Annotated in this window: 55 protein-coding genes and 1 pseudogene (1 of these 56 only partly in view); 36 read left to right on the forward strand and 20 right to left on the reverse strand. The window is 73.6% G+C overall.

What is annotated here, in order from left to right; translation table 11 throughout:
• Positions 1-377, forward strand: a 377-nt coding sequence (locus NH602_RS01675; RefSeq protein WP_253066801.1) for a substrate-binding domain-containing protein, incomplete at its 5' end; no start/stop codon positions are given.
• Here NH602_RS01675 and NH602_RS01680 read toward each other — a convergent pair.
• Positions 370-2,424, reverse strand: coding sequence for a copper-translocating P-type ATPase (locus NH602_RS01680; RefSeq protein WP_253066802.1), 2,055 nt, complete (start codon positions 2,422-2,424; stop codon positions 370-372). The two genes, NH602_RS01675 and NH602_RS01680, sit on opposite strands and share 8 nt — an antisense overlap.
• Before the next feature lie 126 nt (positions 2,425-2,550).
• On the opposite strand from NH602_RS01680, the gene NH602_RS01685 reads away from it, so the two are divergent.
• From NH602_RS01685 to NH602_RS01695, 3 genes are all read left to right on the forward strand, one after another.
• Positions 2,551-2,769, forward strand: coding sequence for a hypothetical protein (locus NH602_RS01685; RefSeq protein WP_145983253.1), 219 nt, complete (start codon positions 2,551-2,553; stop codon positions 2,767-2,769).
• Between the two features lie 17 nt (positions 2,770-2,786).
• Positions 2,787-3,161, forward strand: coding sequence for a cupin domain-containing protein (locus NH602_RS01690; RefSeq protein ID WP_062400727.1), 375 nt, complete (start codon positions 2,787-2,789; stop codon positions 3,159-3,161).
• Between the two features lie 99 nt (positions 3,162-3,260).
• The gene (locus tag NH602_RS01695) at positions 3,261-3,683 is read left to right on the forward strand and encodes an META domain-containing protein (RefSeq protein WP_253066803.1); all 423 of its coding nucleotides are present in this window, start codon (positions 3,261-3,263) and stop codon (positions 3,681-3,683) included.
• A 124-nt stretch (positions 3,684-3,807) separates the two neighbouring features.
• Here the strand turns inward: NH602_RS01695 and NH602_RS01700 are convergent, their stop codons facing one another.
• The gene (locus NH602_RS01700; RefSeq protein WP_073576200.1) at positions 3,808-4,584 is read right to left on the reverse strand and encodes an alpha/beta hydrolase family protein; all 777 of its coding nucleotides are present in this window, start codon (positions 4,582-4,584) and stop codon (positions 3,808-3,810) included.
• 51 nt (positions 4,585-4,635) lie between these two features.
• Here NH602_RS01700 and NH602_RS01705 point away from each other — a divergent pair, with 51 nt between their 5' ends.
• Positions 4,636-5,847 (forward strand): macrolide family glycosyltransferase, encoded by a 1,212-nt coding sequence (locus tag NH602_RS01705; protein ID WP_253066804.1) that lies wholly within the window; start codon positions 4,636-4,638, stop codon positions 5,845-5,847.
• Between the two features lie 129 nt (positions 5,848-5,976).
• The gene (locus NH602_RS01710; protein ID WP_253066805.1) at positions 5,977-7,491 is read left to right on the forward strand and encodes an alpha/beta hydrolase; all 1,515 of its coding nucleotides are present in this window, start codon (positions 5,977-5,979) and stop codon (positions 7,489-7,491) included.
• Between the two features lie 16 nt (positions 7,492-7,507).
• On the opposite strand, the gene NH602_RS01715 is transcribed toward NH602_RS01710, so the two are convergent.
• Complete coding sequence (locus NH602_RS01715; protein ID WP_179760913.1) at positions 7,508-8,530, reverse strand: YdcF family protein; 1,023 nt, start codon at positions 8,528-8,530, stop codon at positions 7,508-7,510.
• Between the two features lie 144 nt (positions 8,531-8,674).
• On the opposite strand from NH602_RS01715, the gene NH602_RS01720 reads away from it, so the two are divergent.
• Complete coding sequence (locus NH602_RS01720) at positions 8,675-10,099, forward strand: ferric reductase-like transmembrane domain-containing protein (protein ID WP_253066806.1); 1,425 nt, start codon at positions 8,675-8,677, stop codon at positions 10,097-10,099.
• A gap of 73 nt (positions 10,100-10,172) precedes the next feature.
• Here the strand turns inward: NH602_RS01720 and NH602_RS01725 are convergent, their stop codons facing one another.
• From NH602_RS01725 to NH602_RS01745, 5 genes are all read right to left on the reverse strand, one after another.
• Entirely contained in the window at positions 10,173-10,742 is a 570-nt protein-coding gene (locus tag NH602_RS01725; RefSeq protein WP_253066807.1) for a hypothetical protein, read from the reverse strand.
• A 109-nt stretch (positions 10,743-10,851) separates the two neighbouring features.
• The gene (gene boxB, locus NH602_RS01730; RefSeq protein ID WP_253066808.1) at positions 10,852-12,264 is read right to left on the reverse strand and encodes a benzoyl-CoA 2,3-epoxidase subunit BoxB; all 1,413 of its coding nucleotides are present in this window, start codon (positions 12,262-12,264) and stop codon (positions 10,852-10,854) included.
• A 3-nt stretch (positions 12,265-12,267) separates the two neighbouring features.
• A complete protein-coding gene (gene boxC, locus NH602_RS01735; protein ID WP_253066809.1) occupies positions 12,268-13,980 on the reverse strand; it encodes a 2,3-epoxybenzoyl-CoA dihydrolase in 1,713 nt (570 codons plus the stop codon).
• A gap of 99 nt (positions 13,981-14,079) precedes the next feature.
• On the reverse strand, positions 14,080-14,523 hold the full coding sequence (locus NH602_RS01740) for a GNAT family N-acetyltransferase (RefSeq protein ID WP_253066810.1): 444 nt from the start codon (positions 14,521-14,523) through the stop codon (positions 14,080-14,082).
• Between the two features lie 96 nt (positions 14,524-14,619).
• Positions 14,620-16,287: a benzoate-CoA ligase family protein gene (locus NH602_RS01745; protein WP_253066811.1), complete on the reverse strand. Its 1,668-nt coding sequence runs from the start codon at positions 16,285-16,287 to the stop codon at positions 14,620-14,622.
• 127 nt (positions 16,288-16,414) lie between these two features.
• Between NH602_RS01745 and NH602_RS01750 the strand changes: the two genes are divergently transcribed.
• Positions 16,415-17,221 (forward strand): PIG-L family deacetylase, encoded by an 807-nt coding sequence (locus tag NH602_RS01750; RefSeq protein WP_208825722.1) that lies wholly within the window; start codon positions 16,415-16,417, stop codon positions 17,219-17,221.
• Here NH602_RS01750 and NH602_RS01755 read toward each other — a convergent pair.
• Positions 17,214-18,332 carry an acyltransferase gene (locus NH602_RS01755; protein ID WP_253066812.1) on the reverse strand — a complete coding sequence of 373 codons (1,119 nt, stop codon included), beginning with the start codon at positions 18,330-18,332 and terminating at the stop codon, positions 17,214-17,216. The genes NH602_RS01750 and NH602_RS01755 overlap by 8 nt on opposite strands.
• Positions 18,333-18,572: 240 nt before the next feature.
• Between NH602_RS01755 and ctaD the strand changes: the two genes are divergently transcribed.
• The 4 genes from ctaD to NH602_RS01775 are packed head-to-tail and all read left to right on the forward strand — an operon-like array spanning position 18,573 to position 22,980.
• A complete protein-coding gene (gene ctaD / locus NH602_RS01760) occupies positions 18,573-20,327 on the forward strand; it encodes a cytochrome c oxidase subunit I (RefSeq protein WP_253066813.1) in 1,755 nt (584 codons plus the stop codon).
• A gap of 46 nt (positions 20,328-20,373) precedes the next feature.
• On the forward strand, positions 20,374-21,597 hold the full coding sequence (gene serB, locus NH602_RS01765; protein WP_253066814.1) for a phosphoserine phosphatase SerB: 1,224 nt from the start codon (positions 20,374-20,376) through the stop codon (positions 21,595-21,597).
• Complete coding sequence (locus NH602_RS01770; RefSeq protein ID WP_374210114.1) at positions 21,594-22,349, forward strand: peptidyl-tRNA hydrolase; 756 nt, start codon at positions 21,594-21,596, stop codon at positions 22,347-22,349. The genes serB and NH602_RS01770 overlap by 4 nt, the downstream gene beginning before the upstream one ends.
• A 10-nt stretch (positions 22,350-22,359) precedes the next feature.
• Entirely contained in the window at positions 22,360-22,980 is a 621-nt protein-coding gene (locus tag NH602_RS01775; RefSeq protein ID WP_253066815.1) for a carboxymuconolactone decarboxylase family protein, read from the forward strand.
• Positions 22,981-22,997: 17 nt separating this feature from the next.
• Here the strand turns inward: NH602_RS01775 and NH602_RS01780 are convergent, their stop codons facing one another.
• Complete coding sequence (locus NH602_RS01780) at positions 22,998-23,414, reverse strand: organic hydroperoxide resistance protein (RefSeq protein WP_253066816.1); 417 nt, start codon at positions 23,412-23,414, stop codon at positions 22,998-23,000.
• 73 nt (positions 23,415-23,487) lie between these two features.
• Positions 23,488-25,569, reverse strand: a complete 2,082-nt coding sequence (locus NH602_RS01785) for an ATP-dependent DNA helicase (protein ID WP_308292798.1) — start codon at positions 25,567-25,569, stop codon at positions 23,488-23,490.
• A 154-nt stretch (positions 25,570-25,723) separates the two neighbouring features.
• Between NH602_RS01785 and NH602_RS01790 the strand changes: the two genes are divergently transcribed.
• Positions 25,724-26,614 (forward strand): thioesterase family protein, encoded by an 891-nt coding sequence (locus NH602_RS01790; protein ID WP_139282851.1) that lies wholly within the window; start codon positions 25,724-25,726, stop codon positions 26,612-26,614.
• Positions 26,615-26,703: 89 nt separating this feature from the next.
• Here NH602_RS01790 and NH602_RS01795 read toward each other — a convergent pair whose 3' ends face one another.
• From NH602_RS01795 to NH602_RS01810, 4 genes are all read right to left on the reverse strand, one after another.
• Positions 26,704-27,375 carry a GntR family transcriptional regulator gene (locus NH602_RS01795; RefSeq protein WP_179760905.1) on the reverse strand — a complete coding sequence of 224 codons (672 nt, stop codon included), beginning with the start codon at positions 27,373-27,375 and terminating at the stop codon, positions 26,704-26,706.
• Positions 27,372-27,653 carry a hypothetical protein gene (locus NH602_RS01800; protein WP_073576187.1) on the reverse strand — a complete coding sequence of 94 codons (282 nt, stop codon included), beginning with the start codon at positions 27,651-27,653 and terminating at the stop codon, positions 27,372-27,374. Before NH602_RS01800 ends, NH602_RS01795 begins: the two co-directional genes overlap by 4 nt.
• 3 nt (positions 27,654-27,656) lie before the next feature.
• Positions 27,657-29,030 (reverse strand): L-serine ammonia-lyase, encoded by a 1,374-nt coding sequence (locus NH602_RS01805; protein WP_253066817.1) that lies wholly within the window; start codon positions 29,028-29,030, stop codon positions 27,657-27,659.
• A gap of 97 nt (positions 29,031-29,127) precedes the next feature.
• Positions 29,128-30,579 (reverse strand): MFS transporter, encoded by a 1,452-nt coding sequence (locus tag NH602_RS01810; protein WP_253066818.1) that lies wholly within the window; start codon positions 30,577-30,579, stop codon positions 29,128-29,130.
• Between the two features lie 324 nt (positions 30,580-30,903).
• Here NH602_RS01810 and NH602_RS01815 point away from each other — a divergent pair, with 324 nt between their 5' ends.
• The 9 genes from NH602_RS01815 (at position 30,904) to NH602_RS01855 (ending at position 42,032) form a co-directional block, all read left to right on the forward strand.
• Positions 30,904-31,257, forward strand: coding sequence for a bifunctional 3-phenylpropionate/cinnamic acid dioxygenase ferredoxin subunit (locus NH602_RS01815; RefSeq protein ID WP_179760903.1), 354 nt, complete (start codon positions 30,904-30,906; stop codon positions 31,255-31,257).
• Positions 31,257-32,426 (forward strand): NAD(P)/FAD-dependent oxidoreductase, encoded by a 1,170-nt coding sequence (locus NH602_RS01820; RefSeq protein ID WP_253066819.1) that lies wholly within the window; start codon positions 31,257-31,259, stop codon positions 32,424-32,426. The genes NH602_RS01815 and NH602_RS01820 overlap by 1 nt, the downstream gene beginning before the upstream one ends.
• Positions 32,427-32,596: 170 nt before the next feature.
• Positions 32,597-33,901: a serine hydroxymethyltransferase gene (gene glyA / locus NH602_RS01825; protein ID WP_253066820.1), complete on the forward strand. Its 1,305-nt coding sequence runs from the start codon at positions 32,597-32,599 to the stop codon at positions 33,899-33,901.
• Positions 33,898-35,169, forward strand: coding sequence for a sarcosine oxidase subunit beta family protein (locus tag NH602_RS01830; protein ID WP_253066821.1), 1,272 nt, complete (start codon positions 33,898-33,900; stop codon positions 35,167-35,169). Before glyA ends, NH602_RS01830 begins: the two co-directional genes overlap by 4 nt.
• A gap of 17 nt (positions 35,170-35,186) precedes the next feature.
• The gene (locus NH602_RS01835) at positions 35,187-35,477 is read left to right on the forward strand and encodes a sarcosine oxidase subunit delta (RefSeq protein ID WP_253066822.1); all 291 of its coding nucleotides are present in this window, start codon (positions 35,187-35,189) and stop codon (positions 35,475-35,477) included.
• Positions 35,474-38,260 carry a 2Fe-2S iron-sulfur cluster-binding protein gene (locus NH602_RS01840; protein WP_253066823.1) on the forward strand — a complete coding sequence of 929 codons (2,787 nt, stop codon included), beginning with the start codon at positions 35,474-35,476 and terminating at the stop codon, positions 38,258-38,260. The genes NH602_RS01835 and NH602_RS01840 overlap by 4 nt, the downstream gene beginning before the upstream one ends.
• Complete coding sequence (locus NH602_RS01845; RefSeq protein WP_100879823.1) at positions 38,250-38,906, forward strand: sarcosine oxidase subunit gamma; 657 nt, start codon at positions 38,250-38,252, stop codon at positions 38,904-38,906. The genes NH602_RS01840 and NH602_RS01845 overlap by 11 nt, the downstream gene beginning before the upstream one ends.
• 32 nt (positions 38,907-38,938) lie before the next feature.
• Positions 38,939-41,410 (forward strand): FAD-dependent oxidoreductase, encoded by a 2,472-nt coding sequence (locus NH602_RS01850; RefSeq protein ID WP_253066824.1) that lies wholly within the window; start codon positions 38,939-38,941, stop codon positions 41,408-41,410.
• Positions 41,411-41,492: 82 nt separating this feature from the next.
• A complete protein-coding gene (locus NH602_RS01855) occupies positions 41,493-42,032 on the forward strand; it encodes a cyclodeaminase/cyclohydrolase family protein (RefSeq protein WP_253066825.1) in 540 nt (179 codons plus the stop codon).
• A 107-nt stretch (positions 42,033-42,139) separates the two neighbouring features.
• On the opposite strand, the gene NH602_RS01860 is transcribed toward NH602_RS01855, so the two are convergent.
• Positions 42,140-42,805, reverse strand: coding sequence for a GntR family transcriptional regulator (locus NH602_RS01860; RefSeq protein ID WP_100879825.1), 666 nt, complete (start codon positions 42,803-42,805; stop codon positions 42,140-42,142).
• Between the two features lie 138 nt (positions 42,806-42,943).
• On the opposite strand from NH602_RS01860, the gene purU reads away from it, so the two are divergent.
• The gene (gene purU, locus NH602_RS01865; RefSeq protein WP_100879826.1) at positions 42,944-43,792 is read left to right on the forward strand and encodes a formyltetrahydrofolate deformylase; all 849 of its coding nucleotides are present in this window, start codon (positions 42,944-42,946) and stop codon (positions 43,790-43,792) included.
• 291 nt (positions 43,793-44,083) lie between these two features.
• Here purU and NH602_RS01870 read toward each other — a convergent pair whose 3' ends face one another.
• Complete coding sequence (locus NH602_RS01870) at positions 44,084-45,232, reverse strand: aromatic ring-hydroxylating dioxygenase subunit alpha (protein ID WP_100879827.1); 1,149 nt, start codon at positions 45,230-45,232, stop codon at positions 44,084-44,086.
• 845 nt (positions 45,233-46,077) lie between these two features.
• Between NH602_RS01870 and NH602_RS01875 the strand changes: the two are divergent.
• Positions 46,078-46,372, forward strand: a pseudogene (locus tag NH602_RS01875) (BCCT family transporter); the annotation flags it as partial.
• A 61-nt stretch (positions 46,373-46,433) separates the two neighbouring features.
• Here the strand turns inward: NH602_RS01875 and NH602_RS01880 are convergent.
• Positions 46,434-47,009 (reverse strand): isochorismatase family protein, encoded by a 576-nt coding sequence (locus NH602_RS01880; protein ID WP_179760894.1) that lies wholly within the window; start codon positions 47,007-47,009, stop codon positions 46,434-46,436.
• 3 nt (positions 47,010-47,012) lie between these two features.
• Complete coding sequence (locus NH602_RS01885; RefSeq protein WP_073576172.1) at positions 47,013-48,299, reverse strand: nicotinate phosphoribosyltransferase; 1,287 nt, start codon at positions 48,297-48,299, stop codon at positions 47,013-47,015.
• Positions 48,300-48,337: 38 nt separating this feature from the next.
• Between NH602_RS01885 and clpS the strand changes: the two genes are divergently transcribed.
• Together clpS and NH602_RS01895 are read left to right on the forward strand one after the other, a co-directional pair.
• On the forward strand, positions 48,338-48,646 hold the full coding sequence (gene clpS / locus NH602_RS01890) for an ATP-dependent Clp protease adapter ClpS (RefSeq protein WP_060710877.1): 309 nt from the start codon (positions 48,338-48,340) through the stop codon (positions 48,644-48,646).
• A gap of 2 nt (positions 48,647-48,648) precedes the next feature.
• Positions 48,649-49,200 (forward strand): DUF2017 domain-containing protein, encoded by a 552-nt coding sequence (locus NH602_RS01895; protein WP_100879829.1) that lies wholly within the window; start codon positions 48,649-48,651, stop codon positions 49,198-49,200.
• Between the two features lie 16 nt (positions 49,201-49,216).
• Here the strand turns inward: NH602_RS01895 and NH602_RS01900 are convergent, their stop codons facing one another.
• Entirely contained in the window at positions 49,217-50,902 is a 1,686-nt protein-coding gene (locus NH602_RS01900; RefSeq protein ID WP_179760892.1) for a bifunctional UDP-sugar hydrolase/5'-nucleotidase, read from the reverse strand.
• 134 nt (positions 50,903-51,036) lie between these two features.
• Here NH602_RS01900 and NH602_RS01905 point away from each other — a divergent pair, with 134 nt between their 5' ends.
• The 10 genes from NH602_RS01905 to NH602_RS01950 form a co-directional block, all read left to right on the forward strand.
• Positions 51,037-51,531 (forward strand): M67 family metallopeptidase, encoded by a 495-nt coding sequence (locus tag NH602_RS01905; RefSeq protein ID WP_100880863.1) that lies wholly within the window; start codon positions 51,037-51,039, stop codon positions 51,529-51,531.
• Positions 51,532-51,646: 115 nt separating this feature from the next.
• Positions 51,647-51,922 carry a MoaD/ThiS family protein gene (locus tag NH602_RS01910; protein WP_073576170.1) on the forward strand — a complete coding sequence of 92 codons (276 nt, stop codon included), beginning with the start codon at positions 51,647-51,649 and terminating at the stop codon, positions 51,920-51,922.
• Positions 51,923-51,984: 62 nt separating this feature from the next.
• Positions 51,985-52,932, forward strand: a complete 948-nt coding sequence (locus NH602_RS01915; RefSeq protein ID WP_073576169.1) for a PLP-dependent cysteine synthase family protein — start codon at positions 51,985-51,987, stop codon at positions 52,930-52,932.
• Positions 52,933-52,991: 59 nt separating this feature from the next.
• Complete coding sequence (locus tag NH602_RS01920) at positions 52,992-53,588, forward strand: rhomboid family intramembrane serine protease (RefSeq protein ID WP_073576168.1); 597 nt, start codon at positions 52,992-52,994, stop codon at positions 53,586-53,588.
• Positions 53,589-53,591: 3 nt separating this feature from the next.
• Entirely contained in the window at positions 53,592-54,422 is an 831-nt protein-coding gene (murI, locus tag NH602_RS01925; protein ID WP_062400757.1) for a glutamate racemase, read from the forward strand.
• Between the two features lie 131 nt (positions 54,423-54,553).
• On the forward strand, positions 54,554-54,928 hold the full coding sequence (locus NH602_RS01930; protein WP_073576167.1) for a hypothetical protein: 375 nt from the start codon (positions 54,554-54,556) through the stop codon (positions 54,926-54,928).
• Entirely contained in the window at positions 54,921-55,322 is a 402-nt protein-coding gene (locus tag NH602_RS01935) for a hypothetical protein (protein ID WP_253066826.1), read from the forward strand. Before NH602_RS01930 ends, NH602_RS01935 begins: the two co-directional genes overlap by 8 nt.
• Before the next feature lie 8 nt (positions 55,323-55,330).
• Positions 55,331-56,116 carry an MBL fold metallo-hydrolase gene (locus NH602_RS01940; protein ID WP_253066827.1) on the forward strand — a complete coding sequence of 262 codons (786 nt, stop codon included), beginning with the start codon at positions 55,331-55,333 and terminating at the stop codon, positions 56,114-56,116.
• 22 nt (positions 56,117-56,138) lie between these two features.
• Positions 56,139-56,936, forward strand: coding sequence for a ribonuclease PH (rph, locus tag NH602_RS01945; protein ID WP_301549126.1), 798 nt, complete (start codon positions 56,139-56,141; stop codon positions 56,934-56,936).
• Positions 56,933-57,057 carry the 5' end (the start) of a non-canonical purine NTP pyrophosphatase gene (locus tag NH602_RS01950; protein WP_179760890.1) on the forward strand. 565 nt of this gene lie beyond the right edge of the window, so only the first 125 of its 690 coding nucleotides appear in the window; its start codon is at positions 56,933-56,935; its stop codon lies off the right edge, out of view. The genes rph and NH602_RS01950 overlap by 4 nt, the downstream gene beginning before the upstream one ends.

A 57,057-nucleotide genomic window follows, 5' to 3' on the forward strand; every position in this document is an offset into this window, starting at 1 on the left:
CCGGGCGACCCCGCGGCCCGGTCGTCGCCCCCGGGGCCGGGGTGACCGACGGCGACGCCGCGGCCGCGGAGCTGCTCTCCCTCCCGGCGATGCCGACCGCGGTGTTCGCGATGTCCGACGAGCTCGCCGTCGGTGTGCTGCGCACCCTGCGCCGTGCCGGAGTGGCGGTGCCGGGCCAGGTGTCGGTGGTCGGGTTCGACGACCACGACTCGGCCGCCGTCGCCGAGCTCACCACGGTCGCCCAGCCGGTCCGCCGCCAGGGCGAGCTCGCCGCCAGGGCACTGCTCGCCGCGCTGGGCGGCGACGTCCCCGGCGACGTCGAGGTCCCGACCCGGCTGGTGGTCCGGGCGACGACGGCGCCACCCCGGGTCAGCTGACCAACCGGTCCGGGCGCAGCTCCACCCGGCGCAGCAGCTGCGCGTTGAGTGCGACGACGACCGTGGACAGGCTCATCAGCAGCGCGCCGACCGAGGGCGGGAGCACGAACCCGACCGGGGCGAGCACCCCGGCCGCGAGCGGCACCGAGACCAGGTTGTAGCCGGCCGCCCACCACAGGTTCTGCAGCATCTTCCGGTACCCGGCGCGGGACAGCGCGATCACCGACAGCACCCCGCGCGGGTCGGACGAGGCCAGGACCACCCCGGCCGAGGCGACCGCGACGTCGGTGCCGGCCCCGATCGCGATCCCGACGTCGGCCCGGGCCAGCGCCGGGGCGTCGTTCACGCCGTCGCCGACCATCGCGACGACCGCGCCGCGGTCCTGGAGCCGGGCCACCGCCTCGTCCTTGCCCTCGGGCAGCACCTCGGCGACGACCTCGTCGACGCCCAGGTCGCGGGCGACCGCCTCGGCCACCGGGCGCGCGTCACCGGTGAGCATCACGACCCGTACGCCGCGGGCGTGCAGGGCGTCCACCGCGGCCCGGGACTCCGGGCGGACCGCGTCGGCGAGGGCGAGCGCGCCCACCACCTCGCCGGGGTCCGCACCGGCCACCACGTACAGCACGGTGGCGCCGTCGTCGCTCCACCGGTGCACGTCGCCGGTCAGCTCGGCGGGCACGTCGAGACCACGCCCGCGCAGCAGCGCCGGACCCCCGACGGCGACCGGCCGCCCGTCGACGGTGGCGGACACCCCGCGTCCGGTGTGCGAGCGGAACCCGTGTGCGGCCGGGACGGCCCGCCCGTCCGCCGCGGCGACGACGGCGCGGGCCAGCGGGTGCTCGCTGTCGGCCTCGACGGCGGCGGCCAGGGCCAGGGTGTCCGCAGCGCCCGCGGTCCCGACGACCCGCGGGCTGCCGGTGGTGAGCGTGCCGGTCTTGTCGAACAGCACGGTGTCGACGGTGCGGGTGCGCTCCAGCGCGAGCCGGTCCGTGACCAGCACCCCGGAGCGTGCCGCGCGGGCCGTGGAGATCGCGATGACCAGCGGGATCGCCAGCCCGAGCGCGTGCGGGCAGGCGATCACGAGCACGGTGACGGTGCGGGTGACCGCCTGCGCGGTGTCGCCGAGCAGCGTCCATGCGGCGAAGGTCGCCACCCCGGCACCCGCGGCGAACCAGAACAGCAGCGCCGCCGCGCGGTCGGCGAGTGCCTGGGCCCGGGAGCGTGAGCCCTGCGCGTTCTCCACCAGGCGGCGGATGCCCGACAGCGCCGTGTCCTCGCCGACGGCGTCGACCCGGACCCGCAGCGCCGAGTCGGTGGCGACGGTGCCCGCCACCACCCGGTCGCCGGTGCCGCGCGGGACCGGCCGGGACTCGCCGGTGATCATCGACTCGTCCACCTCGGCGGCACCGTCGACGACCGTGCCGTCGGCGGGCACCCGGGCGCCCGACCGGACCAGCACGACGTCGCCGACGGTCAGGTCGGCCGGTGCGACCGTGCCGACCGTGCCGTCGGCGCCGACCCGCTCGGCGGTGTCGGGCAGCAGCGCGGCCAGCGCGTCGAGGGCCCCGGACGCCTGCCCGAGCGCACGCATCTCGAGCCAGTGCCCGAGCAGCATGATCACGACCAGCAGCGCCAGCTCCCACCAGAAGTCCAGCCCGCCGACGCCGAGCGAGCTCAGCATGCTCGCCACCCACGCGACGCCCACGGCCATGCCGATGAGCAGCATCATCCCGGGCCGGCGCGCCCGGATCTCGGCGACGGCGCCGGACAGGAACGGCCGGCCCGGCCAGAAGAGGATCACGGTGCCGAGCACCGGGGGGATCCACGCCGACCACGCCGGGGGCGAGTACCCGAGCAGCATCCCGGTCATCGCGCTGAACCCGACGACGGGGACGGCGAGCACCAGCGCGACGACGAACCGGTCCCGGAACACCGCCGCGTGCCCCGCGTGCCCGTGTCCGGTGTGGCCGCCGTGTCCGGCGTGGCCGCCGCCGGGGTGCGTCCCGTGCTCCCGCGGGGCGGAGGCCGCCCGTGGCTCGTCGTGCATCGTCTACCTCCTGGCGTCGTGGACGCCCGCTGCAGCGCATATACCCCCCCAGGGTATTCCCGGTGGACGGGCCGCGCGGGGTACCGTCGTGGTCGTCCCGCGGGGACACCACGGGAGGTGGTCGGCGTGGTCCGGGTCGAGGGGCACTGGCGCAACCGAAGCTGGGTCGCCGCGCACTACCGGCACCCGATGCGGCCCGGTGCCGACCAGACGGTGCTTGTCCTGCCGCACGCCCGGACGGTGTGCATCGACCTGTCCGCGCACGGCGGACCGTTCCCCGCCGAACCGGTGGACGGACGCCCCGCACCGGCGCTGCCCGCACCCCGGCCGCCCGCCGAGCGCTGACGCGGCAGGATGGTGCCGTGCCGAAGCTGATCGAGAACGCCAGCCGGGTCACCGCCGCCGGGACCCCGCCGAAGACCATCGACGAGTACGTCGGGCGGGTGAACTCCGGCGACGGCCGGGTCTCGGTCGCCCACATGCGCAGCCCGTCGGGCTGGGCCGAGCCCGGCCAGACCCCGGAGTTCGACGAGTACACCCTGGTCCTGCGCGGCGCACTGCGGGTCGAGTTCGACGGCGGGGAGCTCGACGTCGCCGCCGGGCAGGCCGTGCACACCGCGCCGGGGGAGTGGGTGCGCTACAGCTCACCCGGCCCGGACGGCGCGGAGTACGTGGCCGTCTGCCTGCCCGCCTTCGAGATCGGTGCCGCGCACCGTGACGACGAGCCCGGGAGCTGATCCGGTCCCGTGCCGCCGCCCGGGGCCCGGCGGTCGACGACGGCGCGTGGTGCCGCGCCACGGGAGCGGCCGGGAGTTCCGATCCGGTACACCTGGGGCGTGACGATCCGGACGGTTGCCCTCACCGCCCTCACCGCGCTCCTGCTGGCCGGATGCGGCACCGGCGGCACCACGGCCGCCGGTGCGGGCACCACCGGCCCGCACGCGGCCACGGCCGCCGACCTCACCGGTGTCCGCTGGCTGCCCGCCGACGGCACCGCGCAGGGCCGGGCGTTCGCCGAGTTCGCCCCGGACGGCACCTGGACCGGCTCGGACGGCTGCAACGGCCAGAGCGGTGAGTGGACCCTCGGCGACGGCGGTGCCCTGCGGGCGACGGCGGGCCTCAGCACGATGATCGGCTGCGAGAACGTGCCCGTCGCGCGCTGGGTCTCCGACGCCGTCCACGTCGAGACCGAGGGCGACGCCCTGCTCCTGCACCCCGCGACGGGCGAGCCCGTGCGCCTGGTGCGCGCACCCAGCTGACACCGAGGAGCACGTTCCCGCCCCGCGGAGGGCGCGAACGTGCTCCTCGACGCGGGTGCCGGTCGTCGAGCGTCGCGGAACCGTGCCGCCGACCACGGGAGCGCAGCGCCCGGTCCGGGACGGGTCAGCGGGGCAGCGGCAGCCAGTCCAGGACGTCGCGGATCCGGGCGTCCCAGTAGCCCCACTCGTGCTCGCCGGGGCCGAACGCGGTGCTCACGGACACCCCGGCGGCCCGGGCCAGCTCGGCGAAGCGCACCGACTGCGGGTGCAGCGGGTCCTCGGTGCCGGCGCACACGTACAGCGCGGGCGCCGCGGCCGGGTCGAGCCGGGCGAGCAGGGTGGACAGGTCCGCCTCGGTGCCGGCCACCGGGGCGCCGTCGAGGATCCGCTCCCAGATCCGGGGGTCCTCCTCGCGGGGCGGGCCCGCGGCCAGCGCGGCGAGGTCGAGCGCCCCGGACAGCGACGCCGCGGCGGCGAACCGGCCGGGCTCGGCCAGCGCCCAGGACAGCGCGCCGTAGCCGCCCATCGACAGTCCCGCCACGAACGTCTCCGCCGGGTCGGCCGACACCCGGAAGAACCGCGCCACCAGCGCCGGGAGCTCCTCGGTCACCCAGGTGCGGTAGCGGCCGCCGTAGGCCTGGTCGGTGTAGAAGCTGCGGTGCACCTGCGGCATGACGACGGCGAGCCCCAGCTCGTCGGCGTACCGCTCGACGGCGGTGTAGCGGGTCCAGGCGGTGTCGTCGTCGGACAGGCCGTGCAGCAGGTAGAGCACCGGTGGCGGGGCGTCGAGGTCGCGCACCCCGGCGCCGATCCGGGTCCGCGACGGCTGGGGCAGCAGCACCGTGACCGAGGTGGCCAGTCCGAGGGAGTCGGCGACGACGTCGCAGCGCAGCCGGGCCATTCCGGTGATCCTCGTCGGCGCGCGACCGGCCGGTCAAGGCACACTCGGGTCGTGCACGTCCTCATGTCGACCACCGCCGCGCACGGCCACGTCCACCCGAACCTGCCGGTGATGGCCGAGCTGGTCGCCCGCGGCCACCGCGTCACCTACCCGGTCCCGGAGCGGTTCGCCGAGGCCGTCGCCGCGACCGGGGCGACGCCGCTGCGGATCCGCACCGACCTGCCCGACCCGGCGAAGGGCGAGCAGTGGCCCGACGGCGGGATCGAGGCCATGCGGCTGTTCTCCGCCGAGGCCCGCTCCGCCTACGACCAGATCGCCGACGCGCTGCAGTACGAGCACCCCGACGTCGTCTGCTATGACGGCAGCGGCTGGGCCGGGCACGCGTTCTCCCGGGTCCGGGGCATCCCGCGGGTGGAGCTGTCCCCGCACATGGTGGCCTGGGACGGCTTCGAGACCGACCTGGCCGAGGCCTTCGCGTTCCTGGAGACCCCCGAGGGGCTCGCCTGGCGCGGCGAGCTGGACGCCTGGCTGGACGAGGTCGGTGCCGGCGTCGGGAGCCGGGAGTTCCTCGGCCGCCCCGACCGCTCGGTGGCGCTGATCCCCGAGGCGATGCAGCCCGAGCTCGACCGGGTCGACCGCGACCGCTACACCTTCGTCGGCCCGGTCATCGGCGACCGCTCGCACCAGGGGCTGTGGCCCAAGCCGAAGGCCCCGCTGCTGCTGGTGTCGCTCGGCTCGGCCTACACCGACCGGCCGCAGTTCTGGCGGGCCGCCGTCGAGGCGATGACCGGCACCGGCTGGCAGACCGTGCTCGCCACCGGCCCGCACGTCGCCCCGGCCGACCTCGGCGCGGTCCCCGACGACGTCACCGTCCGGGAGTGGGTGCCGCAGCTGGCGGTGCTGGCGCACGCGTCGGCGTTCGTCACCCACGCCGGGATGGGCGGCTGCACCGAGGGGTTGTGGCACGGCGTCCCGATGGTCGCGGTCCCGCAGGCGGTGGACCAGTTCGGCAACGCCGACCGGATCGCCGCGCTCGGCGTGGGCGAGCACCTGCCCGCCGACGCGGTCACCCCGGAGACGCTGCGCGAGGCGGTGCTGCGGGTGTCCTCGTCGGAGGAGGTCGCGCGCCGCTGCGCCGAGGAGAAGGCGACCGCCCGCGCGGCCGGCGGGGCCGCGGCCGCCGCGGACGTCGTCGAGGGTCTGGTGCCGTCCGCGCTGTGTGCGGCGTGCGCTCTCGTCGGTGGCTGCGGGGGACGCCGCTGAGCCCGTCCCGACCCGCGCTGGTCCGTTCGGGGCACCGTCGGGCGTGGCGATTGTGGACACAGCGTTGCCAATGGCAACGTCTGCCTCTCGGTCGGGGGGCGGGCGCGTGCGCCCGGAGAGGTGGAGCCGGTGCGCAGGACGATCATCACGCTGCTCGTCGCCGTCGGGGTGACGCTCGGGACGGCCGGGCCGGCCCTGGCCGCGCCCGCGCCGCCGCCGCCGCCGGGGCAGGGCATCACGTGGGGTCCGTGCACGAGCCCGTCGCTGCAGCAGGCCAAGGCCGAGTGCGGCTTCCTGAAGGTCCCGCTGGACCACGCGCAGCCCGCCGGCAAGAAGATCGAGATCGCGGTGTCGCGGATCCGGCACACCGTGCCGCAGGCGCAGTACCAGGGCGTCGTGCTGGTGAACCCCGGTGGCCCGGGCGGCCCCGGGCTGGGCCTGTCCCGGCTCGGCGGCGCCGTCCCGAAGAACGCCGGCGCCGCCTACGACTGGATCGGCTTCGACCCGCGCGGGGTGGGCATGAGCCGTCCCGCCCTGACCTGCGACGCCGACTACGGCGGCTACGCCCGCCCCGACTACCGGCCGGAGAACGGCGCCGAGAAGGCGTGGCTGCCGAAGGCCGAGGCCTACGCCCGGGCGTGCGGCAAGGCCGGCGGCGACCTGCTCGCGCACCTGCGCACCGAGGACACCGTCCGCGACATGGACCTGATCCGCCGGGCCCTGGGCGCACCGCAGATCAACTACTACGGCTTCTCCTACGGCACGATGCTCGGCCAGGTCTACGCCACGATGTTCCCGGACAAGGTCCGCCGGATGGTTCTCGACGGCGTCGTCGACCCCCGTGACTGGTGGTACCGGGCCAACCTGAACCAGGACGTCGCGTTCCAGCGCAACATCGAGACCTTCTTCGACTGGGTCGCCAAGAACGACGCCACCTATCACCTCGGCACCACCGGCGACGCCGTCGAGAAGCGCTTCTACGACCTCGCCGCGGAGTTCCGGAAGGCCCCGCTGGGCGGGCGGATCGGGTCCTCGGAGTGGACCGACATCTTCCTGCGCGCCGGCTACAACGTGGGGGAGTACACCTCCGTCGCCGACGCGTTCGTCGCCGGCACGAAGAAGGACGCGGCCGCGCTCAAGGCCGCCTACGACCAGGCGGGCTCGCCCACCGACGACAACAACTACGCCGTCTACCTCGCCACCCAGTGCACCGACGCCCCGTTCCCGCACGACTGGGCCACCTGGAAGCGCGACAACACGGCGACCGACCGGAAGGCGCCGTTCGAGACCTGGGGCAACGCCTGGTACAACGCGCCGTGCCGGGACTGGCCGGTGAAGCCCGGGCCCGCACCGAAGGTCGCCGGGACGCTGCGGACCGGCCCGCTGCTGATCTCCGAGACCTACGACGGCGCCACCCCCTACGAGGGCGCACTCCAGGCCCGGCGGACCTTCCCCGGCTCGTCGCTGGTCGAGGGCGTCGGCGGGCACACCCACTCGTCGTCGCTGTCGGGGATCGCGTGCACCGACGACACGGTCGCCGACTACCTGCTCACCGGCGCGCTGCCGAAGCGCACCGGCGGGGACCGGTCGGACCGGCAGTGCCCGCCGCTGCCGCCGCCGTCCCCGGCGGCCGCGGGCGGGTGAGCCGGGCTCAGCCGGCTCAGCTGCCGACGAGCACGAGCACCAGCGGCACCGGGACGGCGACGAGGGCCAGCAGCACCGCGTTCGCCACCCGGTACTCCCGCAGCACCGCGACGAACTCGCGCAGCACCGCGCTGGGCCAGTAGTAGCCGGCGGTCGGCGCCCCCACGGCCTGGGCGTCGACGCCGAGCCGCCGGGCCAGCAGCGCGGCCCGGAACGCGTGGTAGTTGCTGGTCACGATGACCCCGGGGCCATCGCCGACCAGCGCCGAGCTGAACCGCAGGTTCTCCTCGGTGGTCCGCGAGTCGGTCTCCGCGGTCAGCACCGCCGGGTCGGCGCCGTGCGCCGCGGCCCAGCGCGCCATCGCCTCGCCCTCGGCGAGCCGCTCGTCGTCGCCCTTCCCGCCGGACAGCACCAGTCGTCCGGCCCCACGCCGGGTCAGCTCGTCCATCCCGGTCGCGATCCGCGACGCCAGCAGCGGCGGCACCTCGCTGCCGTGCAGCCCGGAGCCGAGCACGACCACCCAGTCCGCGGGCCGGTCGCGCACCAGCCACCGGTAGAGCCGCGCGTAGCCGAGGAAGGCGGCGAACTGGAACGCCAGGAACGCCGCCGCGAGCAGGCAGGCCAGCCACAGCGCGCGCAGCACGAGCGAGTGCAGCGCCAGCACCGGCCAGACCGCGACGAGCAGCCCGATGATCGCCAGGCCGGTGAGCAGCGACAGCGAGTTGCCGAGTGAGAAACGCTCCCGACGCAGCATGACCGCGCCGTTGAGGACGCAGAACACCGCGAACACGACCGTGATCAGCGGCGACAGCACCACGGCGAGCACGAGCGCACCGAACACGGGGTTGCCGCCCGACCCGGCGAGCGCGAGCACCCACCCGAGGCTCACCGCCGCGGCGAGCAGCCAGTAGGCGTTGCCCAGCCGTCGGGGGTCGCGCCGGATCCGCCGCACGGTGAACACGGTGACGACGACCGCGAGCACGACGGGCAGCACGACCGCGAGGACGGTCACGAGCAGGGTGAGGAACGAGTCGGACATCGACGACGATCCTTCTCCCCGCCCCACGGACCGGCCCCGGACGGCCCGGGCGGCCACCCGGTCGTGGCGGCCGGCGGTCGGCCCGGTGCGCCGGACCGGGTCCGGCGACGGCGACGCCCGGCGGTCGGGGAGGATGACGGCACTGTGTCGTCCCTCTTCGCCCCCACCGTGCGCCTGCCCGGTGGCCGCTTCAAGCCGGACCCACCGGTCCCCGCGCGCGACGTCGCCCGCGCCGACCGCCGGGTCCGCCGCGCGACGGGGGTGCTCGCCGCCCTGGCGGTGCTGCTCGTCCTCGCCTGGTGGGTCGACGGCGGCGGCCCCGCCGGGCTGCTGGAGGGCGGCACCCGCGCGGTCGCCGAGACCGGACGGCTCTGCGGGCTGCTGGCGTCGCTGCTGCTGCTCGGGCAGGTGCTGCTCGCCGCCCGGATCCCGCTGCTGGAGCACGCGTTCGGCCAGCGGCATCTCATCGCACTGCACCGCGGTACCGGGATCGCCTCGTTCGCCGGGATGCTGGCGCACGTCGGCTGCGCGAGCTGGGCGCACGGCCCCGCCGGCGCGGGCCGCGTCCCCGCCGGGTTCTGGCAGCTGACGTGGACCCGGCCCGGGATGGTCGCGGCCTCGCTCGGCACCGTCCTGGTGGTGCTCGTCGTCGTGACCAGCGCGCGGTGGATCCGCACCCGGCTGCGCTACGAGTGGTGGCACCTGCTGCACCTGTGGGGCTACGCCGGGGTGTTCCTCGCGCTGCCGCACCAGCTGTGGGCGGGGCGGGAGTTCACCACCTCGCCGTCGCGGACGGTGTTCTGGTGGGGGCTGTGGTCCGCCGCGGTGTTCGCCGTCGTGGTCTGGCGGGTTGCGGTCCCGGTGCTCCGGTCGCGCCGCCACCGGATCACCGTCGCCGCGGTGCTGCCCGAGGGCGACGGCAGCGTGTCGGTGCACATGACCGGCGACCGGCTGCGCGAGCTCGGCGCCTCGGCCGGGCAGTTCTTCGTCTGGCGGTTCCGGTCCGGGCGTGGCTGGCCCGCGGGCAACCCGTACTCGCTGTCGGCACCGCCGACGGCCCGCTCGCTGCGGATCACCGTCAAGCAGCTCGGCGACGGCAGCGCCGCCGTCCCGAACCTGCGGCAGGGCACCCGGGTCTACATCGAGGGCCCCTACGGCAGGCTCACCCCGCGCACCCGGACCAGCCCGCGGGTCGCGCTGATCGGCGCGGGCGTCGGGATGACGCCGTTGCGGGCGCTGGCGGAGAAGTTCCTCAACGAGTCCGCCGACGTCGTGGTGGTGCACCGCTTCACCCGCGAGCCGCTGTTCGCACGGGAGTTCACCCGCCTCGCCCGGGAGCGGAACCTGCACGTGGTGGCCTCGCCCGGGCGTCGCCGGGGGGCGGGGTCGTGGTGGGGCGCCGACGCGGGCCGGGCCGACGACCTCGCCGCGCTGCGGACCCGGATCCCGGACATCGCGGTGCGCGAGGTGTACGTGTGCGGGCCCGGCCGGTGGACCGCGATGGTCCGGCGCACCGTGCTCGACGCCGGGGTGCCGGAGCGGCGCGTGCACGTCGAGAACTTCGGCTGACGACGCGTCGGGAGCCCGGGTCGGGAGGCCCGCAGGGCGCGCGGTCTGCGTCCGGTCGGGCGGGGCGGACGGGTCAGGGCGCCAGGCGCTGCAGCAGGGCCATGACCTCGCCGAGGGTCGTCTCGACCACCCGCAGGCGCTGCCCCTCCTCGCCGCCGGGCGCCGCGGGGGCGCCCGCCGCACCGGGACGACGCCGGGGCAGCGCGGCCGGGGCGCCATTGCCCGAGGTGCCCGGAGCGTTCGATCCCGTGTCCGGTGAACCCGTACCCGCGACCTCGGGGAACGCGGCCTCCGGGGACGCGGCCTCCGGGGACGGAGGGATCGGGGACGCAGGGGCCGGGTCGTGCCGTCGTTCCAGCTCGTCGAGGCGTTGCAGGGTCGCCTGCAGGGTGGCCTCCGCGCTGTCCGCCCGGACGGTCTCCCGGCGGCCCTGTTCCACGAGGCGGGCGACCCAGCTCGCCCAGGCGTCGACCTCGGCCCGCCGGTAGCCCCACGGGGCGGTGCCGAACACCGGGGGCGACGCGTCGTCGGCGGCGTCGCGGCCGAACCGGGCGGCCACACCTGCGCCGCCGACCCGGTCGTCGACCCGGTCGGCGGTGTCGCCGTCGCGTTGTGTGCCCGCCGCACCCCGTCCTGTGATCACGGGCTCAGTCAACGGGCCCGATCCGGGGGCGCGCGAGCGCGACGGGCGGCGAACGGTCACCCGTTCGGCGAACGGTGACCACTCTCGGTGAACGGTCCGCTGTGGACGATCAGGCGAGGTGGACGTACTCGTACTCGAAGGGCTTGCCGTTGATCCCGTTCGACGGCGGCGCGATCCAGCCCGCGATCTTCCCGGGCTCGTAGACCGGGCGCATCAGGTTCTGCACGAACGTCCGGTCCGCCTCCGACGGCAGCCAGTCGTCCTGGCGGGACGCCCACACGTCGGCGGAGATCAGGTTGCCCTTCGGGGTGAGCTCGTGGGAGGAGAACAGCCCGACCTGCCGGTTGAACCCGACGTGCGGAAGGTACACGCGGTCGTCGAACCCGTTCTTCTCCAGGATGCGGTTCCAGCGCTTCAGCCCGGACTGGCAGTCCTTCACGTACTCGTTGCGCAGGTCCAGGTTCAGCGCCAGCAGGGCCGGGACCTCGTCGGTGACGACGCCGCCGTCGCGGACCTGCTCCATGCCGTAGCCGTCCTCGGTCAGCACGTGGTCGTCGCGACGCCGCTCCTCCTGCCAGCGGCCCTTGAGTCCGGCGGTGAAGTAGTTCGCCGCGTTCGTCGACTGCTCGGAGCCGAACAGGTCGAGGCTGACCGAGTAGTGGAAGTTGATGTACTTCTGGATCACGTCCAGCGGGATGCCGCCGTGCGGGGCGATGTCGGCGGTGTCGTGGGAGCGCATCAGCTCGCAGGTCCGCTGGATCACCCGGTCGATGCCGGTGGTGCCCACGAACATGTGGTGGGCCTCCTCCTTCAACATGAACTCGCAGGTGCGCGAGAGCGGGTCGAAGGCGGACTCCTTCAGCGTGCCGAGCTGGTACTTGCCGTCCCGGTCGGTGAAGTAGGTGAACATGAAGAACGACAGCCAGTCCGGGGTCTCCTCGTTGAACGCGCCGAGGATGCGGGGGCTGTCCAGGTCGCCGGAGTTGCGCTGCAGCAGCGCCTCGGCCTCCTCGCGGCCGTTGCGGCCGAAGTAGGCGTGCAGCAGGTACACCATCGCCCAGAGGTGGCGGCCCTCCTCGACGTTGACCTGGAAGAGGTTGCGCAGGTCGTAGAGGCTGGGGGCGGTCTCGCCGAGGCGGCGCTGCTGCTCCACCGAGGCGGGCTCGGTGTCGCCCTGGATGACGATCAGGCGCTGCAGGTCGGCGCGGTACTCGCCGGGGACCTGCTGCCAGACCGGCTCGCCGCGGTTCTCGCCGAAGGCGATCCGGCGGTCGTCGGAGCGCTCGGCCAGGAACACGCCCCAGCGGTACTCCTCCATCGCGACGTGGCCGAACTGCGCCCAGCCCTCCTTGCCGACGTCGACGGCGGTGCGCAGGTAGACGTCCTGGGTCGGGACGGCCGGGCCCATCGTCTTCCACCAGGTGAGGAAGTTGGGCTGCCAGGACTCCAGGGCACGCTGCAGCTTGCGGTCCCCGGCGAGGTCGACGTTGTTGGGGATCTTCTCCGAGTAGTCGATGCTCATGGCTCACACCCGCTTGCGGTCGAAGTCGGCCCTGCGGCCCGTCCCGTACTTGCGCAGTGCGCCCTCCGGCCCGGAGGCGTTCGGGCGCACGAAGATCCAGTTCTGCCAGGCGGTGAGCCGGCCGAAGATGCGGCTCTCCATCGTCTCCGGCCCGACGAACCGGTGGTTGGCCTCCATCCCGGTCAGCGCGTCCGGCGAGAGCGAGGCCCGCTCCTCGAGCATGATGCGGACCTCGTCGTCCCAGTCGATGTCGTCCGGGGCGTCGGTGACCAGACCCAGCTCCAGCGCCTCGCCCGCGGTGAGGCGGCGCCCCACCTCCTTGCGGAGCGTGGCGACGTGGTCGTCGTCGCCGTGGAAGCGGCTCGCGAGCCGGGACGGCCCGTTGGGCATCGGGAAGGTGCCGAAGTTCGACGCCGTGAGCATGATCTGGGCCTCGTCGCCCTGCTCGTCGCCCTCGATCGTGCCGTCGAGCATGTACTGGCGGTCGCAGGCCAGGGCCAGCTCCAGCAGCGCACCGGCGAAGCAGGAGCCCGGCTCGACCAGCGCGATCAGGCTGCGGCTGGTGACGTCCAGGCGCTTGAGCGTGCGCTTGAAGTAGTGCCGGATCTCGTTGACCAGCCAGTCGTCGCCCGAGTGCTGCTCGATGACGCGCTCGAAGGCCAGCGCGTCCTCGACGTCGCCCCGGGTGCGGATCACCCAGGTGCCCAGCTCGGGTTCGTTGCTGCGCAGCCGCAGGATCAGGTCGTCGAGCTGGCGGGTCATGGCCAGCGGCCAGAAGTCCGCGCCGAGGGCGTGCACGCGCTCGATGCTCTCCGGGACACCGCCCCCTGGCCCGTCGACGGTGATCTCCACCAGGCCCCGGTCACGGTCGAACTCCGCGCGCACGTGCGGGTAGGTGATGCCGTCGGCGGTCTCGGTGCGCTCCAGCGGGGGCAGCTCGATCCCGTCGTCCGCGGGCAGCCGCGTCGACGCCGCCGCGGCCTCGACGGCCCGCTCGGCCACGGTCTCGTCCCAGCGGCGCTTGGGGATCACCTCGTCGACGAGCTTCCACTCGACGGCCTGCTTCCCGCCGAAGCCCTCGGACCTCGTGGCGAACACGTCGGCGCGGTCCTTGCGGACGCGGCGCTTGTCGGTGACGCGGGTGAGGCCGCCGGTGCCGGGCAGCACACCGAGCAGCGGGACCTCGGGCAGCGCGACGGTGGAGGAGTTGTCGTCGATCAGCAGGATCCGCTCGCAGGCCAGCGCCATCTCGTAGCCGCCGCCGGCGGCCGTGCCGTTGACGGCGGCGATCCAGGTCTGGCCGGAGTACGCGGTCGCGTCCTCGATGCCGTTGCGGGTCTCGTTGGTGAACTTGCAGAAGTTCACCTTCCACGGGTGCGAGGACCCGGCGAGCATCCGGATGTTCGCGCCCGCGCAGAAGTTGCGGTCCTTGGCGCTGGTCAGCACGACGGCCCTGACCCGGGGATGGGTGAACCGCAGCCGCTGGGTGATGTCGTGGAGCTCGATGTCGACGCCGAGGTCGTAGGAGTTCATCTTCAGCTCGTAGCCGGGGACGAGGCCGCCCGCCTCGTCGACGTCGAGCTTCACGTACGCGACCGTGGGGTCGTCCGGGTCGAGCGCGAGCTGCCAGTGCCGGTAGCCCGACGGGTCGCGGTCGAAGTCCACCCGCGGGACGTCTCCGTCGTCCGGGTCGACGGACGGGTCTGCACTGCTCATGGACTCCGCTCCTCCACGCGTCGTTGCGGCCATCAAAGACTACAACCAGATGACGTGGCGACGGAAGAGTGTGGAGTATCGGGGTGTGGCCCGGCCGGCTCAGCCCTGGTTCTGCACCAGCGCGGCCGGGACCTGCTTGCGCAGCTCGCCGACGTCGTTGCGGGCGAAGCCGCGCGCGGCGAGCCAGGCGGTCACCGGCTCGGGGTCGGGGTGGCCGTGCGGCACGACGTTGTAGAGGTAGTTCAGCCGCCGCCGGCCCGCCTCGGCCTCCAACCGCTCCAGCACGAACGAGCCGACGCCGGAGTGCCGGGCCGCGGGGGCGACGAGGACCAGGATCTCGGCGTCACCCCAGCTGCCGTCGAGCCGGCCGTAGGCGACGGTCGTGCCGTCGGCGTCCTCGACGCGCCACCACTCGTCGCCGAGCGGGTCGCCGTCGCCGGGCCGGCCGAGGCCGAACAGCGCGGGGTCGAGACCGTCGAGCACCCGGCCCTTCCGGTCGTCCCAGGTCGCGGGGGTCTCCGGGATCCAGTCCCACGTGTCCACGCCGGCCTCCTCGCCGTCGGTGTGTCCGCCGAGTGAACCCCGGCGGAGCGGCCCGGGTCGAGCGAACGTCCTACATCGAGACACTCCGGACGGGTCTCAGACCACCGTCTCCGGGTCGCCGGGGTGCCCCGTGGTCCCCGGCAGCGCGGCGGCGTGCGCGCGCAGCCGGTAGCGCTGGATCTTCCCGGTGGGGGTCTTGGGCAGCTCGTCGACGGTGACCACGGCGCGCGGCCGCTTGAACGAGGCCAGCCCCTCACGGCAGAACGCGACCAGCTCGGCCTCCGACGGCGCCGCCGCCGGGTCGCGGGGCACGACGAACGCGACCGGCTTGTCCAGCCCGTCGTCGTCCGGGATCCCGACGACGACCGCCTCCGCGAGCCCCGGATGCTCCAGCAGGCGGGTCTCGACCTCGCCGGGGGAGACCCAGATGCCCCCGACCTTGAGGACGTCGTCGGCCCGGCCCAGGCAGGTCCACGACCCGTCCTCGCCGCGGACGTACTGGTCTCCGGTGCGCATCCAGCGGCCCTGGAACACCGCGCGGTTGACCTCCGTACGGCACCAGTAGCCGGTGCACACCGAGTCGCCCGCGACGTAGAGCATGCCCTGCTCGCCGGGGCCGTCGATGACGCTGCCGTCCGGCCGTCGCAGCTCCACCTCGTAGCCGGGGACCGGGAAGCCGGAGCTCCCCGGCACGACCTCGCCCGGCCGGTTGGAGATGAAGATGTGCAGTGCCTCGGTGGAGCCGATCCCGTCCAGGACCTCGAAGCCGTAGCGGTCGAGGACGCCGTGGAACATCCGCGCGGGCAGCGCCTCGCCCGCCGACGCGCCGCGGCGCACGGTGGCGAACCGCTCGCGCGGCAGCTCGGCGGCGATCATCGGGCCCCAGAAGCTGGGGACGGCGAAGAACAGCGTCGCGCCGTGCTGCTCGGCGAGGCGGGAGTAGTGCTCGGGGTCCGGCCGGGACGGTTCCAGGACGGTGCAGGCGCCGACCGAGAGCGGGAAGAACATCGAGTTGCCGATGCCGTAGGCGAAGAACAGCTTCGCGACCGACAGGCAGACGTCGTCGCGGTGGATCCCGAGGACCTGGCGGCCGTAGGTGTCGGCGACGAACCGGATGTCGTCGTGGCGGTGCATGGCGCCCTTGGGCTTGCCGGTCGTGCCCGAGGTGTAGAGCCAGAGCGCCTGGGACTCCGCCCAGGTCGGGTGCGGCTCGGGCAGCGGCTCGGCGCCGTCGAGCAGGGCGTCCCAGGTCAGGGAGGTGACCCCGGCGACCAGCGGGTCGGCCCCGGTGAGCACGACGCGCTCCAGGTCGGGCGCCCCCGCGACGGCCTCGGTGAGGTGCGCGGCGAACGCCTCGCCGCCGATCACGGTGGTCGCCCGCGAGTCCCGGACGAGCACGGCGAGCTCGCGTCCGGTCAGCATCGTCGAGCACGGCACGGCGACCGCGCCCGCCCACAGGGTCGCGAGGATCGCGGTGAACAGCTCGACGTCGTCGGGCATCACGAGCAGCACGCGCTGCTCGGGCCGCACGCCGGCCCGGCGCAGGGCCCCGGCGACGAGCCGTACCCGGTCGGTCAGTGCGGCGTAGGTGAGCGAACCACCGGGGAACCGGACGGCGGTGCGGTGTCCGTCCCCGGCCCCGACCCGGGCGGCGGTGAGGTGCGCGGCGGCGTTGAACGCCTCCGGCGCCTGCTGCGCGCTGCGGGGGACGGGCACGGTGGTGTGGGCGGGATCGACGTTGTCGACGCTGACGACATCGGCCATGGTGGACGGCTCCTGTGCCGGTTCGGGGACCTGTGATGCTACACACATCGGACGGCGCGTCAACGGTGTGTAGATCGACGACGGCCCGGTGCGGGGCGGCCGGGACCGGCTCCTAGGCTCACCGTCCGTGGGGACCCTCGTCAGCTTCCATGCCCATCCCGACGACGAGTCGATCGGCACCGCCGGCACGCTCGCCAAGGCCGCCGCGCTCGGCCACCGCGTCGTCCTCGTCTTCGCCACCCGAGGCGAGCTGGGGGAGCCGGTACCCGGCGTCCTGGCCGAGGGGGAGCAGCTGCCGGTCCGCCGCTCCGCGGAGTGCCACGCCTCGGCCCGCGCCCTCGGCGTCGCCCGCGTGGAGTTCCTCGGCTACGTCGACTCCGGGATGATGGGCGAGCCCAGCAACGACGCCCCCTACTGCTTCTGGCAGGCCCCGGTGGAGCACGCGGCCAAGAGGCTCGCGCTGATCCTCGAGGAGGAGGAGGCCGACGTCCTCACCACCTACGACGACAACGGCGGCTACGGCCACCCCGACCACATCCAGGTGCACCGGGTCGGTGCCCGCGCCGGGGAGCTCGCCGGGGTGCCGGTCGTCGCGCAGAACACCACCAACCGCGACTGGCTGCTCCGCGGCATGCGCGGTCTCCGGAAGGAGCGCGGCGACGACTGGCAGATGCCCGAGATCCCCGACGACGGGTCGTTCGGCAAGCCCGAGTCCGAGATCACCCACCGGGTCGAGGCCGTCGAGTACGCCGAGACCAAGCGGGCCTCGATGCGCGCGCACGCCAGCCAGATGGGCCCCGACCACTTCATGCTGACGATGCCGGACCCGGTGTTCGCGATGGGGCTGGGCACCGAGTTCTACATCGTCGACGCGCAGCCCAACCCGGCCACCGCGCCCGAGATCTGGACCGAGGTCTTCGAGCCGCTCAGGTGACGCCCGCGCGCCGGTCCCACGCCCGCATCAGCGCGGCGTGGGCCGGGCGTTCCACCAGCCGGGTCAGCACCCAGCCGAGCAGCACCGCCGTCGCCAGCATCGCCGCGGACTGCAGCAGCGGCCCGGCGCCGAGGTCCTGCAGCCGGCGCATCAGCACGTAGCCGACGGTCTGGTGCACCAGGTAGACGCCGTAGGAGATGCCGGCGAGCCTGCGCGCCGCCGTCGCCAGCGGGGCGGGCATCCGCGAGCCCGGCCGGGGCAGCCGGGCCACCACGGCGACGAGCGCGATCCCGGCGCAGACCAGCGCGGCGGCGACCGCGTCGAGGTGGTCGAGGTCGATCCGCACGACGCCGTCGGGCCCCGGCTCGAGGCCGTGCACGAACTGGGCCAGGCCGCACACCGCGAGCAGGGCGATCGCGTGCGGGGTGCGCATCCGCCGGGTCGACCACAGCCACACCGCGATCCCGGCCACGAACAGGTGCAACCGGTGGAACCCCAGCCCGTCGACGACGGTCCGGTACCACCACGGCGGGTCGGCGACGTCGCCCGGCCGCGCCCGCAGCGGCCACAGCAGCAGCGGGACGACCACCATCGCCCACAGCAGCACCCGCAGCCGCGGCCCGTACCCCCAGCGCGTCACGCTCAGCACCGCGGCGGCGGTGAACGCCATCAGCTGCAGCGGCAACGTCCAGAACGCCGGGTCGAGCCACGGGTAGCGCTCGGTGTCCCAGTTCCCCAGCATCAGCCAGTTGACGACCATCTCCCGTGCCGGCGGCGACGCCCAGTCCAGCGGGGACACGAAGCGCAGGGCCACCCAGGCCAGCGGCACCGCGACGACGAACGCCGGCAGCAGCCGCGCGACCCGCCCCCACCAGTAGCGCCCGGGGGAGTGGCGGCCGAGCGTCGCGCAGGCGAAGTAGGCCGAGACGACCAGCAGCAGGCTCGCCCCGACCTGGTGGTCGAAGGAGACGCTGCGCGGCGCCAGCTCCGGGTGGAGCACCGGGCCGAGGTGCGTGGCGTGGTAGAGCACGACCAGCAGCACGAAGGTGCTGCGCAGTACGTCCCAGCCGGGCTCCCGGCGACGGGTCCCCGGCGGGGGTGTCGGAACCACCACATCTCCACCGTCGCACACCGCCGGCGACCTGTTGATCCGGGTGAAGGGCGCCCTGAGTGCGCGGTCGGGGGCTGTCGGTTCTACTCTCCGTAGAGCACAATCGGCGCGCGCCGTGCGACGGGCCGGGACCCACGGAGTGGATCTCCCGGACCGGACGGGCGCCGCTCGCCGGTCGGGAAGTAGAGTCTGCCCGTCCGCGAGGACGTGCTCAGGTCAGGCAAGTGCATGGAGGCCCAGGTGACAGCCGTCGAGCCCAAGCCGATCTCGACGCGCCCGTATCCGGCGCGGCGTGAGGGCAAGGGATCCACGTTCCTCAAGATGTTGAGGACGACGGACCCGAAGGACATCGCGATCCTCTATCTGACGACGTCGTTCGGCTTCTTCGCCGTCGGCGGGGTCATGGCGCTGCTGATCCGCGCCGAGCTCGCGCGGCCGGAGCTCCAGTTCCTGTCGACCGAGCAGTACAATCAGCTGTTCACCATGCACGGCACGATCATGCTGCTGCTGTTCGCGACGCCGATCGTGTTCGGTTTCGCGAACTACATCGTGCCGCTGCAGATCGGTGCGCCCGACGTCGCGTTCCCGCGGCTCAACTCGTTCTCGTACTGGCTGTACCTGTTCGGCGGCCTCATCGTCGTCTCCGGCTTCCTGACCCCGGGCGGCGCCGCGGACTTCGGCTGGTTCGCCTACACCCCGCTGTCCAACGCGATCCGCTCACCAGGTCCCGGTGCGGACTTGTGGATCATGGGCCTCGTCGTTTCCGGCCTCGGCACCATTCTCGGTGGCGTCAACTTCGTGACGACCATCGTCTGCATGCGCGCGCCCGGTATGACGATGTTCCGGATGCCGATCTTCACCTGGAACATCTTCATCACCGCGCTGCTGATCCTGATCGCGTTCCCGATCCTGACCGCCGCGCTGCTCGCGCTGGCCGCGGACCGCCACCTCGGCGCCCAGATCTTCAACCCGGCCAACGGTGGTGTGGTGCTCTGGCAGCACCTGTTCTGGTTCTTCGGCCATCCGGAGGTCTACATCGTCGCGTTGCCGTTCTTCGGCATCGTCTCGGAGATCTTCCCGGTGTTCGCCCGCAAGCCGATCTTCGGCTACAAGGGCCTGGTCTTCGCGACCATCGCCATCGCGGCGCTGTCGGTCGCGGTCTGGGCGCACCACATGTACGCCACCGGCGCGATCATGCTGTCGTTCTTCGCCTTCACCACGTTCCTCATCGCCATCCCGACGGGCGTCAAGTTCGTCAACTGGATCGGCACCCTGTGGAAGGGCAAGATCACCTACGAGACGCCGATGCTGTTCTCGGTCGGCTTCCTGGTCACGTTCCTCTTCGGTGGTCTGACCGGCATCCTGCTCGCGATGCCGCCGGTGGACTTCAACGTGTCGGACACCTACTTCGTCGTCGCGCACTTCCACTACGTGCTCTACGGCACGATCGTGTTCGCGACCTTCGGCGGGATCTACTTCTGGTTCCCGAAGATGACCGGCCGGTTCCTCGACGAGAAGCTCGGCAAGATCCACTTCTGGCTGACCTTCGTCGGGTTCCACCTGACGTTCCTGGTGCAGCACTGGCTGGGCAACGAGGGGATGCCCCGGCGCTATGCCGACTACCTGCCCTCCGACGGTTTCACCGTACTGAACACGATCTCGTCGATCGGCGCGTTCATCCTCGGTGCCTCGACGCTGCCGTTCTTCTACAACGTGTTCAAGAGCTACCGGTTCGGCCGGGTCTGCACCGTCGACGACCCGTGGGGCTTCGGCAACTCGCTGGAGTGGGCCACCTCGTCCCCGCCGCCGCGGCACAACTTCACCGAGCTGCCCCGGATCCGCTCCGAGCGCCCGGCGTTCGACCTGCACTACCCGCACCTGGTCGAGAAGGCGCGCGCCGAGGCGCACGTCGGCAACCGGGCGCACCCGACCGAGGTCCTCGCGCAGCAGGTCGGCAAGGAGTCCATGCCGGACGACGACCCCAAGTCGACCTGAGGTGTCGGCGGCTCACCCCGTCCCTCCTGGTCCGGCCCGGCCCACCGTGCTCGTCACGGTGACCGGGCCGGACCGGCCCGGTGTCAGCTCCGTGCTGTTCACCGCGCTCACCACGGCCGGCGTCGAGCTGCTCGACCTGGAACAGGTCGTGGTGAACGGCCGGCTCACCCTGGGCGCGCTCGTCGTGCCGGCAGGGGATCCGGAGGACCTGCAGGAGACGGTGGGCGCGGCGATGGACTCCATCGCCATGACCGTGCACATCGAGATCCAGCGTGACGGCCGTCAGGCCGCCCGGACGCCGTCGACGCACGTCGTCACGGTCCTGGGCAGGCCGATCACGGCCCGCGCGTTCGGCGCGATCGCCGCGGAACTCGCCGCGGTCGGCGCCAACATCGACTCCATCCGCCGGGTCGCCGACTACCCGGTGACGGGGCTGGAGCTGCTCGTCTCCCCGGTCCCCGAGGGCGACGCCGACGACTACCCGCCCGGCACGCTGCGCAGGCGGCTGGTCCGGGTGGCCCGGCAGGCGGGCGTCGACGTCGCGGTGACACGGGCCGGGCTGGCCCGGCGCAGCAAGCGGCTCATCGTGTTCGACGTCGACTCCACCCTGATCCAGGGCGAGGTCATCGAGATGCTGGCCGCCCGCGCCGGGGCCGACGTCGAGGCCGAGGTCCGGCGGGTCACCGAGGAGGCCATGGCGGGCCGGCTCGACTTCACCGAGTCGCTGACCCGCCGCGTCGCCGCGCTGGAGGGGCTGCCCGCCTCCGTCGTCGACGAGGTGGCCGCCGGGATCGAGCTGACCCCCGGCGCCCGCACCACGATCCGCACGCTGCGCAGGCTCGGCTACCGCTGCGGCGTCGTCTCGGGTGGGTTCACCCAGGTCATCGCCGGTCTCGCCCGCGAGCTCAAGCTCGACTTCGTGGCCGCGAACGAGCTGGAGATCTCCGGGGGGAAGCTCACCGGGCGGGTCGTCGGCGAGGTCGTCGACCGGGCCGGGAAGGCCGTCGCACTGCGCCGGTTCGCCGAGGCCCACGGCATCCCGCTCGACCAGACCGTCGCGGTCGGCGACGGCGCGAACGACATCGACATGCTCTCCACCGCCGGGCTCGGGGTGGCGTTCAACGCCAAGCAGGCGCTGCGCGAGATCGCCGACACCTCGGTGTCGGTGCCCTACCTCGACGTCGTGCTGTTCGTCCTGGGCATCACCCGCACCGAGGTCGAGGCCGCCGACGCCGCCGAGGGTGTGCTCCGCCGGGTCCCGCTGGCGTGACCGGTCCCGCGCCGATCCTGCACCTGCTCGCGGGCCGCTACGGGTCCGGGGCGCGGGAGCGCGACATCGCGCCGGAGGCCGACGGCGTCGTCCGGGCGATGCCGGTCGTGCTGCGGATCGAGCGCGAACCGCTCCCCGGTCGCACCGCGCTGCTGGAGGCCGCCGCGACGGCCGCGGTCGCCGTCTGCACCGACCCGCGGGCCCAGCCCGGCGGCGAGTGGTCCGACGTCGTCGCCCCCTGGGTGGACGGGCGCATCCGCAAGATCGCCCGCCGGGCGCGCGGCGCGCACTGGCGTGCGGTCCGGGAGCTGCCCGGCGTGACGGTGCGGGTCGGCGACGCCGAGGCCCGCGCGCTGGTGCCCGGACCGGTCGACGAGGCCCCGAAGGCGGTGTCGCGGCTGCAGATCGGGGGCACCGAGCTGCCCGTCGACGAGCCGGGCCCGCCCGATCCCGGCGCCCCGCTGGTACTGCTGTCCCCGTACGCGGAGATGACGGTCGGCAAGGCCGCCGCGCAGGTCGGGCACGCCACGATGCTGCTCGGTGCGGCCCTCGGCTGGCCGGTCGGTGCGGCACCGGTGTGCGCGGTGCGGACCGCGGACCGGGCCGCCTGGGCCCGGCTGTGCCCGGCCGCCGACGACGGCACCGACGGCGTGGTCGGGGTGCGCGACGCGGGCTTCACCGAGGTCGATCCGGGGACCATGACCTGCCTCGCGGTGGCCCGGGCCGCGTTTGCCGGGACCGCCGGGCGGTGATCCACCAGGTGTGACCACACACCCCTCCGCCGGTGCCCGCGACTGGGGCGGCCGGCTGCCCCGCAACGAGACCCTCGTCCTCGACGACGAGCAGCGCGCCGCCGCCGAGCGGCTCCACTCCGGCTCGGTCCGGTGGGCCGAGGAGTCCGGCTTCGCCGCCACCGACGACGACGGCGGCCTCATCGGCCCGTTCAACGCCTTCGTGCTGCGGCCCGGCCCCGGGAAGGCGTTCAACCGCTGGGTCGGCACCGACCAGCGGGACTCGTCGCTGTCGGCCACCGTGCGCGAGGTCGTGATCCTCACCGTCGGCGCGGCCTGGGGCGCGGCGTACGAGCTGTACGCGCACACCGCGGTCGCCCGGTCGGTGGGGCTGGCCGAGGACGCGGTGCGGGCGCTGCACGACGGAACCGCCGCCGACGTGCTGACCGGCGACGAGCTCGTCGTGCACCGGTTCGTCGACGAGCTGGTCCGCACCCACCGGGTCTCCGACGACACCTACGCCGCGGCCGAGGCCGCGCTCGGCCGCGACGGGGTGCTCGACGCCGTGCACCTCACCGGCATGTACCTGTCGGTGTCGGCGCTGCTGAACGCCTTCGAGATCCCGGCGCCGGAGATCCCCCCGGCACCGTGAGCACCCGGGCCCCGCGGTCAGACGGTCGCGGTGAGGGTGACCTCGACGTTGCCGCGGGTGGCCTTGGAGTACGGGCACACCTGGTGGGCGGCCTCGACGAGCTCGTCCGCGGCCGCCTGGTCCAGGCCCGGCAGGTGCGCGGTGATGTCGGCGGCCACGTGGAAGCTCACATCGTCGGGCGCCAGCTGGATGGTGGCGGTGACCTGCGTGTCGTCGGGGACGGTGATCTTCGCCGTGCGGGCGGCCAGCCTCAGCGCGCCGTGGAAGCAGGCCGCGTAGGCCGCGGCGAACAGCTGCTCGGGGTTGGTGGCGCCCCCGGGGCCGCCCAGCTCCGGCGGCATCGTCAGGTCCTGGTCGATGAAGCCGTCGTCGCTGCGGACGTGGCCGTCGCGGCCGCCGCCGGTCGAGGTGGCCTCGGTCGTGTAGTTCGCCACGGGTGCGCCTCCGGACTCGATTGGTTGCACACAACCTATATCGGGTCGGGGCCCGTCCGCCGTGTGGAGCCGGTCACGAGGACTCGCGCAGCCGGCGCAGTGCGCCGTGCACCTTCTCCCGGTCGGTGGTCTCCCAGAACGGGGGCAGGCTCGCCCGCAGGAAGCCGCCGTAGCGCGCGGTCGCGATGCGCGGGTCCAGGATCGCGACGACGCCGCGGTCGTCGGTGGCGCGCAGCAGCCGTCCGGCGCCCTGGGCGAGCAGGAGCGCCGCGTGCGTCGCCGACACCGACAGGAAGCCGTTCCCGCCGCGCGCGTCGGTGGCCTTCTGCCGGGCCGCGATCAGCGGGTCGTCCGGGCGCGGGAACGGGATCCGGTCGATGATCACGCAGGACAGCGACGGGCCGGGCACGTCGACGCCCTGCCACAGCGACAGCGTGCCGAACAGCGAGGTCTCCGGGTCCTCGGCGAACCGCTTGACCAGCAGCATCGTGGAGTCGTCGCCCTGGCACAGCAGGGGCGTGTCGAGCTTGCCGCGCAGTGCCTCGGTGGCCTGCTTCGCCGCGCGGGTCGAGGAGAACAGACCCAGCGTGCGGCCCCCGGCGGCGCGGACGAGTCCCTCGATCTCGTCGAGGGTCTCCGGCGCGAGGCCGTCGCGGCCGGGGCTGGGTAGCCGCCGGGCGAGGTAGAGGATCCCGGACTTGGCGTGCGCGAACGGGGACCCGACGTCGAGGCCCTGCCAGCGCGGCGCCTCCGGGTCCTGGACCGGGCCGTGCCCCTCGTCGACGCGCGACGGCGGGGTGGCCCCGGCCTCCCTGGGCTGCGAGGCCGGCAGGCCCCACTGCCGGGCCAGCGCGTCGAACGACCCGCCCAGGGCCAGGGTCGCCGAGGTCAGCACGGTGGTGCGGGTGTTGAACAGCCGCTCGCGCAGCAGCCCGCCCACCGACAGCGGCGCGACCCGCAGCACCTTGTGGCGGGAGCCGTCGGGACCCTGCTCACCCAGCCAGACGACGTCGCGGCGCGTGGCCGCGTCGGTCTCGGAGAACGTCTCCAGCAGCCGCGCGGCGGTGTCGACGACCTCGTCGAGCACGGCCTGGGCGAGCTTGCGCGCGGCGGCGCCCTCGGGGTCGGCGTCGTCGCTGCGCTTGTTCGCGCCCATCGACTGCCGGCAGCCCGCCCCGGCCGACAGGATCGCGTTCAGTGCGCCCGCGGCGGCGGTGGTCAGCGACTCCCAGCGCCCGGGGGGCATGTCCTCCAGCACCGCGGCGAGACCCTCACCGGCCTCCGCGAGCCGGTCCGCGGTGTCCTGGTCGACGAGCTTTCCGCAGCGCCGGGCCGCGGTCGCGACGGTGCCCGCGGTCAGCTCGGCGGTGGCCGCGCCGGTGACCCGGTCGACGAGCTCGTGCGCCTCGTCGACGATCACGACGTCGTGCTCGGGGAGCACCTGAGCCTCACCCATGGCGTCGATCGCGAGAAGGGCGTGGTTGGTGACGACGATGTCGGCCCGCCCCGCCTCGGCCTTCGCCTTCTCGGCGAAGCAGTCCTCGCCGACCGGGCAGCGGCTCGCGCCGAGGCACTCCCGCGCGGTCACCGACACCTGCCGCCACGCGGAGTCCGGGACGCCGGGGACCAACTCGTCGCGGTCCCCGGTCCCGGTGTCCGACGACCACTCGTGCAGCCGCTTCACCTGCCGCCCGAGCGCCGAGATGGCGAACGCGTCGAACAGTTGCTCGTCGCCCGGATCGTCGTCCATGTCGCCGTGGAGCTTGTTCATGCACAGGTAGTTCCGCCGCCCCTTGAGGATGGCGAAGGTGGGCTCGCGGCCCAGCACCTTCTTCAGGCTCTTCGCGACGCGCGGCAGGTCCCGGTCCACGAGCTGGCGCTGGAGCGCGATCGTCGCCGTCGAGACGACGACCGTGGTGTCGCGGGCGATCGCGTGCCGGATCGCGGGCACGAGGTAGGCCAGCGACTTCCCGGTGCCGGTGCCCGCCTGCACGGCCAGGTGCTCTCCGGACGACAGCGAGCGGCGCACCGCGTCGGCCATCCGGTCCTGGCCCTGGCGGCGGGAGCCGCCGACCGAGGTGACGGCCACCTCGAGCAGCTCGTGCACACCGGGCAGGTCCTGGGTCCGCACGGGGGCCGTCGAGGGGGGAGGCACGTCCGGCAGGTTACCGAGCGCCCCCGACAGGTCCGGCCCTGACCGTGCCGCTCGGCACCCGGGACCGCGCACCCGGCGTACCCGGGCAGCTCACCGGGTGTGATATCGGACGGCCGGTTGCCGGTGAGCGGCGACACAGCGTCACGATGGGGGGGTGACAGCAACCATCACGACGCCGACCGTGCCCGAGCCGGGGATGTTCCCGGTGCTGATCGAGCACGAGGCCCGCTACGCCGACCTCGACCCGAGCCGCCGGATCGGCCGCGACGCCCTGGTGCGCTGGTTCGAGGACGCCCGCGTCGCCGTCGAGCGCGACACCTTCGGCGCCGACCTGGTCGCCCGCCTGCAGTCCCGCGTGCGGCTGCTGCTCGCCGCCATCCGGGTGGACGTGCTGGCCCCGCTGCGGGTCACCGGGTCCTACCGGATCGGCGTCGGCGTCAGCCATGTCGGTACCACGTCGTTCTCCTACCGATACGCGGTCTTCGCCGGCGACGAGTGCGTCGCCACCGGCGAGTCGACCTCGGTGCACACCGACGGCGACGCCCCGACCCCGCTGACCGACGAGGTCCGCGGCGCGCTGACCACCCTGCGCATCGAGGCCCCCGCCCCGGTCCGTCCCGAGCGCGGCGACGCCCGCACCGTCCGCGAGAACTACCCGTTCCGCTGGGACGTCCGCACCCGCTTCACCGACCTGGACACCAACCGCCACGTGAACAACGTCGCGCTGGCCTCCTGGTACCTCGACGGCCTCGCCGAGCTGCACTCCGACGTGCTGGGCTACCCCGAGGGCGGCCCGCTCGACGGGCTCTCCCCGTCGACGCTGTCGGTCCAGTACCTCGCCGAGGTGCACTACCCGGGCATCTACCAGATGCGCGTCGCGGTCACCGAGATCGGCGAAGACACCGTCCGCTACGTCTGCGGCCTGTTCCACGACCGCGAGCTCATCGGCCTGGCCGAGGCCGAGGGCTTCCACCACGCCCCGGGTGAGGACGGCGACCCGGTCCTCCTCGCGGAGAAGCTCGCCCCGTTCCGCTTCCGGGACTGACCCCGCCACGATCCACCGAGATGCGGCTCAGCGGGAGTTATAGATCTCCACACCCCGCTGAGCTGCATCTCGGCGACGGAGGGCCCGATTCAGAGGACCGCGCGGACGGCGGTCTCGAAGCCGACGACGTGGTCGCGGCTGACAGCCTCGGCGCGGTCGGCGTCGCCGTCGGCGATCGCGGTCAGCAGCGCCGCGTGCTCGTGCACGTGGCGGCCGACCTGGTCCATGCGGTCCAGGAACAGGCAGTGGATCCGTGTGGCCAGGTGGTAGTAGCGGGTGAGCGTGTCCTCCAGGTACGGGTTCCCGGCGGCCCGGTACACCGACCGGTGGACCGTCACGTCCCACCGCATGAGCTCGATCCGGCCCATCCGCGGCGCCTCCAGCGACGCCACCCGCCCGGCCAGCTCACGAAGCTCGTCGCGCCGCCACCGCGGGGCGACGACGGCGGCCCGCCGCGCGACGGTCGGTTCCAGCACGGTCCGGACCTCGCACACGTCGCGCAGGTCGGAGATGTCGACGGCGGTCGCGAACGTCCCCCGTCGCGGGTAGGACACGACCAGGCGCTCGGTCTCCAGCCGCTTGAGCGCCTCGCGCACCGGGGTGCGGCCCAGGCCGAGCCGGGTCGACAGCGCCTCGTCGTCGATCGGGGCCAGCGGCGGGATCTCCAGCATGATCAGCCGGTCCCGGATGGCCACGTAGGCCCGGTCGGCCAGCGACCGCGGGCTGTCGAAGTCCACGAACACGTCCTCGGTGGTCGTCATGCGGGCTGTCCCTCGGGAACGGCCCGGCGGTCCAGCCGCGACGCGACCGCGCCGGGCAGCCGGAACGACCCGGTCACCACGACGGGTTCACCCCCGGCGGTCGTCAGGGCGTGGTCGACGGCGTCGGCCGGGTCCGCGACGGCGACGGCCGGCACCCCGGCCGCCCCCGCGGCCGCGGCGATCCCGGACGGGCTCCAGTCGGGTGCGGCGCCGTTGCGGCGCCCGGTGGCCGGGCGCGACAGCAGGAACCGCTCCAGCTCGTCCTGTTCGGAGAACACGGCTCAGCACTCGACGATGTTCAGCGCGAGACCACCGCGGGCGGTCTCCTTGTACTTGTCCTGCATGTCCGCGCCCGTCTCCCGCATCGTCGTGATGGCCGTGTCCAGCGAGACGTGGTGCATCCCGTCGCCGTGCGCCGACATCCGCGCCGCGGTGATGGCCTTGATCGAGGCGACCGCGTTGCGCTCGATGCACGGGATCTGCACGAGCCCGCCGACCGGGTCGCAGGTCAGCCCGAGATTGTGCTCGATGCCGATCTCGGCGGCGTTCTCGACCTGCTCCGGGGTGGCGCCCATGATCTCGGCGAGCCCGGCGGCCGCCATCGCGCAGGCCGACCCGACCTCGCCCTGGCAGCCGACCTCGGCGCCGGAGATCGAGGCGTTCTCCTTGAACAGCACCCCGACCGCGCCCGCGGTGAGCAGGAACCGGACGACGGAGTCGTCGTCGAAGCCGGGCAGGAAGCGCTCGGCGTAGTGCAGCACGGCCGGGACGATCCCGGCGGCGCCGTTGGTGGGGGCGGTGACGACGCGCCCGCCGGCCGCGTTCTCCTCGTTGACGGCGAGGGCGTAGAGCGTCACCCACTCCATCGCGTGCAGCGCGTCCGGCTCGCCGGTCGCGGCCTCCAGCCGCTCGCGCAGCGCCATCGCCCGGCGCCGGACCTTCAGCCCGCCGGGCAGCGTGCCGCCGGTGCGGGCGCCGCGCTCGACGCACTCCTGCATCACCGACCAGATGTGGAGCAGCTCGCTGCGTACCACGTCCTCGGTGCGCCGGGACAGCTCGTTGGCCAGCATGATGTCGGAGATCGACAGCCCGTGGGTGCGGGTGAGTCCGAGGAGCTCGTCGCCGGTGGTGAAGGGGTGGGCGACCGGGGTCGCGTCCTCCACCAGGACGGGGCGGCCCGCCTCGTCGGAGTCGAGCACGAAGCCGCCGCCCACCGAGTAGTACTCGCGCTTGTCCAGGACGGCGCCGCCGTCGTCGAAGGCCTGCAGCAGCATGCCGTTGGAGTGGAAGTCGAGCCGGCGGTTGCGGTGCAGGACCACGTCGTCGTCGGGGGCGAAGGTGATCTCGTGGGTCCCGCCGAGGCGGATCCGGCCCCCGGCGCGGACGTCGGCGACCATCGGGTCGGCGCCGACCGGGTCGACGAGGTGCGGCTCGTGCCCGGCGAGCCCGAGTACGACGGCCTTCACACTGCCGTGGCCGTGCCCGGTCGCGCCGAGGGAGCCGAACAGCTCGACCCGCACCGACGCGGTACGCGGCAGCTCGCCCGAGTCGGCGAGCCGCGCGACGAACCGGGCCGCGGCCCGCATCGGGCCCACGGTGTGCGAGCTCGAGGGTCCGATCCCGACCGTGAACATGTCGAACACGGAGGTGCTCACGGTCGCTCCGATCCACGCCGGCCTCTGGTCATGGCGACGATGTTAGACTGATATATCAATCGTGCCAAGAGAGTGCCACGGTCGATCCGCGGCGGGGTCAGCGTGTGTGGTCGTAGGGCTGCTCGAGCGGCACGCCCTCGGGCGACAGCGGCGGCGGGGGCAGGTCCGCGCTGGAGGTCAGTGGTGCCGCCCCGGCCAGCGGGCGGCCCGCGGTCTCGGGCAGGAACACCACGCCGACCACGCCGACCAGGCCCGCGGCGACGAGGAAGTACCCCGGCCAGTCGAGGTTGCCGGTGGCGGTCACGGCGGTCTCGATCAGCGTCGGCGCGGTGCCCGCGAACAGCGACACCGACAGGTTGAACACCACGCCCAGGCCGCCGTAGCGGACCATCGTCGGGAACTGCGCGGGGAGTGTCGACGGCAGCACCGCGGCGAAGCCGACCAGCACCGTGGCCATCAGCAGCAGGCCCACGAACTGGCCGATCATGCCGTCGCGCATCAGCCGGACCGCGGGCAGCCCCACGGCCACCAGCGTCAGGCTCGTGACCATCAGGACCGGCTTGCGGCCGACCCGGTCGCTGAGCCTGCCCACCGCGGTGATCACGCACAGCATGACCAGCATGACCGCGACGAGCATGGCGCCGGTGGCGGCCCCGGACGCGCCGTGCTGCCCGTGCCGGGGGAGTGTCCCGGTCAGGTAGGTGGGCATGTAGTTGGTCAGCACGTAGTTGGTGACGTTCCAGGCGACCACCAGCGCCGCGGCGACCAGGGCCGGTGTCCGGTAGCGGCGGACCAGGATCTGCATCGCCCGCCGGTAGGGCATCGTCGCGAGCGCGGGGGAGCGCTCCATGAGCTGCCGGAACGCCGGGGTGTCCTCCAGCCGCATCCGCAGGTAGATGCCGGCCACCCCGAGGGGGAGGGCGAGCAGGAACGGGATCCGCCAGCCCCAGGCGAGCAGGTCCTGTTCGGGCAGCACCGCGACGAGCACGCCGCAGACGCCCGCGCCGAGGGTGTAGCCGGTGATCGTGCCGAACTCCAGCCAGCTGCCGAAGAACCCGCGACGGCGGTCGGGCGCGTACTCCGAGACCAGGGTCAGCGCGCCGGTGTACTCCCCGCCCGCGGAGAAGCCCTGCAGCATCCGGATGAGCAGGACCAGCAGCGGCGCGGCGATCCCGGCCGTCTCGTAGGAGGGCACGAAGCCCAGCGCGAGCGTCGCGGCGGTCATCAGCAGGACCGTGAACGCGAGCACCCGGGTGCGGCCGATCCGGTCCCCGAGCGGTCCGAACACGAACCCGCCGAGCGGCCGGACGACGAACGCGGCCGCGAACGTGGCGAGGGTCAGCACCAGCGACCACTCGCCGGCCTCCGGGAAGAAGACCCGGTTGAGCACCACCGCGGAGAGGAAGGAGAAGAGGCCGAAGTCGTACCACTCGGCGACGTTGCCGACCGAGGCCGCCGCAGCCGCCCGTCGGACCGTGCGCTCCTCCTCGACCGCGACCGCGACCGCGACCGGGCCGCGGCGTCGGGGCCTGCGCGGTCCGTCGGACATGCGGGTCTCCTCGGGTCGATCGGCCGCGCCGCGGCAGCCACGCCGACGTGGCGATGCAGTGTCGCCACACCACCATCCTCGCGACCATGGTGTCACGTATCCACGAGTGATATATCTTTCGTCGACGGGTGGCCCGGAATGTGCTGGTGCCGGTTCCGGGGGTGTTCCGGTCACCGGGGACAGCTGCTCGCATTTCCACGTCGTGACGCCGGGGCCCTGTCCGGGCCGGCCGAGAAATCGCTCGTTGACGGCTGCGACCTGCGGCCTCACCATACGGTTGCGCATGGCATGGCGAGTTTCGCTATAGGCAACAGTGGAGGAAGCATGATCTTCGTGGGCGAGCTGTCCGACCTCCCCGTCGGGGAGTCCGTTCGTGTCCAGGGGACGGTGCCCATCGCCGTCTTCAACGTCGACGGCGATCTCTACGCCATCGACGACACGTGCACCCACCAGGACGCCTCGCTGTCCGACGGATGGCTCGAGGACTGCGCGGTGGAGTGCCCGCTGCACGCGGCCTGCTTCGACCTGCGGACCGGGATGCCGAGCGGCCCGCCCGCGAAGACCCCCGTCCGCACACACCAGGTGGTGATCGCCGACGGTGTGGTCCACGTCGTCGAGTCGGTCCCCGCCTCCGGTGCCGCGACCGGCGTCCGCCCGGGCGTACAGGCCGGCACCTGATGCGTGACGTCACGGTCGTCGGCGCCTCGCTCGCCGGCCTCGCCACGGCGCGAGCCCTGCGCGCCCAGGGCTTCACCGGGACGATCACGGTCGTCGGCGACGAGAAGCACGTCCCCTACGACCGCCCTCCGCTGTCCAAGGAGTTCCTCGCCGGGATCTCCGACGAGGACGCCATCGCCCTGACCGAGGACGACGACGCCGCGCTCGACGTGGTCTGGCGCCTCGGCCGCACCGCACTCGCCCTCGACGGCCCGACCCGGACCGTCACTCTCGACGACGGCTCGACTCTCGCGGCGGACGCCGTCGTGCTCGCCACGGGCGCCCGCGCCCGGAACCTGCCGGGTGAGCTGCCCGGCGGGGTGCACACCCTGCGCACCCTCGACGACGCCCGCGCCCTGCGCGCCGACCTCGTCCCGGGCCGGCGGCTGGTGGTGATCGGCGCCGGGTTCGTCGGGGCCGAGGTCGCCTCGACCGCCCACGGCCTCGGTCTGGACGTCACGATCGTCGAGGCCGCCCCGGTGCCGTTGCAGCGGGCCCTCGGGCCCGAGATGGGCACCGCCTGCGGCCGCCTGCACACCGCCGCCGGGGTGCCGCTGCACCTCGGCACGGGCGTGGCCCGGCTCGTCGGATCGCCCCGGGTCACCGGGGTCGAGCTCACCGACGGCCGCGCGCTGCCCGCCGACGTGGTCGTGGTCGGGATCGGTGCGATCCCGAACGTCGAGTGGCTCGACGGCTCCGGTCTGGAGCTCGACGACGGTGTCGTCACCGACGCCGCGGGCCGCACGACCCTGCCCGGGATCGTCGCGGTGGGGGACTGTGCCAGCACCCACCGCGCCTACACCGGCTCCCGGCTGCGCCTGGAGCACTGGACCAACGCGCTGCAGCAGCCGGCCGTCGCGGCCGCGGCGCTGCTCGGGACCGAGCACTCGCTGCCGGCCCACCACGCGGTGCCCTACTTCTGGTCCGACCAGTACGGGCACACCATCCAGTTCGCCGGGCACCGGGCCGCGGACGGCTCGGTCCGGATCGACGACGGGGACCTCGAGGTCGACGGCGGGTTCCTCGCCGTGTTCCTCGACGCCGCGGGGGAGGCCGTCGGCGTGCTCGGCGTCGACCGTCCCCGGCCCTTCGGGCGGATGCGCCGGGAGCTGGCGAAACGGCTCGCCTGACCCGGCACGTCACCTGTGGCGCAGGTCCTCACGAGGACCTGCGCCGCAGGCGTGTCCGGACCCGTTCGCGCGCACCGCGATCAGCCTCTTGACCTGCCGAGAGTGCCGTGCGAGGCTAACCGCAGACAGTTGATATATCAGTCTGCTGGAGAAGATATCTGGAGGTGCCCATGACGACGTTCGCCGTGGATCGGGGTCCGTCGAACGGTGCGACGGGGGTCCTCGACGGGACGCTCGCCGAGACCGACCCGGAGGTGCACGCGGCCGTCGCCGCCGAGCTGGGTCGCCAGCGCGGCACCCTGGAGATGATCGCCAGCGAGAACTTCGCCCCGCTGGCCGTCATGCAAGCGCAGGGCTCGGTGCTCACCAACAAGTACGCCGAGGGCTACCCCGGCCGCCGCTACTACGGCGGCTGCGAGCACGTCGACGTCATCGAGCAGCTCGCCATCGACCGCGTGACGGCGCTGTTCGGCGCCGACTACGCGAACGTCCAGCCGCACTCCGGCGCCCAGGCCAACGCGGCCGCCATGGCCGCGCTGCTCGACCCGGGCGACACGATCATGGGCCTCGACCTGGCCCACGGCGGGCACCTCACCCACGGCATGCGGCTCAACTTCTCCGGGCGGCTCTACGACGTCGCGGCCTACCACGTCCGCGCCGAGGACCACCGCGTCGACATGGCCGAGGTGGAGCGCCTGGCCCGGGAACGCCGGCCGAAGCTGATCATCGCCGGCTGGTCGGCCTACCCGCGGCAGCTCGACTTCGCCGGGTTCCGGCGGATCGCCGACACGGTGGGCGCCCACCTGATGGTCGACATGGCGCACTTCGCGGGGCTCGTCGCGGCCGGGCTGCACCCGTCGCCGGTGCCGTACGCCGACATCGTCACCAGCACCACCCACAAGACCCTCGGCGGCCCGCGCGGCGGCATCATCCTGGGCCGCGCCGAGCTCGCCAAGAAGCTCAACTCGCAGGTCTTCCCCGGCCAGCAGGGCGGCCCCCTGGAGCACGTGATCGCGGCCAAGGCCGTCGCGTTCAAGCTCGCCGGTGAGCCCGCGTTCGCCGAGCGGCAGCAGCGCACCCTGTCCGGCGCCCGGATCATCGCCGAGCGGCTGGCGACCGAGCCCGGCGTCGGCGTGGTCTCCGGCGGCACCGACGTCCACCTGGTCCTGGTCGACCTGCGCGACTCCGAGCTCGACGGGAAGCAGGCCGAGGACCGGCTGCACCGGGTCGGCATCACCGTCAACCGCAACGCCGTCCCGTTCGACCCGCGCCCGCCGATGGTGAGCTCCGGGGTCCGGATCGGGGCCCCCGCGCTGGCCGCCCGCGGCTTCGATGCCGAGGACTTCACCGAGGTCGCCGACATCATCGCCCGCGCCCTGCGCCCCGGCGCGGGCGACGCCGAGCTCGACGAGCTCGCCGCCCGCGTCGCCGTCCTCGCCGACCGCCACCCCCTCTACCCGGAGCTGACGGCATGAGCACCGAGAAGACCGGCACCGGGAACACGCCTCCCGGGGCGCACCTGCCCGAGCACCCCGACGTCCTGTGGCGCAACCCCGAGCCGAAGCGCTCCTACGACGTGGTCATCGTCGGCGGCGGAGGGCACGGTCTGGCCACCGCCCACTACCTGGTCAAGAACCACGGGATCACCAACGTGGCGGTGCTGGAGAAGGGGTGGCTCGCCGGCGGCAACATGGCCCGCAACACCACGCTGATCCGCTCCAACTACCTCCTGGACGAGTCGGCCTTCGTCTACGAGCACGCCCTGAAGCTGTGGGAGGGGCTGGAGGAGGACCTCGGCTACCCGATCCTGTTCTCCCAGCGCGGCGTGCTGAACCTCGCCCACACCGAGCAGGACGTGCGCGACTCGGTCCGCCGGGTCGAGGCGAACCGGCTCAACGGGATCGACGCCGAGTACCTCGGCCCCGACGACGTCGCGAAGATGTGCCCGATCGTCAACGTCTCGCACGACATCCGCTACCCGGTGCTCGGCGCGACCTACCAGCCCCGGGCCGGCATCGCCAAGCACGACTACGTCGCCTGGGGTTTCGCCCGTCGCGCCGACTCCGCCGGGGTCGACCTCATCCAGGACTGCGAGGTGCTGGACTTCGTCACCGAGGGCTCGGTCGAGGACGGGAACGCCCGGGTCACCGGGATCCGCACCAGCCGCGGCGACATCGCGTGCGGGCAGGTCGCGCTCTGCGCGGCCGGGCACACCTCGACCCTGCTCGACCGGCTCGGCGTGGACACCCCGCTGCAGTCGCACCCACTGCAGGCGCTGGTGTCCGAGCTGCTCGAGCCGGTGCATCCGACGATCGTCATGTCGAACGCGGTGCACGTCTACGTCTCCCAGGCGCACAAGGGCGAGCTCGTGATGGGCGCCGGCGTCGACTCCTACAACGGCTACGGGCAGCGCGGCGCCTTCCACATCATCGAGCGGCAGATGGCCGCCGCCGTCGAGCTGTTCCCGGTGTTCGCGCGGGCGCACCTGTTACGCAGCTGGGCGGGCATCGTCGACGTCACCCCGGACGCATCGCCGATCGTGGGCCGCACGCCGTACTCCAACGTGCTGGTCAACTCCGGGTGGGGGACCGGCGGCTTCAAGGTGACGCCCGGTCTGGGCTGGTGCCTGGCCCACACGATCGCCACCGGCGAGCTGCACCCGCACATCGCCCCGTTCTCCCTCGACCGGTTCGTCACCGGCGCGCTCGTGGACGAGCACGGCGCCGCCGGCGTCGCCCACTGACCCCAGGAGCCACCACCGTGCAACTCATCGACTGCCCCTGGTGCGGCCCCCGCGAGGAGGTCGAGTTCCACTACGGCGGCCAGGCCCACGTCGAGTACCCGGCCGCGCCGGCCGAGCTCGACGACGAGCAGTGGGCGCACTACGTGTTCTTCCGGGACAACCCGAAAGGCCCGTTCGCCGAGCGCTGGAACCACTCCGCCGGCTGCCGCCGCTGGTTCAACGCCGTCCGTGACACCCACACCTACCGGTTCCTCGCCGTCTACCCGATGGGCGGGGCCCGGCCGCAGATCCCGGGGTCCCGCGCATGACCCGCGTCGACGGTCACGGACGCATCGACCGGACCCGCACCCTGAACTTCGTCTTCGACGGCACCACCTACACCGGCCACCCGGGCGACACGCTGGCCTCCGCGCTGCTCGCGAACGGGGTCACCGTGCTGGGCGGCTCGGTCAAGCTCGGCCGCCCGCGCGGTATCGGCGGGGCCTGGACCGAGGACCCGGTCGGCCTGGTGCAGATCGAGGAGCCGTTCCCCGAGCCGATGCTGCAGGCCGCCACCGTCGAGCTGTACGACGGACTGGTCGCCCGCGGCCTGAACGGTCAGGGCCGGCTGGCGACGGTGCCCGACACCGCGCGGTACGACCGTCGCCACGCCCACTGCGACACCCTGGTGATCGGCGCCGGCCCGGCCGGGCTGCTCGCCGCACGCACCGCGGCCCGCCGCGGCGACCGCGTGGTGCTCGTCGACGACCGTCCGGAGGCCGGTGGCGCGCTCGTCCCGACCGACCGGATCGACGGGCGCGCCGCGCACCGCTGGGTCGCCGACGTCGTCGCCGAGCTCGCGGAGAACCCCGAGGTGCGCCAGCTGCAGCGCACCACCGCCTTCGGCCACTACGACGACGGGTTCGCCCTGGCCCTGGAGCGGCGCACCGACCACCTCGGCGCGGCCGCCCCCACCCACCGGTCCCGCCAGCGGGTGCACCGGATCCGGGCCGGGCGGGTCGTCGTCGCGGCCGGCGCGATCGAGCGCCCCGTGGTGTTCGCCGACAACGACCGGCCGGGTGTCATGCTCGCGTCCGCGGCGCGGGAGTACCTGCACCGCTACGGCGTGCTCGCCGGACGCGAGGTCGTCGTGTTCACCACCGACGACGCCGCCTACCTCGCCGCCGCCGACCTGGCCGGGGCCGGGGCGCGCGTCACCCTCGTCGACGCCCGCGCCACGCCGCCCACCGAGCGCGCGCGGGAGTGCACCGAGGCCGGGGTGACCGTGACGGCCGGCGCCACCGTCGTCGGCTCCGACGGCGACGCCGCGGGCCGGGTGTCCGCCGCGCACGTCGCGACCGGCGACGGCACCGAGGTGCTGGCGTGCGACCTGCTGCTGGTCTCCGGTGGCTGGACGCCCACCGCGCACCTGTTCAGCCACGTGCGCGGACAGCTCGTCTTCGACGCCGGCCTGGGAGCCTTCCGGCCGGGCGCCGACATCGCGGGCACCGAGGTGATCGGCGCCGCGAACGGTATCCTCGACCTGGCGGGCTGCCTGGCCGAGGGCGCGGGCGGCGACGCCCCGAGCTGCGCCCCGGAGCCCGTGCGCACCCCCGGCCTGGTGCTGTGGCGCACCGCGGGCGACTCCGCGCGCCAGTTCGTCGACGTCCAGCGGGACGCGACCGTCGCCGACATCGAGCGGGCCGTCGGCGCCGGGCTCCGCTCGGTGGAGCACGTGAAGCGCTACACCACCATCGGCACCGCCCACGACCAGGGCAAGACCTCCGGCACCATCGCCTCCGGGATCACCTCGGAGCTGCTGGGCCGCCCGGCGGGCGACCTCGGGACCACCACGTTCCGCCCGCCCTACACCCCGGTGTCGTTCGCCGCGCTCGCCGGCCGCGAGCGTGGGGACCTGTTCGACCCGGTCCGCACCACCGCGGTGCACCCGTGGCACGTCGCACACGGCGCGGTGTTCGAGGACGTCGGCCAGTGGAAGCGGCCCCGCCACTTCCCGCGGGCCGGTGAGGACATGGATGCCGCGGTGCTGCGCGAGTGCACCGCGGCCCGCCGCGACGTCGCGATCATGGACGGCTCCACGCTCGGCAAGATCGACGTCCAGGGCCCGGACGCGGACACGTTCCTCGACCTCGTCTACACGAACCTGATGAGCAGCCTGAAGGTCGGCCGCGTCCGCTACGGCGTCATGTGCGGCAACGACGGCATGGTCACCGACGACGGCACCGTGCTCCGCATCGCCGAGGACCGGTTCCTGCTCACCACGACCACCGGCGGCGCCGCCTCGGTGCTCGGCCACCTGGAGGACTGGCGCCAGACCGAGGTCCCGCACCTGAAGGTGAACCTCACGTCGGTCACCGAGCACTGGGCGGTGTTCCCGGTCGTCGGGCCCCGCTCGCGCGACGTGATCTCCGCAGTGTTCCCCGGTGTCGACGCCTCCGCCGCGGCGTTCGAGTTCATGACCTGGCGCGACACCGAGCTCGACGGGGTGCCGGTCCGGCTGGCCCGGATCTCCTTCTCCGGCGAGCTGGCGTTCGAGGTCAACGTCGACTCCCGGTACGGCCTGGCCGTGTGGGAGCGGCTGGTCGCGGCCGGCGAGCCGTACGGCATCACCCCCTACGGCACCGAGACGATGCACGTGCTGCGCGCCGAGAAGGGCTACCCGATCATCGGGCAGGACACCGACGGCACCGTCTCCCCGCACGACCTGGGGATGAGCTGGGCGGTGTCGAAGAAGAAGGTCGACTTCGTCGGCAAGCGCTCCTTCGCCCGCGCCTCCAACACCGACCCGATGCGCAAGCACCTGGTCGGGCTGCTCCCCACCGACCGCGGCACCCGGCTGCCCGAGGGGGCGCAGATCGTGGAGTTCTCGCCCGACGGCACCCTGCCCCCGCCGCCGGTCCCGATGCTCGGCCACGTCACGTCCAGCTACCTGTCCGCGGAGCTGGAGCGGCCGTTCGCGCTGGCCCTGCTCGAGGGCGGGCGCGACCGCATCGGCGACGTCGTGCACGTCCCGCACCAGGGGGCGCTGGTCCCGGTCGAGATCACCGGACCCGTCCTCGTCGACCCGGAAGGAGCCCGCCGTGACGGCTGAGCTCGCCACCACGCACCCGCTCGACACCCACGCCACGGCACTGACCGGGCTCGCCCGGGACACCGACGGCGGCCTCTCGGTCGAGGTCCTGCCGACCGCGCAGTCGGTGACCCTGCGTCTCGACCCGGCGGGCCCGGCCCGCGCCGGTGTCGACGCCGCGCTCGGCACCGCGCTGCCGACAGGTGCGAACACCTGGGTCGCCGCCGGTGACGGCGAGGTCGTCTGGCTCGGACCCGACGAGTGGCTGGTCACCAGCCGCTCCGGGAACGCCGCGGTCTCCGAGGCGGCGCTGCGCGCGCTCGTCGCCGGGGAGGCAGGCGGCGCCGCCGTCGACACCTCCGCCCAGCGGGTCGTGCTGCGGATCGGTGGGCGCCTGGCCCGCGAGCTGCTGTCCTTCGGCTGCTCGCTGGACCTGCACCCGCGCTCGTTCCCGGCCGGGCGCAGCGCCCAGACGCTGCTCGGCGGGGCGGGGGTGCTCCTCCTGGCCCGTGACGCCGCCGCCGACGCCGACGGGGGAGCGGTCCTCGACGTGCACGTCCGCAGCTCGTTCGCCGGCCACCTCGCCGACTGGCTGCTCGACGCCGCCCAGGAGTTCCGCGACGACCCCGCCGCCGACCCCGCCGCGTCGCCGGCCCTCGCCGGCTGACCCGCCCGACGACCACGCAGAAGGAGACCACCATGACCCCCCGTGTCGTCATCATCGGAGCCGGGATCGTCGGGGCGAACCTGGCCGACGAGCTCACCACCCGCGGCTGGACCGACGTCACCGTCCTGGACCAGGGGCCGCTGCCGCTGACCGGCGGTTCCACCTCGCACGCCCCCGGCCTGGTCTTCCAGACCACCGGGTCGAAGACCATGACCGCGTTCGCGACCTACACCGTCGAGAAGCTGAAGAGCCTGGACGTCGACGGCGGCTGGTGCTTCAACCAGGTCGGCGGCCTGGAGGTCGCGACCACCCCGGAGCGGCTCGCCGACCTGCACCGCAAGCGGGGCTGGGCGGTCTCCCGCGGGGTCCCGGCGTCGGTCGTGGACGCCGCCGAGTGCGCGCGGCTGCACCCGCTGCTCGACGCCGACCAGGTCCTCGGCGGCCTGCACACCCCCACCGACGGCCTGGCCAAGGCGGCCCGCGCGGTCGTCGCGCTGGCCCGGCGTGCCGAGTCCCGCGGTGCGGTCTTCCGCGGCTCGGTGCGCGTCACCGGCATCGCGCAGTCCGGCGGCCGGGTCACCGGCGTCGAGACCGCCGACGGCGAGACCGTCCCCGCCGACATCGTCGTGTCCTGCGCCGGGTTCTGGGGCCGCGAGCTCGGAAAGCTCGTCGGGATGCGGGTGCCGCTGCTGCCCCTGGCCCACCAGTACGCCCGCACCACCCAGGTCGAGCAGCTCGTCGGCCGCAACGACGAGCTGATCGAGGCGCGGCTGCCGATCCTGCGCCACCAGGACGCCGACCTCTACTACCGCGAGCACAACGACTGCATCGGCATCGGCTCCTACGCCCACCGCCCGATGCCGGTGTCGATCTCCGACCTGCCCGAGGTCGGCGACGGCGAGGTAGGCGAGCGCACCCAGCCCTCGATGCTGCCCTTCACCTCCGACGACTTCGCGCTGCAGTGGGAGCAGAGCACGCAGCTGCTGCCCGGTCTGCAGCGTTCCACGATCGAGCACGGCTTCAACGGGGTCTTCTCCTTCACCCCCGACGGCGGCCCGCTGATCGGCGAGTCCGCCGACGTCGCCGGCTTCTGGATCGCCGAGGCCGTGTGGGTCACCCACTCCTCCGGCGTCGCCCGCTCGGTCGCGCAGCTGCTCGTCGAGGGCCGCAGCGAGCTCGACCTGCACGGCTGCGACGTGCACCGCTTCGACGAGGTCGAGACCACCGACGCCTACGTCGACGAGACCTCGCAGCAGAACTTCATCGAGATCTACGACGTGCTGCACCCGCTGCAGCCGAAGCTGTCCCCGCGCGACCTGCGGACCAGCCCGTTCGTGGACCGCCAGCGCGAGCTCGGGGCGTTCTTCCTGGAGTCCCACGCCTGGGAACGTCCGCACTGGTACGAGGCCAACGCGGTGCTGGCGAAGGACCTGCCCGCCGAGTGGCGTGCCCCGTCCCGCGACGCGTGGTCGGCGATGTTCCACTCGCCGGTCGTCGCGGTCGAGGCGTGGCGGACCCGCACCGCGGTCGCGATGTACGACATGACCCCGCTGAAGCGCCTGGAGGTGTCCGGGCCGGGTGCGTGCGCGTTCCTGGAGGGCCTGACCACCGGCACGATGGACAAGTCCGTCGGCGCCGTCACCTACACCCTCATGCTCGACGAGGCCGGCGGCGTCCGCAGCGACCTCACCGTCGCCCGGCTGGGCGAGCAGCTGTTCCAGGTCGGCGCGAACTCCCACCTCGACCTCGACCATCTGCGGCGTGCGCTGCCCGACGACCACTCGGTGGTCGTCCGCGACATCACCGGCGGTACCTGCTGCATCGGCGTCTGGGGCCCGCTGGCCCGCGACCTGGTGCAGCCGCTGTCGGGCGACGACTTCTCCCACGAGGGGCTGAAGTACTTCCGCGCGAAGTCCGCGCACATCGCCGGCATCCCGGTGACGGCGATGCGGCTGTCCTACGTCGGCGAGCTCGGCTGGGAGATCTACACCAGCGCCGAGTACGGCCGGAAGCTGTGGGACGTGCTGTACGAGGCCGGGCGCCCGCTCGGCGTCGTCGCGGCCGGGCGCGCGGCGTTCAACAGCCTGCGGCTGGAGAAGGGCTACCGCTCCTGGGGCGCGGACATGTCCACCGAGCACAACCCGTACGAGGCCGGTCTCGGCTTCGCGGTCCGCCCGCACACCAAGGGCGACTTCGTGGGCCGCGCAGCCGTCGAGAAGATCGACCCCGACGCCGTCACCCGCAGGCTGACCTGCCTCACGATCGACGACGGCCGCAGCGTCGTCCTCGGCCACGAGGCGGTGTTCGTCGACGGCGAGCCCGCCGGCTACGTCACCTCCGCGGCGTACGCCTACACCCTGGGGACCCCGGTCGCCTACGCCTGGCTGCCCGCAGGGCTGCCGGTCGGGGGAGGGGTCGAGATCCAGTACTTCGACCGGCGGATCCGCGCCTCGGTCGCGGCCGAGCCGCTGTTCGACCCGGAGATGAGCCGCATCCGGCGCTGACCCGCACGGCCCGGGGCCGGCCCCCCCGGGGCCCCGGGCCCCGACGTGCCACCCCCGTCGCACCGCCGCACGGAAGGACCCCATGCGTTCCGACACCCTCGACCGGTTCCTCTGGGACCTGGCCGCCCGCGTCCCCGCCCCGGGCGGCGGCGCGACGGCGGGCCAGCACCTCGCGCAGGCCGCCGCCCTGCTCGGCATGGTCGCCCGCCACACCGACGGCGAGCGAGACGCCGGGCACACCGACACCGTGCTCGACATCCGCAACCGGGCCGACGCGCTGCGCATCACCGGCCTCGGACTCGCCGAGGACGACGCCCGCGCGTTCGGCGCGGCCTACACGCTCCCGCGCGACACCGAGGAGGCGGGGCGGACCCGCACCGCGGCGATCGCCGCCGCACTGGTCGAGGCGGGACGGATCCCGGCGCAGGTCATCCGCGCCGCGGAGCAGGTGGGCGACCTCGCCGAGCGGCTGCGGCCGATCGGCAACCCCCACGTGATCAGCGACGGAGGAGCCGCGGCCGACGCCGCCCGGGCCGCGGCCGGCACCGCCCGGCTCGACGTCGAGATCAACCTGGCGGCCCCACCGACCCGCCGGCGCGCGACGAGCTGTCCGCGGCACTGACCGGCGTCGACGACCTGCTGCGCCGGGCCGACACGGTGACCGACGACGTACGGGAGCAGATCCGCCGATGACCCACCCGCCCCACGTCTGAGCGGGCGCGCGGAGGCTCAGACGACCTCGCGGACGGCCTTCTCGAACCCGATGACGTGCGCCCGGGCCCGGTCGGCGGCCTCGTCGGCCTGCTGCCCCGCGATGGCCCGCAGCAGGCCCGAGTGCTCGCCGACGTGCTGGTCGAAGTGCGTCATCCGGTCCAGGAACAGGCAGAAGATCCGGGTCGCCAGGTTGTCGTAGCGGATCAGGGTGTCCTCGAGGTGCGGGTTGGCCGCTGCGGAGTAGATCGTCCGGTGGACGTGCAGGTCCCAGCGCATCAGCTCGTCGCGGTCCAGGGTGCGCACGTCGATCCGGTCGATCGTGTCGGCCAGCTCGGCGAGGTCGGCCCGGATCGCGGGGCCGGAGTACTCGGCGGCACGGCGCGCGGCGAGCGGCTCGAGCTGCACACGGATCTCGGAGATGTAGGCGAGGTCGGTGATGTCCACGCCGGTCGCGAACGTCCCTCGGCGCGGATAGGAGACGACCAGCCGGTCGATCTCGAGCCGCTTGAGCGCCTCCCGGACGGGGGTGCGACCGACCTCGAGGGACTTCGCGAGGGCGACGTCGTCGATGGCCGTCATCGGCGGGATGTCGAGCATGATCAGCCGATCCCGGATCACCGTGTACGCCTTGTCGGCGAGGGACGTGTACTCCGGCTCGGCGTCGTCGGGAAGAGCGGTCACGGTCCCATATTAACGCGACGGACGTGCCTAACAGTCAGCGGACGTGCCCACACCTCTTGACCAAGACTGATATATCAATGCACTGTTTACGCCGTGCCGCGGTTTCCGCGGACCGCGTCCGACCGAGGAGAGGCCGCCGTGTCCCGTTCCTTCATCCTGACCCTGAGCTGCCCGAACCGCACCGGCATCGTGCGCGCGGTCAGCGCCTTCCTGTTCGAGCACGGCTGCGACATCGGCGAGTACCAGCAGTTCGACGACCCGCTGCGCGGCCGGCTCCACCTGCGCACCCGGGTCGGCGCGGAGCACGACGTGGACCTCGACGCGATCAGCCGGGACTTCGAGGCGGTCGCGGCCGAGTTCGGGATGACGTTCACCTTCCACGACGGCGCCCCCGCCCGGATCCTGGTCATGGTCTCCAAGCTGGGCCACTGCCTCAACGACCTGATCTTCCGGTGGCGGGCGGGCAGCCTGGGCGCCGACATCGTCGCGGTCGTGTCCAACCATCCCGACCTGCGCCCGATGGCCGAGGCCGCCGGCCTGCCGTTCGTGCACGTCCCGGTCACCGCCGAGACCAAGCCCGAGGCCGAGGCGCAGCTGCTGTCGCTGGTCGACGCCTACGACGCCGAGCTGGTCGTGCTGGCCCGCTACATGCAGGTGCTCTCCGACGAGACCTGCAAGGCCCTCGAGGGCCGGGCGATCAACATCCACCACTCCTTCCTGCCCGGCTTCACGGGTGCCCGTCCCTACCACCAGGCCTACGCGCGCGGTGTGAAGCAGGTCGGCGCCACGGCGCACTACGTGACCCCGGACCTGGACGAGGGCCCGATCATCGAGCAGGAGGTGATCCGGATCGACCACTCCTACGATCCGAAGGCCCTGCAGATGGTCGGCCGCGACGCCGAGGCGCTCGCCCTGTCCCGCGCGGTCCGCTGGCACTGCGAGCGCCGGGTGCTGCTGACCGGCGGCAGCACGGTCGTCTTCCGGTAGCGCCCGCTCCGCGAGCCCACGGCCCCGTCCCCGCACCGCGGGGGCGGGGCCGTTCCGCGCTCTCTCCGTCGTGCCTCGCCTGCCGCCGGCCGGCTCGGCGACGCCGCGCGTCTCGCGGCACCCGGTGCGTGGGGTGCCACGCGTTCTGGTGGGGTGCCACGGCGTCCGTGCGCTCCTGCCGGTGCCGGTGGCGGTGCCGGTGGCGGTGGCGGGAAGGGGAAGGGGGTGCACGACCGCCCCGCGCCGGCGGGCCGGGCGGGGCGGTCGTGATGGTGCGGGCCGGAGCGGGGGTCAGCCCACCCGGTCGCGCACCCAGTCGTGGAACTCGCCGATGTGGTGCTCGCTGGGCACGAGCACGCCGCCCTTCTCGTAGGAGCGCGAGTCCATCGCGACCTGACAGCGCTCGCAGGCGTCGAAGTCCTGGACGTTGACCCGGTGGAACAGCTCCACCGAGCGGTCGATGTCGGCGCCGGAGTCGACGACCTCGGGCAGGTAGAGCCAGTCGCAGACGACCAGGGTCCGCTCGGCGGTCAGCGGGAACATGCGATGGAACACCACGTGGTCGGGGACCAGGTTTATGAACACCGACGGCCGCACGGTGATGGCGTAGTAGCGGCGGTCCTGCTCCTGGGCGACGCCCGGGATGCGGGCGAGCCCCTCCGAGCCGTCGACGGTGAACCCCTTGATCTCCTCGCCGAACTCCGCGCCGTGCCCGACGAAGTACTGGGCGGCGAGGCCGTCGGCGAACTCGGGCAGCACCTCGGTGAGCTCGGGGTGGATCGTCGCGCAGTGGTAGCACTCCATGAAGTTCTCGACGATCTGCTTCCAGTTCGCCTTGACGTCGTAGGAGATGCGCCGGCCGAGCTTCAGGTTCTCGACGTCGTAGCCGACGATCGCGTCCGGCGAGCCGAGCCGGGTGGTGACGTCACCGATCACCGTCTCGGTGAACGAGGGCGGCACCTCGGCCAGGCTCAGCCAGACGTAGCCCAGCCACTCGCGGACGTGCACGGTGTGCAGGCCGTACTCGACCTTGTCGACGTCGGGCATCGAGCTGAGGTTCGGCGCCGCGACGAGCTTGCCGTCCAGGCCGTAGGTCCAGGCGTGGTACGGACACTGGAAGGAGCGCTTGACCTCGCCCTTGTCCTCCGTGCACAGCCGCGCGCCGCGGTGCCGGCAGACGTTGAGGTAGGCCCGCACGGAGTAGTCCCTGGCCCGCGTGACGATCACGCTCTCCCGTCCGATCCGGACGGTCTCGAACGCGCCGGGCTTGTCCAGGTCCGTGGCCAGCACCGCGCAGAACCACGTCGTGTGGAAGATGTTGTCCTGCTCGGCCCGGAAGATCGCGGGGTCGGTGTAGTAGTGGCCGGCGAGGGTCTCTCGCAGGCTGTCCGGGAGGCTCTGCCCCTCGGTGGCGGGGATGGACAACTCGCCGGTCGTCATGGCGGTACTCCTCGTGGGCGACGGTCGGGCGTGCGGCTGCGGGTCTGACGCGAGGTCGGGTGCCGTCGACGGGTGTGTGCCCGGCGGGCCGAGCGCGGGATCGGTGCGACGGCATCGGGTGTGACGGGGGCCGGTGCCGCGGGACCGGGGGCCCGCGTGACGGCCGGGCGCCGGAGGCGACCGGCGTGCGGTCACGGTGGAAACGTTGCGGCACAGCGGATCAACTCCTGCAGTGGGATTCCGACGCGATGACGACGGCGCCGATCGGGGCCGCGGAAACACACGAGAAATATAGGAAACTGTTGCGTAACAAGCAACGAGTCGCTCTATGCGCACCACGATGGGAGCGCGTCCCCCGGGTCGGTGTCAAGGGGCCGTGGCGGTGGTGTTCGTGCAGGCCCGGGGTGTGGACCGGTCGCCGCGGGTGGGGGCGACGGAACTGCTGACGGCACGGTGGCGACTCCGGTGTCGTCGGACTCCGGGCGGCTGATCAGGTCTTGATCACCGCTTCGGCCTCAGAGTATCGTGCACAGATATATTACTCGAGTATCTGATGGGGAGTAGGTGCTGCCGGGTGTCGATCCCGGCCGATCGCCGCACGTCCGCCGCCCCCCGGGGCCGGCCGGCGGGCCCCGTTCCCCGTCCACCCGTCGCGTCGACGATCCCGGCCGCGGGACCGCACGGCCCACGGAGCGGCGTACGGACCGCACCTCCCCCGCGCCCGGACAGAGGTGGAGACGTCATGACGCAGGTCGATCCCCGGTCGTGTACCGAGGACCCCGGAGCACCCCCGGAACGCCCCCGCACGGACCGGACGGTCTTCGGGATCGGGGCCGCGCTGGCGCTTGATCGGGCAGAAGACCGCCGACGGGGCGATCGGCAGGGCGATCGACATCCTCGCGATCGTCGCGACGCTGTTCGGCTCGGCCGCGTCCCTCGGTCTCGGCGCGTTCCAGATCGGCGGCGGCATGCAGACCGCCGGCTGGGGTCGACGGGGTGCCGGGGGCCGGCGTGCTCGCGACGATCATCGTCGGACTGACCGCGGCGTTCATCCTCTCCGCGGTGTCCGGCGTCGCCCAGGGCATCCAACTGCTGTCCAACACCACCATGGTGCCGGCCGGGGCGTTGGCGCTGTTCGTGTCCGGCGCCGACGCCGCGTCGATCGTCATGGGCACGCTGTCCCAGCGCGGCACCCCGGGGGTCAGGCGGTGCGCAGCTCCACGCCGGCCTCGGTCAGCGCGGCGAGCGCCCGTTCCGTCGTCTCCGGGGCCACCCCCGCGCAGTGGTGCAGCAGCACCGTCGTCGCCAGCCCGAGCCGGGACGCGTCGAGCGCGGTCGCCCGGACGCAATGGTCGGTCGCCAGGCCGACGACGTCGACCTCGGTCACCCCGCGCTCGGTCAGCCAGTCGCCCAGCGGGGTGCCCGACTCGTTCGCGCTGGCGCCCTCGAACCCGGAGTAGGCGCTGGTGTAGGCGCCCTTGTCGAAGACGCACTCGATCGGCGCCACGTCCAGCGCCGGGTGGAACGACGCGCCCGGCGTCCCCGCGCGGCAGTGCGGCGGCCAGGAGTCGACGAAGTCCGGGGTGTCGGAGAAGTGCGGCCCCGGGTCCACGTGCACGTCCCTCGTGGCGACGACGTGCTCGTAGACCCGCCCGTCGCGGCCGGCGGTCGCGAGCGGCCCGATCCCGGCGGCCACGGCGGCCCCGCCGGCCACCGCGAGGGCGCCGCCCTCACAGAAGTCGTTCTGGACGTCGACGACGATCAACGCTCGTGCCATGGCTCAGCTCCCGGTGAGGAAGGTGGTCGGGATCGCAGGCTCGCCGCGGGACAGCTTCAGCCCCTCCCACGGTACGGCGACCAGCGCCGTCCGCAGCCGCTCCCGGGCGGCCTCCAGCCCGGTGACGACGTCGTCGGCGACGACCTTCCCGTCCCGCACCAGCGGTACCGGAAGCGCCCGGTCGTGCGGCCCGAGGACCGGGTCGGTGCCGTAGGGGTACACGACCTCCTCGACCGCGGTCCCGGTCGGCTTGAACCGGCGCAGCGCCGCCTTGCGCCCGCCGCGGGACTCCTTCGCGCTCGATCGCTTGGCCACCGGGCGTCCGTCGACCTCGACGAGCTTGTAGACCATCCCGGCCGTCGGCGAGCCCGACCCGGTGACCACCGAGGTCCCCACGCCGTAGGAGTCGACCGGCTCGGCGCGCAGCGAGGCGATCGCGTACTCGTCGAGGTCGCCGGACAGCACGATCCGGGTGCCGGTGGCGCCGAGCGCGTCGAGCTGCTCGCGGGCCTGGCGGGCCAGCTCGCCGAGGTCGCCCGAGTCGATGCGGACCGCACCCAGCCCGGGCCCGGCGGCCGCCACGGCGTGCTCGATGCCGCGGCGGATGTCGTAGGTGTCGACGAGCAGCGTGGTGCCGGTGCCCAGCGCGGCGACCTGGCTGGCGAAGGCGGCCGGCTCGTCGTCGTGCAGCAGGACCCAGGCGTGCGCGGCGGTGCCCGCGGTCGGGATGCCGTGCCGGGCGCCCGCGGCGAGGTTCGACGTCGTCGCGAAGCCCGCCAGGTACGCGGCCCGGGCCGAGGCCACGGCGGCCTCCTCGTGGGTGCGCCGCGAGCCCATCTCGATCAGCGGCCTGCCGGCCGCCGCGGTCACCATCCGGGCCGCCGCCGAGGCGATCGCGCAGTCGTGGTTGTAGATCGACAGGGCGACGGTCTCCAGGATCACCGCGTCGGCGAAGGTGCCGGTCACGGTGAGGACGGGGGAGCCGGGGAAGTACAGCTCGCCCTCCGGGTAGCCGTCGACGTCGCCGGAGAAGCGGTAGTCGCCCAGGCGCTCCAGGGTCGCCGCGTCGACGACCGGGGCGAGGAACTCCAGGTCGGCGGCGGAGAACCGGAAGCTCTCCAGCGCCTCCAGCAGCCGCCCCGTCCCGGCGACGACGCCGTAGCGGCGCCCGTCGGGCAGGCGGCGCGCGAACAGCTCGAAGACGCAGTGGCGTTCCGCGGTGCCGTCGGCGAGGGCCGCCGCCACCATCGTCAGCTCGTAGCGGTCGGTCAGCAGGGCCGTGCCGGTCATGGCCGGGAGCCTACGGCTCCTGTGCCACCATGGGGTGCATGTCCGCGCCGTCCCCAGCGCCGTCCCCGGCGCCCACCGAGCAGGTCACGCCCGACCTGGACGAGTCCGCCGGCCCCGACACGCCGTGGCAGGCCATCGTCTGGAACGACCCGGTCAACCTCATGTCGTACGTGACCTACGTGCTGCAGAAGGTGTTCCACTACCCCGAGGCGAAGGCCACCGCGCTGATGCTCGACGTGCACCACAAGGGACGCGCCGCGGTGTCGGCGGGGGACAAGGACACCGTGGAGGGTCACGTCGCCCAGCTCCACGCGGCCGGCCTGTGGGCCACCATGCAGCGGGCCTGAGCGTGAACGGCTGGAAGCGCAGCGGCCGGGGCGACCGCGTCCGCTACACGTCCGGGTTCTCCGGTGAGGAGGCCGTCGTCCTGCGGGGGCTGTTCGTCGAGATCCGCCAGATGCTCGCCGGTCGTGCCGAGCTCGCGCCCACCGACGAGCTGGCCGAACTCACCGGCATCCGCACCGGTCCGACGTCGCGGCCGACCGACCGGGTGCTGGCCCGGCTGCTGCCGGACTTCACCACCGAGGACTCCGACCTCGCCGGCGGGATGCGCTCGCTGCACGAGCCGTCGCTGATCGAGGCCAAGGACACCGCCGCGGCGACCGTCCTGGACACCCTGCCCGAGGCCGGCGGACGGCTCGAGCTCACCGAGGCCCAGGTCGACGCCTGGCTGGCCGCCCTCAACGACGTGCGGCTCGCGCTCGGCACCGCCCTCGACGTGAACGAGGACATGCCCGAGCAGCTGTCCGACGACGACCCGCGGGCCCAGCACCTGGGCGTCTACCACTGGCTGACCTACGTGCAGGACTCCCTGGTCCGGGTCCGCGTCCGCGGGCTCTGACCCGCCCGGCCGACCCTCAGCGGCGCACGATCCGGTCGGTCGACGGCGCGGCCAGGCCCGGGTTCGCGCCCAGGTACGCGACGAACGCGTCGAGGTCCACCGGGCCGCCGACCAGCTCGGTCCCGGCGGTGAAGGTGTCGAAGCCGTCGCCGCCCGCGGACAGGAAGTTGTTCGTCGCGACCCGGTAGCGGCCGTCTTCGGTGACTCCGACGCCGCCGATGGAGATGTCACCGACCCGGTTCCCGGCCACCACCGTGTAACGCAGGTTCGACGAGCTCTGCAGCACCGTCGGGCCGTCGTCGACGGTGAACTGCTGGTCGAGCACCGCGCGCAGCTGAGCGCCGGTGAGCGTCATGGTCTGCAGGATGTTGCCGAAGGGCTGCACCGTGTAGGCCTGCCCGTAGGTGACCCGCCCGCCCGGGCCCGGCACCAGGTCCGCGCGCACCCCGCCGGGGTTGGTCAGCGCGAGCTGTGCGCCGTCACCGCGCGAGGCCGCCAGCTGGGCGTCGGCGATGACCGTGCCGAGCGGGGACAGCCCGGTCGGTGCGGCCGCACGCAGCAGCGGCCCGGTCACCGTTCCGACCGGCCGTTCGGCCAGCGGCCGCGACTGCGCGACCGCACGGTCGACGATGTCGGCGACGGCCGGGTCGGGGGCGACGTCGCGGGTGACGACCTCGTTGCGGGCCGTCGTCGCGCCGCGGTCCACGTCGCCGTCGCCGGTCAGGGCGAGGTCGACCACCGACAGCAACCTGCCGGACGACAGGCCCTGCACGAACGGTCGCGGGTTCCCGGCCGGGTCTGTCGCCGAGCACGCGTACTGCTGGTGGGTGTGCGCGGAGAACACCGCGTCGACGTCGGCGGACACCGCGGCCGCGATCCGCGACCCCGGCCCGCCGGGCTCGATCGCACAGGCGTCCGGGCCGCCGTCGCCGGTCGCCTCGTCGCCCTGGTGCAGCAGCAGCACCTGTGCCCGCACCCCCTGCGCGGTCAGTTCGCGCGACGCCGCGTCGACCGCGGCGACCTCGTCGCCGACCTCCAGGCCGCGGATGCCGTCGGGGGAGACCAGGTCGGGCAGCTCGGACAGAGTGGCGCCGATGACGCCGATCCGGGCGCCGCCCGTCTCCACCACCGTCGACGCGGCGAGCGCGGGCTTCCCGCCCTCGGTCACGTTCGCCGACAGGATCGGGAACGACGCGCCGTCGTAGGACGGGGTGAAGCGGCAGCCGTCGGCCGGGTGGCAGCCGCCGCGCTGCAGCCGGCGCAGCTCGGTGATGCCCTCGTCGAACTCGTGGTTCCCCGCGGCGGACGCCGCGACGCCGATCCGCTCCAGGACCTCGACGGTCGGCTCGTCGCGGAACAGCGCCGACGCCAGCGGAGACGCGCCGACGTTGTCGCCGGTGGACAGCACCACGCTCGCCGGGGCCTGCGCCCTCAGCGCCGCGACGTGCGCGGCGACGAACGCGGTGCCGCCGGCCTCGACCTGCGCGCCGGCGTCGTCGGTCACCCGGCCCGAGGCCCCCGAGGGCGGCTCCAGGTTGCCGTGCAGGTCGTTGAGTGCGATGAGCCGCACCGTGCCGGAGCCCGGCGCGCCCGCGGCGGGGCGACCCGAGAGCGTCACCGCCTCGACGGTGACCCCCACCGCGAGGACGACGACGAGCACGGCGGCGAGGACGAGTCCGACACGGCGACCGGAGGAGGGCACGCAGGGCAGTATGGCCGCACCCCCGTACGGGAGGCCGTGGCCGGGATCACCGACCGTGGTGTCGAGTGCGTGAACGGGCGGTTCCGGCCCGGCGGGTGTTCGGTCCCGTGGCCGTGGCCGCGTATCCTCAGGCCGTGCTCGTCCTCCGGTCCGACCTCGTCGATGCGATCGTCGCGCATGCCCGCCGGGACTTCCCGGTCGAGTCGTGCGGGCAGCTCGTCGGTCCCGAGACCGGCGAGCACCCCGAGCGCTACGTGCCGATGACCAACGCCGACGAGGTGGCGAGCGACTTCGCCTTCGCCCCGGCCGAGGACATCCGCCTGGAGCGCGAGCTGGACGCGGCCGGTGAGCGCCGCATGCTCGTCGTCCACTCCCACACGCGGCTGCCGCGGCGCCCGGTGGCGCACACCGGCCTGCCCGAGGCCTACCCGTCGCCCAAGGACGTCGCCCAGATGGAGTGGACCCCCGACCAGCACTGGCTGATCGTGGGCCTCGCCACCGCCGACGCCGAGCCCGAGGTGCGCTCCTACCACCTCGCCGACGGCGAGGTCGTGGAGGACGAGCTGGCGGTCGTGGAGTCCTACATGTTCTCCCACACCGGCTCCGACGACGTGCCCGACCGGGCCTGATCGACCCTCTCGCGCACCCGCGCCGGAGGTCGCGCGGGAATGTCGCCGTACTCCGGCCGCGTTGTCGCGCGTGAGAAATCCACGCCAGAGCGACCCACCAGGAGTGATCACAGAGATGGCCGTCTCCGTCTCCATCCCCACCATCCTTCGCACGCACACCGACGGTGAGAAGACCGTCGAGGCGAAGGGCGACACCGTCTCGGCGGTCATCGACGACCTGGAGTCGCGGCACAGCGGCATCAAGGACCGTCTGATCACCGACGGCAAGCTGCACCGCTTCGTCAACATCTACGTCGACGACGAGGACATCCGTTTCGCCGGCGGCCTGGAGGCCCCGGTCTCCGAGTCCTCCACGTTCACGATCCTCCCGGCCGTGGCCGGCGGTCGCTGAGCCCCACCGGACCCCGGCACCGGGCGGCGTCCCCGCCCGGTGCCGTCGTGTGAGGAGAACCCGTGCGTTACGACTCGTTGCTGGACGCCGTCGGCGACACCCCGCTGGTCGGGCTGCCGTCCCTGTCGCCGTCGGAGGACGTGCGGCTGTGGGCGAAGCTGGAGGACCGCAACCCCACCGGCTCGATCAAGGACCGGCCCGCGCTGGCGATGATCACCGACGCCGAGAAGCAGGGGCTGCTCACGCCCGGCTGCACGATCCTGGAGCCCACCTCGGGCAACACCGGGATCTCGCTCGCGATGGCCGCGAGGCTCAAGGGCTACGAGATCATCTGCGTGATGCCGGAGAACACCTCCGAGGAGCGTCGCCAGCTGCTGGCGATGTACGGGGCACAGATCATCTCCTCGCCGGCGGCGGGCGGCTCGAACCAGGCCGTCGCCGTCGCCAAGCAGCTGGCGGCCGAGCACCCGGACTGGGTGATGCTCTACCAGTACGGCAACCCGGCCAACACCGACGCGCACTACCGCGGCACCGGCCCCGAGATCCTGCGCGACCTGCCGTCGATCACCCACTTCGTCGCCGGGCTCGGCACCACCGGGACCCTCGTCGGCGCCGGGCGCTACCTGCGCGAGCACAAGCCCGACGTGCAGGTCGTCGCGGCGGAGCCCCGGTACGGCGAGCTCGTCTACGGCCTGCGGAACCTCTCGGAGGGCTTCGTCCCGGAGCTCTACGACGAGACCGTGCTGACCGGCCGGTTCTCGGTCGGCTCCTACGACGCGCTGCGCCGCACCCGCCAGCTCGTCGAGCAGGAGGGCATCTTCGCCGGGATCTCCTCCGGCGCGATCCTGCACGCCGCGCTCGGCGTCGCGAACAAGGCGCTCGACGCCGGGCAGCGCGCCGACGTCGTCATGATCGTGTGCGACGGCGGCTGGAAGTACCTGTCCACCGGGGCCTACTCCGGCGACTTGGGCACGGCCGCGCAGGGCATCGACGGTCACCTCTGGGCCTGACCGGGCCGAACCGGTACGTAACGGGCGAATCGGGCGGCCAGGCCGGTATCGTGGGTGACATGACCGCGCTCCCGGACGGCCGTCCCGCCCGCGTGCTGCCGCCGGCACCGGTGCGCGCCGCGGTGATCATGCTGGTGTTCACCGCCGCGCTCTACGTGTTCGAGGCGGTCGACCAGGCCTCCGGCGGCATGGTCGAGTCCGCCGCCGCGATCTACCCCCGCAGCACCGAGGGGCTCACCGGTGTCCTCACCGCGCCGCTGGTCCACGACGACTGGGCCCACCTCGCCGCGAACAGCCTGCCGTTCCTGATCTTCGGGTTCCTCGCGATGTCCGGCGGGCCGGTGCAGTGGTTCGCGGTCACCGCCACGATCTGGCTGGTGAGCGGGCTGGGGGTGTGGCTCGTGTCGCCGGCCCCGGTGATCGGCGCGTCCGGGATCGTCTTCGGCTGGTTCCTGTTCCTGCTCGTGCGCGGGTTCTACGCCCGCAACGGCAGGCAGATCCTGCTCGCCCTCGTGCTCTTCCTGTTCTACGGCTCGATCCTCTGGGGCGTGCTGCCGTCGGACCCGTCGGTGTCCTGGCAGGGCCATCTGTTCGGCGCGGTCGGCGGCGTCGTCGCCGCCTACTGGGTGGCCAAGGCCGACCGCCTACCCTCCTAGGGTGTGAGCGACGCGCCCGGTATCGACGCCCCGATCGGCATCTTCGACTCCGGAGTCGGAGGACTCACCGTCGCCCGCTCGGTCATCGACCTGCTGCCCGCCGAGCAGATCGTCTACGTCGGCGACACCGCGCACAGTCCCTACGGGCCGCGCCCGCTGGCCGACATCCGGCGCCTCGCGCTCGCCATCGGCGACGAACTCGTCGACTCCGGGGTCAAGGCCCTGGTCATCGCCTGCAACTCCGCCTCGGCGGCCTGTCTCGCCGACTTCCGCGAGCGCTACCCGGTCCCGGTGGTCGAGGTCGTCCGCCCGGCCGTGCGCCGCGCCGTCGCCACCACCCGCAACGGCCGGATCGGCGTCATCGGCACCGCCGCGACCATCGCCTCGGGCGCCTACGCCGACGCCTTCGACGCCGCCCGCGACACCGAGATCACCTCGGTGGCCTGCCCCCGGTTCGTCGACTTCGTGGAGCGCGGCACCACCAGCGGACGCCAGGTCCTCGGCGTCGCCCAGGGGTACCTGGAACCGCTGCAGCGCGCCGGGGTCGACACCGTCGTCCTCGGCTGCACCCACTACCCGCTGCTGTCCGGGGTGCTGGAGATCGTCCTCGGCCCGGACGTGACGCTGGTGTCCTCGGCCGACGAGACGGCTCGCACCCTGGTCCGGACCCTGCACGCGCACGACCTGCTGCGCGACGACACGACTCCGCCCGCGCCGCACCGCTTCCTCGCCACGGGCGACCCGGAACCCTTCGCACGGCTCGGCCGCCGGTTCCTGGGCCCCGAGATCGGCTCCGTCGTGGGCCGCGCGGGCGCCGCGCTCCCGTCCGCCTGACAGCCACACCCGCTTCCCCGGACCCACACCTGCCGCAGCAGGTGTGGGAACCGGTCGACAGGTGTGGATGCGGACCGGGCGCGGGCGGGTCCGGCGCGGCGGTCGGGGGAGGCGGGGGGAGCGTTCCCGCCGTGATCGGAACGCTCGTCCTGGTGATCACCGTGGCGCTCTCGGCCACCGCGCTGTTCGGGCTGGTCACAACGGCGCTGAACCGGCCCCCGAGCCGGGTGCACACCGTCGCCGTCGGGATCTGTGTGGCGCTCATCGTCGTGCAGGCGGCGATCGCGGCGTACCGGGTCCTGCTCGGCGGGGTCACCCTGCCCGAGCAGTCGACCTTCCTCATCTACCTCGCCGTCGCGGTCTGCGTCCCGGTGATCGCACTGCAGTTCGCCACCGCCGAGCCGAGCCGCTGGGGCGGCGCCGTGATCGCCGTCGGCGCGATCGGGACGCTCGTCGCCGTGCTGCGCCTGCAGGGCCTGTGGATCCCGGGGGTGCCCGGTGCCTGAGCCCCGCGCCACCGCCACCGGCCCCGGCCGCATCCTCATCGCCGTCTACGGCGTCTTCGCGCTCTCGGCCTCGGCGCGGGCCGGTGTGCAGATCGCCGAACGCTTCGGCGAGGCGCCGCTCGCGTACTCGCTGTCCGCGCTCGCCGGCTTCGTCTACATCCTGGCCACCGTCGGTCTGGCGGGCACCGGTCCCGGCTTCCGCCGCCTCGCCTGGTCCGCCGTGGTCTTCGAGCTCGTCGGCGTGCTCGCCGTCGGCGCGTTCACCACGGTCGTCCCCGCCGACTTCCCCCGCGAGACGGTCTGGTCGCACTTCGGCGCCGGCTACGGCTTCGTCCCGCTGGTGCTGCCGTTCGTCGGGCTCTGGTGGCTGCGGCGTACCTCACGAACGGGTTAGGGTCGCGCATGCGGCTGATCGTTCTCGGGTGCTCCGGCAGCGGCCCCGGACCCGAGTCCCCGGCATCGGGCTACCTCGTCGAGGCCGGGGCGACCCGCCTCACGCTCGACCTCGGCAACGGCACCCTCGGCGCCCTGCAACGGCACGCCGACCCGTTCTCCCTCGACGCCGCGGTGTTCAGCCATCTGCACCCCGACCACTGCTCGGACTTCCCGTCGTTGGTGGTGCACCGTCGCTACCACCCCCGGCCCCCGTTCGACGCGACCGCGCGCAAGCTGGTCGTGCACGCCCCGGCCGGTGCGCACGCCCGCTTCGCCCGCGCCGACGCCGTCACCGAGTCCGACTACGCCCGCACCGATCTCACCGACGTCTTCTCCTTCCACGACCTCGTGGTGGGGGAGCCGTTCACCGTCGGCACCGGTGAGGACGCCGTCACCGTCACCGCGTACGAGGTCGTGCACGTCTGCCCCGCCTACGCGCTGCGCCTCGAGCACCGCGGCCGGGTCCTGACCTACTCCGGGGACACCGCCGCCTGCCCCGGGCTCGTCGAGGCCGCCCGCGACGCCGACCTGCTGCTCTGCGAGGCCAGCTGGCCGCACGTCGAGGCCGGGCCGCCCGGGGTGCACCTGTCCGGACGGGAGGCGGGCGAGCACGCCGCGGCCGCCGGGGCGCAGCGGCTGGTCGTCACCCACGTCCCGGCCTGGTTCGACCGCGAGTCCCTCGGCGCCGAGGCCAAGGCGGCCTTCGGCGGGACCGTCGAGCTCGCCCGGCCCGACGCGGTGTTCGAGGTCTGAGCCGGCTTCCTACGATGGCCGGGTGACACGAACAGAGGGCAGGGCCGACGGCCGGACCGACGACGAGATGCGGCCGGTGACCATCACCCGGGGCTTCCAGAAGCACCCCGCGGGATCGGTGCTGGTGGAGTTCGGTGACACGAAGGTGTTGTGCGCCGCCAGCGTCACCGACGGGGTACCGCGCTGGCGGAAGGGATCCGGCCTCGGCTGGGTCACCGCCGAGTACGCGATGCTGCCCTCGGCCACCGACACCCGCTCGTCGCGGGAGTCGGTGAAGGGCAGGATCGGCGGCCGCACCCACGAGATCTCCCGGCTGATCGGCCGGTCCCTGCGCGCCTGCATCGACCTGCGCGCGCTCGGCGAGAACACGATCGCGATCGACTGCGACGTCCTGCAGGCCGACGGCGGCACCCGCACCGCGGCCATCACCGGCGCCTACGTGGCCCTGTGCGACGCCGTCACCTGGCTCGGCGAGCAGGGCAAGCTGTCGGACCCCAAGCCGATCTCCTGCCAGGTCGCCGCGGTGTCGGTCGGCGTCGTCGACGGCCGCGTCCGGCTCGACCTGCCCTACTCCGAGGACTCGCGGGCCGAGGTCGACACGAACGTCGTCGCCACCGAGACCGGCACCCTCATCGAGGTCCAGGGCACCGGCGAGGGCGCCACGTTCTCCCGCTCGACCCTCGACGCCATGCTGGACTCCGCGCTCGCCGGGATCGCCGAGCTGGCCCGCCTGCAGGTCGAGGTGCTCGCCGCGCCGCACCCGAAGATCGCCGCGCAGGCCGCCGACGCCCCGGACACCGCGGGGGAGGGCGACGCGTGAGGATCCTGCTCGCCACCCGCAACGCCAAGAAGCTCGTCGAGCTGCGCCGGATCACCGAGGCCGCCGGGCTCTCCGGGGTGGAGATCGTCGGGCTCGCCGACGTCCCCGAGTTCCCGGAGGC

Source organism: Pseudonocardia sp. McavD-2-B (assembly GCF_024124365.1).
Taxonomy (GTDB): Bacteria; Actinomycetota; Actinomycetes; order Mycobacteriales; family Pseudonocardiaceae; genus Pseudonocardia; species Pseudonocardia alni.

What these genes read in the sequence shown, in the direction of transcription:
- NH602_RS01820 (WP_253066819.1), top strand. Translation starts at nt 31,257, where the DNA reads ATGCGTGACGTCACGGTCGTCGGCGCCTCGCTCGCCGGCCTCGCCACG.
- NH602_RS01815 (WP_179760903.1), top strand. Translation starts at nt 30,904, where the DNA reads ATGATCTTCGTGGGCGAGCTGTCCGACCTCCCCGTCGGGGAGTCCGTT.
- NH602_RS01870 (WP_100879827.1), bottom strand. Translation starts at nt 45,232, where the DNA reads ATGACGACCGGCGAGTTGTCCATCCCCGCCACCGAGGGGCAGAGCCTC.
- NH602_RS01910 (WP_073576170.1), top strand. Translation starts at nt 51,647, where the DNA reads ATGGCCGTCTCCGTCTCCATCCCCACCATCCTTCGCACGCACACCGAC.
- NH602_RS01830 (WP_253066821.1), top strand. Translation starts at nt 33,898, where the DNA reads ATGAGCACCGAGAAGACCGGCACCGGGAACACGCCTCCCGGGGCGCAC.
- NH602_RS01715 (WP_179760913.1), bottom strand. Translation starts at nt 8,530, where the DNA reads ATGTCCGACTCGTTCCTCACCCTGCTCGTGACCGTCCTCGCGGTCGTG.
- glyA (WP_253066820.1), top strand. Translation starts at nt 32,597, where the DNA reads ATGACGACGTTCGCCGTGGATCGGGGTCCGTCGAACGGTGCGACGGGG.
- NH602_RS01795 (WP_179760905.1), bottom strand. Translation starts at nt 27,375, where the DNA reads ATGACGACCACCGAGGACGTGTTCGTGGACTTCGACAGCCCGCGGTCG.
- NH602_RS01880 (WP_179760894.1), bottom strand. Translation starts at nt 47,009, where the DNA reads ATGGCACGAGCGTTGATCGTCGTCGACGTCCAGAACGACTTCTGTGAG.
- NH602_RS01850 (WP_253066824.1), top strand. Translation starts at nt 38,939, where the DNA reads ATGACCCCCCGTGTCGTCATCATCGGAGCCGGGATCGTCGGGGCGAAC.
- boxB (WP_253066808.1), bottom strand. Translation starts at nt 12,264, where the DNA reads ATGAGCATCGACTACTCGGAGAAGATCCCCAACAACGTCGACCTCGCC.
- NH602_RS01940 (WP_253066827.1), top strand. Translation starts at nt 55,331, where the DNA reads ATGCGGCTGATCGTTCTCGGGTGCTCCGGCAGCGGCCCCGGACCCGAG.
- NH602_RS01745 (WP_253066811.1), bottom strand. Translation starts at nt 16,287, where the DNA reads ATGGCCGATGTCGTCAGCGTCGACAACGTCGATCCCGCCCACACCACC.
- NH602_RS01810 (WP_253066818.1), bottom strand. Translation starts at nt 30,579, where the DNA reads ATGTCCGACGGACCGCGCAGGCCCCGACGCCGCGGCCCGGTCGCGGTC.
- NH602_RS01855 (WP_253066825.1), top strand. Translation starts at nt 41,493, where the DNA reads ATGCGTTCCGACACCCTCGACCGGTTCCTCTGGGACCTGGCCGCCCGC.
- clpS (WP_060710877.1), top strand. Translation starts at nt 48,338, where the DNA reads ATGTCCGCGCCGTCCCCAGCGCCGTCCCCGGCGCCCACCGAGCAGGTC.
- boxC (WP_253066809.1), bottom strand. Translation starts at nt 13,980, where the DNA reads ATGAGCAGTGCAGACCCGTCCGTCGACCCGGACGACGGAGACGTCCCG.
- NH602_RS01920 (WP_073576168.1), top strand. Translation starts at nt 52,992, where the DNA reads ATGACCGCGCTCCCGGACGGCCGTCCCGCCCGCGTGCTGCCGCCGGCA.
- NH602_RS01885 (WP_073576172.1), bottom strand. Translation starts at nt 48,299, where the DNA reads ATGACCGGCACGGCCCTGCTGACCGACCGCTACGAGCTGACGATGGTG.
- NH602_RS01700 (WP_073576200.1), bottom strand. Translation starts at nt 4,584, where the DNA reads ATGGCCCGGCTGCGCTGCGACGTCGTCGCCGACTCCCTCGGACTGGCC.
- NH602_RS01840 (WP_253066823.1), top strand. Translation starts at nt 35,474, where the DNA reads ATGACCCGCGTCGACGGTCACGGACGCATCGACCGGACCCGCACCCTG.
- NH602_RS01680 (WP_253066802.1), bottom strand. Translation starts at nt 2,424, where the DNA reads ATGCACGACGAGCCACGGGCGGCCTCCGCCCCGCGGGAGCACGGGACG.